52 protein-coding genes and 1 other RNA gene (1 of these 53 only partly in view) are annotated in these 56181 nt (G+C 68.9%); 41 read left to right on the forward strand and 12 right to left on the reverse strand.

Going from position 1 to position 56181, the window contains the following annotated elements:
- Positions 1 to 17 precede the first annotated feature (17 nt).
- The 10 genes from creD (at position 18) to O9255_RS04895 (ending at position 8287) form a co-directional block, all read left to right on the forward strand.
- Positions 18 to 1355: a cell envelope integrity protein CreD gene (gene creD, locus O9255_RS04850; protein WP_297865717.1), complete on the forward strand. Its 1338-nt coding sequence runs from the start codon at positions 18 to 20 to the stop codon at positions 1353 to 1355.
- A 105-nt stretch (positions 1356 to 1460) separates the two neighbouring features.
- Entirely contained in the window at positions 1461 to 2729 is a 1269-nt protein-coding gene (gene glyA, locus O9255_RS04855; RefSeq protein ID WP_297865718.1) for a serine hydroxymethyltransferase, read from the forward strand.
- A gap of 11 nt (positions 2730 to 2740) precedes the next feature.
- Positions 2741 to 3265, forward strand: a complete 525-nt coding sequence (gene nrdR, locus O9255_RS04860) for a transcriptional regulator NrdR (RefSeq protein WP_297865719.1) — start codon at positions 2741 to 2743, stop codon at positions 3263 to 3265.
- Positions 3262 to 3747, forward strand: coding sequence for a GNAT family N-acetyltransferase (locus tag O9255_RS04865; protein ID WP_297865720.1), 486 nt, complete (start codon positions 3262 to 3264; stop codon positions 3745 to 3747). Before nrdR ends, O9255_RS04865 begins: the two co-directional genes overlap by 4 nt.
- A 9-nt stretch (positions 3748 to 3756) precedes the next feature.
- The gene (gene ribD, locus O9255_RS04870) at positions 3757 to 4848 is read left to right on the forward strand and encodes a bifunctional diaminohydroxyphosphoribosylaminopyrimidine deaminase/5-amino-6-(5-phosphoribosylamino)uracil reductase RibD (protein ID WP_297865721.1); all 1092 of its coding nucleotides are present in this window, start codon (positions 3757 to 3759) and stop codon (positions 4846 to 4848) included.
- A gap of 2 nt (positions 4849 to 4850) precedes the next feature.
- Positions 4851 to 5582 carry an AraC family transcriptional regulator gene (locus O9255_RS04875; protein WP_297865722.1) on the forward strand — a complete coding sequence of 244 codons (732 nt, stop codon included), beginning with the start codon at positions 4851 to 4853 and terminating at the stop codon, positions 5580 to 5582.
- Between the two features lie 120 nt (positions 5583 to 5702).
- On the forward strand, positions 5703 to 6164 hold the full coding sequence (locus tag O9255_RS04880) for an Mpo1-like protein (RefSeq protein WP_297865723.1): 462 nt from the start codon (positions 5703 to 5705) through the stop codon (positions 6162 to 6164).
- A 111-nt stretch (positions 6165 to 6275) separates the two neighbouring features.
- A complete protein-coding gene (locus O9255_RS04885; RefSeq protein ID WP_297865724.1) occupies positions 6276 to 6878 on the forward strand; it encodes a riboflavin synthase in 603 nt (200 codons plus the stop codon).
- A 216-nt stretch (positions 6879 to 7094) separates the two neighbouring features.
- A complete protein-coding gene (locus O9255_RS04890; RefSeq protein ID WP_297865725.1) occupies positions 7095 to 7580 on the forward strand; it encodes a cytochrome c in 486 nt (161 codons plus the stop codon).
- A gap of 5 nt (positions 7581 to 7585) precedes the next feature.
- Positions 7586 to 8287 carry a cytochrome b/b6 domain-containing protein gene (locus tag O9255_RS04895; protein WP_297865726.1) on the forward strand — a complete coding sequence of 234 codons (702 nt, stop codon included), beginning with the start codon at positions 7586 to 7588 and terminating at the stop codon, positions 8285 to 8287.
- Positions 8288 to 8347: 60 nt separating this feature from the next.
- On the opposite strand, the gene O9255_RS04900 is transcribed toward O9255_RS04895, so the two are convergent.
- The 4 genes from O9255_RS04900 to O9255_RS04915 form a co-directional block, all read right to left on the reverse strand.
- Positions 8348 to 10501, reverse strand: coding sequence for a hypothetical protein (locus O9255_RS04900; protein WP_297865727.1), 2154 nt, complete (start codon positions 10499 to 10501; stop codon positions 8348 to 8350).
- Positions 10502 to 10577: 76 nt separating this feature from the next.
- On the reverse strand, positions 10578 to 11723 hold the full coding sequence (locus tag O9255_RS04905; RefSeq protein WP_297865728.1) for a HAMP domain-containing sensor histidine kinase: 1146 nt from the start codon (positions 11721 to 11723) through the stop codon (positions 10578 to 10580).
- Entirely contained in the window at positions 11720 to 12415 is a 696-nt protein-coding gene (locus O9255_RS04910; protein WP_297865729.1) for a response regulator transcription factor, read from the reverse strand. Before O9255_RS04910 ends, O9255_RS04905 begins: the two co-directional genes overlap by 4 nt.
- 184 nt (positions 12416 to 12599) lie before the next feature.
- Positions 12600 to 13166, reverse strand: a complete 567-nt coding sequence (locus O9255_RS04915) for a hypothetical protein (protein ID WP_297865730.1) — start codon at positions 13164 to 13166, stop codon at positions 12600 to 12602.
- A gap of 305 nt (positions 13167 to 13471) precedes the next feature.
- Here O9255_RS04915 and ribB point away from each other — a divergent pair, with 305 nt between their 5' ends.
- Positions 13472 to 14593 (forward strand): 3,4-dihydroxy-2-butanone-4-phosphate synthase, encoded by a 1122-nt coding sequence (gene ribB / locus O9255_RS04920; protein WP_297865731.1) that lies wholly within the window; start codon positions 13472 to 13474, stop codon positions 14591 to 14593.
- Here ribB and O9255_RS04925 read toward each other — a convergent pair whose 3' ends face one another.
- The gene (locus O9255_RS04925; protein WP_297865732.1) at positions 14594 to 15958 is read right to left on the reverse strand and encodes a DUF389 domain-containing protein; all 1365 of its coding nucleotides are present in this window, start codon (positions 15956 to 15958) and stop codon (positions 14594 to 14596) included.
- A gap of 125 nt (positions 15959 to 16083) precedes the next feature.
- On the opposite strand from O9255_RS04925, the gene ribH reads away from it, so the two are divergent.
- The 4 genes from ribH to O9255_RS04945 are packed head-to-tail and all read left to right on the forward strand — an operon-like array spanning position 16084 to position 18516.
- Entirely contained in the window at positions 16084 to 16563 is a 480-nt protein-coding gene (ribH, locus tag O9255_RS04930; RefSeq protein WP_297865733.1) for a 6,7-dimethyl-8-ribityllumazine synthase, read from the forward strand.
- Positions 16560 to 17018: a transcription antitermination factor NusB gene (gene nusB, locus O9255_RS04935; protein WP_297865734.1), complete on the forward strand. Its 459-nt coding sequence runs from the start codon at positions 16560 to 16562 to the stop codon at positions 17016 to 17018. The genes ribH and nusB overlap by 4 nt, the downstream gene beginning before the upstream one ends.
- A 26-nt stretch (positions 17019 to 17044) precedes the next feature.
- Positions 17045 to 18016 carry a thiamine-phosphate kinase gene (gene thiL, locus O9255_RS04940; protein WP_297865735.1) on the forward strand — a complete coding sequence of 324 codons (972 nt, stop codon included), beginning with the start codon at positions 17045 to 17047 and terminating at the stop codon, positions 18014 to 18016.
- Entirely contained in the window at positions 18013 to 18516 is a 504-nt protein-coding gene (locus O9255_RS04945) for a phosphatidylglycerophosphatase A (protein WP_297865736.1), read from the forward strand. The genes thiL and O9255_RS04945 overlap by 4 nt, the downstream gene beginning before the upstream one ends.
- Here O9255_RS04945 and O9255_RS04950 read toward each other — a convergent pair.
- Together O9255_RS04950 and O9255_RS04955 are read right to left on the reverse strand one after the other, a co-directional pair.
- A complete protein-coding gene (locus tag O9255_RS04950) occupies positions 18513 to 18923 on the reverse strand; it encodes a YraN family protein (protein WP_297865737.1) in 411 nt (136 codons plus the stop codon). The genes O9255_RS04945 and O9255_RS04950 overlap by 4 nt on opposite strands.
- A 26-nt stretch (positions 18924 to 18949) precedes the next feature.
- Positions 18950 to 20683, reverse strand: a complete 1734-nt coding sequence (locus O9255_RS04955) for a penicillin-binding protein activator (protein ID WP_297865738.1) — start codon at positions 20681 to 20683, stop codon at positions 18950 to 18952.
- A 56-nt stretch (positions 20684 to 20739) separates the two neighbouring features.
- Between O9255_RS04955 and rsmI the strand changes: the two genes are divergently transcribed.
- The 19 genes from rsmI (at position 20740) to lpxC (ending at position 41764) form a co-directional block, all read left to right on the forward strand.
- Positions 20740 to 21579 (forward strand): 16S rRNA (cytidine(1402)-2'-O)-methyltransferase, encoded by an 840-nt coding sequence (gene rsmI, locus O9255_RS04960; RefSeq protein ID WP_297865739.1) that lies wholly within the window; start codon positions 20740 to 20742, stop codon positions 21577 to 21579.
- 76 nt (positions 21580 to 21655) lie between these two features.
- Positions 21656 to 22025: RNase P RNA component class A (gene rnpB / locus O9255_RS04965), an RNA gene on the forward strand.
- A 12-nt stretch (positions 22026 to 22037) separates the two neighbouring features.
- Complete coding sequence (locus O9255_RS04970; RefSeq protein WP_297865740.1) at positions 22038 to 22769, forward strand: 2OG-Fe(II) oxygenase; 732 nt, start codon at positions 22038 to 22040, stop codon at positions 22767 to 22769.
- A 100-nt stretch (positions 22770 to 22869) separates the two neighbouring features.
- Entirely contained in the window at positions 22870 to 24987 is a 2118-nt protein-coding gene (locus O9255_RS04975; protein WP_297865741.1) for a S9 family peptidase, read from the forward strand.
- Between the two features lie 186 nt (positions 24988 to 25173).
- On the forward strand, positions 25174 to 25620 hold the full coding sequence (gene mraZ, locus O9255_RS04980; protein ID WP_297865742.1) for a division/cell wall cluster transcriptional repressor MraZ: 447 nt from the start codon (positions 25174 to 25176) through the stop codon (positions 25618 to 25620).
- Between the two features lie 5 nt (positions 25621 to 25625).
- The gene (rsmH, locus tag O9255_RS04985) at positions 25626 to 26582 is read left to right on the forward strand and encodes a 16S rRNA (cytosine(1402)-N(4))-methyltransferase RsmH (protein ID WP_297865743.1); all 957 of its coding nucleotides are present in this window, start codon (positions 25626 to 25628) and stop codon (positions 26580 to 26582) included.
- 2 nt (positions 26583 to 26584) lie between these two features.
- Entirely contained in the window at positions 26585 to 26848 is a 264-nt protein-coding gene (ftsL, locus tag O9255_RS04990; RefSeq protein ID WP_297865879.1) for a cell division protein FtsL, read from the forward strand.
- Positions 26845 to 28632, forward strand: coding sequence for a penicillin-binding protein 2 (locus O9255_RS04995; RefSeq protein WP_297865744.1), 1788 nt, complete (start codon positions 26845 to 26847; stop codon positions 28630 to 28632). Before ftsL ends, O9255_RS04995 begins: the two co-directional genes overlap by 4 nt.
- A complete protein-coding gene (locus O9255_RS05000) occupies positions 28629 to 30110 on the forward strand; it encodes a UDP-N-acetylmuramoyl-L-alanyl-D-glutamate--2,6-diaminopimelate ligase (RefSeq protein ID WP_297865745.1) in 1482 nt (493 codons plus the stop codon). The genes O9255_RS04995 and O9255_RS05000 overlap by 4 nt, the downstream gene beginning before the upstream one ends.
- On the forward strand, positions 30107 to 31471 hold the full coding sequence (murF, locus tag O9255_RS05005; protein ID WP_297865746.1) for a UDP-N-acetylmuramoyl-tripeptide--D-alanyl-D-alanine ligase: 1365 nt from the start codon (positions 30107 to 30109) through the stop codon (positions 31469 to 31471). Before O9255_RS05000 ends, murF begins: the two co-directional genes overlap by 4 nt.
- Positions 31461 to 32537 carry a phospho-N-acetylmuramoyl-pentapeptide-transferase gene (mraY, locus tag O9255_RS05010; RefSeq protein WP_297865747.1) on the forward strand — a complete coding sequence of 359 codons (1077 nt, stop codon included), beginning with the start codon at positions 31461 to 31463 and terminating at the stop codon, positions 32535 to 32537. The genes murF and mraY overlap by 11 nt, the downstream gene beginning before the upstream one ends.
- Entirely contained in the window at positions 32537 to 33868 is a 1332-nt protein-coding gene (gene ftsW, locus O9255_RS05015) for a putative lipid II flippase FtsW (protein ID WP_297865748.1), read from the forward strand. The genes mraY and ftsW overlap by 1 nt, the downstream gene beginning before the upstream one ends.
- The gene (murG, locus tag O9255_RS05020; RefSeq protein WP_345781360.1) at positions 33865 to 34932 is read left to right on the forward strand and encodes an undecaprenyldiphospho-muramoylpentapeptide beta-N-acetylglucosaminyltransferase; all 1068 of its coding nucleotides are present in this window, start codon (positions 33865 to 33867) and stop codon (positions 34930 to 34932) included. The genes ftsW and murG overlap by 4 nt, the downstream gene beginning before the upstream one ends.
- Positions 34932 to 36365: a UDP-N-acetylmuramate--L-alanine ligase gene (gene murC / locus O9255_RS05025; RefSeq protein ID WP_297865880.1), complete on the forward strand. Its 1434-nt coding sequence runs from the start codon at positions 34932 to 34934 to the stop codon at positions 36363 to 36365. The genes murG and murC overlap by 1 nt, the downstream gene beginning before the upstream one ends.
- Positions 36362 to 37363 carry a D-alanine--D-alanine ligase gene (locus tag O9255_RS05030; RefSeq protein WP_297865749.1) on the forward strand — a complete coding sequence of 334 codons (1002 nt, stop codon included), beginning with the start codon at positions 36362 to 36364 and terminating at the stop codon, positions 37361 to 37363. Before murC ends, O9255_RS05030 begins: the two co-directional genes overlap by 4 nt.
- Positions 37360 to 38097 carry a cell division protein FtsQ/DivIB gene (locus O9255_RS05035; protein ID WP_297865750.1) on the forward strand — a complete coding sequence of 246 codons (738 nt, stop codon included), beginning with the start codon at positions 37360 to 37362 and terminating at the stop codon, positions 38095 to 38097. The genes O9255_RS05030 and O9255_RS05035 overlap by 4 nt, the downstream gene beginning before the upstream one ends.
- Complete coding sequence (gene ftsA, locus O9255_RS05040) at positions 38094 to 39329, forward strand: cell division protein FtsA (protein WP_297865751.1); 1236 nt, start codon at positions 38094 to 38096, stop codon at positions 39327 to 39329. Before O9255_RS05035 ends, ftsA begins: the two co-directional genes overlap by 4 nt.
- Positions 39330 to 39391: 62 nt before the next feature.
- A complete protein-coding gene (gene ftsZ / locus O9255_RS05045) occupies positions 39392 to 40642 on the forward strand; it encodes a cell division protein FtsZ (RefSeq protein WP_297865752.1) in 1251 nt (416 codons plus the stop codon).
- A 210-nt stretch (positions 40643 to 40852) separates the two neighbouring features.
- The gene (gene lpxC, locus O9255_RS05050) at positions 40853 to 41764 is read left to right on the forward strand and encodes a UDP-3-O-acyl-N-acetylglucosamine deacetylase (protein WP_297865753.1); all 912 of its coding nucleotides are present in this window, start codon (positions 40853 to 40855) and stop codon (positions 41762 to 41764) included.
- A gap of 116 nt (positions 41765 to 41880) precedes the next feature.
- Here lpxC and O9255_RS05055 read toward each other — a convergent pair whose 3' ends face one another.
- The gene (locus O9255_RS05055; RefSeq protein WP_297865754.1) at positions 41881 to 42408 is read right to left on the reverse strand and encodes a DciA family protein; all 528 of its coding nucleotides are present in this window, start codon (positions 42406 to 42408) and stop codon (positions 41881 to 41883) included.
- Between O9255_RS05055 and O9255_RS05060 the strand changes: the two genes are divergently transcribed.
- From O9255_RS05060 to O9255_RS05070, 3 genes are all read left to right on the forward strand, one after another.
- Entirely contained in the window at positions 42407 to 43315 is a 909-nt protein-coding gene (locus tag O9255_RS05060; protein ID WP_297865755.1) for a M23 family metallopeptidase, read from the forward strand. The two genes, O9255_RS05055 and O9255_RS05060, sit on opposite strands and share 2 nt — an antisense overlap.
- Before the next feature lie 138 nt (positions 43316 to 43453).
- Complete coding sequence (secA, locus tag O9255_RS05065; protein WP_297865756.1) at positions 43454 to 46201, forward strand: preprotein translocase subunit SecA; 2748 nt, start codon at positions 43454 to 43456, stop codon at positions 46199 to 46201.
- Positions 46202 to 46229: 28 nt separating this feature from the next.
- Positions 46230 to 47201: a Nudix family hydrolase gene (locus O9255_RS05070; protein ID WP_297865757.1), complete on the forward strand. Its 972-nt coding sequence runs from the start codon at positions 46230 to 46232 to the stop codon at positions 47199 to 47201.
- 38 nt (positions 47202 to 47239) lie between these two features.
- Here O9255_RS05070 and coaE read toward each other — a convergent pair whose 3' ends face one another.
- From coaE to pilB, 4 genes are all read right to left on the reverse strand, one after another.
- Complete coding sequence (gene coaE / locus O9255_RS05075; protein WP_297865758.1) at positions 47240 to 47851, reverse strand: dephospho-CoA kinase; 612 nt, start codon at positions 47849 to 47851, stop codon at positions 47240 to 47242.
- Between the two features lie 25 nt (positions 47852 to 47876).
- On the reverse strand, positions 47877 to 48758 hold the full coding sequence (locus O9255_RS05080; protein WP_297865759.1) for an A24 family peptidase: 882 nt from the start codon (positions 48756 to 48758) through the stop codon (positions 47877 to 47879).
- A 3-nt stretch (positions 48759 to 48761) separates the two neighbouring features.
- Entirely contained in the window at positions 48762 to 49904 is a 1143-nt protein-coding gene (locus O9255_RS05085) for a type II secretion system F family protein (RefSeq protein ID WP_297865881.1), read from the reverse strand.
- Positions 49905 to 50024: 120 nt separating this feature from the next.
- Entirely contained in the window at positions 50025 to 51746 is a 1722-nt protein-coding gene (gene pilB / locus O9255_RS05090; protein WP_297865760.1) for a type IV-A pilus assembly ATPase PilB, read from the reverse strand.
- 121 nt (positions 51747 to 51867) lie between these two features.
- Here pilB and O9255_RS05095 point away from each other — a divergent pair, with 121 nt between their 5' ends.
- The 4 genes from O9255_RS05095 to O9255_RS05110 form a co-directional block, all read left to right on the forward strand.
- Positions 51868 to 52746 carry a glycosyltransferase family 2 protein gene (locus tag O9255_RS05095; RefSeq protein WP_297865761.1) on the forward strand — a complete coding sequence of 293 codons (879 nt, stop codon included), beginning with the start codon at positions 51868 to 51870 and terminating at the stop codon, positions 52744 to 52746.
- Between the two features lie 754 nt (positions 52747 to 53500).
- Positions 53501 to 54466 carry a lysylphosphatidylglycerol synthase domain-containing protein gene (locus O9255_RS05100; protein ID WP_297865762.1) on the forward strand — a complete coding sequence of 322 codons (966 nt, stop codon included), beginning with the start codon at positions 53501 to 53503 and terminating at the stop codon, positions 54464 to 54466.
- Complete coding sequence (locus O9255_RS05105; protein ID WP_297865763.1) at positions 54463 to 55275, forward strand: class I SAM-dependent methyltransferase; 813 nt, start codon at positions 54463 to 54465, stop codon at positions 55273 to 55275. The genes O9255_RS05100 and O9255_RS05105 overlap by 4 nt, the downstream gene beginning before the upstream one ends.
- Positions 55276 to 55284: 9 nt before the next feature.
- A protein-coding gene (locus O9255_RS05110; protein ID WP_297865764.1) for a glycosyltransferase crosses the window boundary here: on the forward strand, positions 55285 to 56181 show its 5' portion. It continues 270 nt past the right edge of the window; 897 of the gene's 1167 nt are visible here — the first part of the coding sequence; the start codon lies at positions 55285 to 55287; the stop codon falls past the right edge of the window.

Consider the following 56181-nt stretch of genomic DNA (forward strand, 5'->3'; position numbering starts at 1 on the left):
AATCCTGGAGGTGCCCCATGCGTCTTGGACGCAAGCTGCTGGCCATCGGTGGCCTGATCCTGCTGCTGCTGATCCCCCTCGCCCTGCTGGATGGGCTGGTCGACGAACGCCAGCAGCGCGCGGCCGAAGTCGTCGCGGACATCGCCCAAGCCAGCGCGAACGCGCAACGCATCACCGCGCCGCTGCTCCGGCTGGAGGTGGAGCGCGTGGTGCGGCGGATGGAGCGCGTCGGCAGCGATGAACGCGCGCCTTCGCAGCCGGTCGACTACACCGAGGTCGAAACCCTGCTGGTGGCGGCGGATGCGGTCGACGTGAACGCCACGCTGGGCACGGAGACCCGCCAGCGCGGCTTGTTCGACGCCCGGATCTTCCAGCAGAAGGCCGAGATCAGCGCGCGGTTCCGCGTGCCCATGCCGCGCGAGGTGCCCGGACAGCTCTCGATGCGCCTCCGCGATGCGCGCTGGGTGCTGGGCCTTGGCGACAACCGCGGCATCACCGCGCTTACCGTGAAGGCCAACGGTCGTGCCCTGCAGCCGGAGCCGGGCACCGGCGTGGCTTGGCTCCCGGAGGGCGTGCAGGCGGCCATTCCGGGCGTCGCGACCCCCGGCGCGGTCATCGAGACGGCGGCGACCTTGAACCTCACCGGCACCAGCCAGCTGGCCTGGTTGCCCGTGGCCGAGGACTTCCGCTGGCGGCTGGCCGGTGACTGGCCGCACCCGCGCTTCGCCGGATTCGCGCTGCCCGTGCAGCGTGAGGTCCGCGCCGACGGGTTCAGCGCCGACTGGCGGCTGTCGTCGCTGGCCAGCCAAGCGCCGCAGCGCCTCGCCGCCTGCGGCCCGGAATCGCACTGCCCGGGGCTGGACGCCACGGCCGTCAGCCTCGAACTGCTGGACCCGGTCGACCGCTACCTGATGACCGACCGCGCCATCAAATACGCGCTGCTCTTCCTCGGGCTGGTCTTCGGCGCGGTGTTCCTGCTGGAAGTGCTGCGCGGGGCGTCCGTGCACCCGCTGCACTACCTGCTGGTCGGGCTCGCGCTGGCCCTGTTCTTCCTGCTGCTGCTGGCCTTGGCCGAGCATCTGGGCTTCGGTCTGGCTTATGCCCTGGCGGCCGGGGCGTGCATCGCCCTCATCGGCTACTACCTGAGCGGGGTGTTGGGCGGGGCGAAGCGCGGCCTCGGTCTCGCGGCCCTGCTGGGAGCGCTCTACGGCGCCCTCTACGGCCTGCTGCAGTCCGAGGACCACGCCCTGCTGCTCGGCGCCGTGCTGCTGTTCGGCGTTCTGGCCGCCACGATGGTGCTGACCCGGCGCATCGACTGGGCGCAGCTGGGCAGCGCACCGCCGCCGGTGCCGTGAAGACCGCCCCGGCCTGCATTCGAATGCGGGCCGGGGGGGCGGCGGCCGGGATGGGGGGAGGGGAGCGGCTACAATGGCGGCTTCCCTTCGCCCGAGGCCCGCCCGATGTTCCCGAGCAGCATGCGCATTGCCGATTACGACACCGAACTGGCCCAGGCCATGGCCGCCGAGCGGCAGCGCCAGGAAGACCACGTCGAGCTGATCGCCTCGGAGAACTACGCCAGCCCGCGCGTGATGGAAGCTCAGGGCTCGGTGCTGACCAACAAGTACGCCGAAGGCTACCCGGGCAAGCGCTACTACGGTGGCTGCGAATACGTCGACGTGGCCGAGAAGCTCGCCATCGAGCGCTGCAAGGCGCTGTTCGGCGCCGACTACGCCAACGTGCAGCCGCACTCGGGTTCGCAGGCCAACCAGGGCGTGTTCATGGCCCTCCTGCAGCCGGGCGACACCATCCTCGGCATGTCGCTGGCCCACGGCGGCCACCTGACCCACGGCGCCAAGGTCAACGCCTCGGGCAAGCTCTACAACGCTGTGCAGTACGGTGTGAACGAGCAGGGCCTCATCGACATGGACGAGGTCGAGCGCCTCGCCGTCGAGCACCAGCCGAAGATGGTCATCGCCGGCTTCTCGGCCTACTCGCAGGTGCTGGACTGGGCGCGCTTCCGTGCGATCGCCGACAAGGTCGGCGCCGTCCTGTTCGTCGACATGGCGCACATCGCCGGCCTCGTCGCTGCGGGCGTCTACCCGAACCCGCTGCCTTACGCCCACGTCGTCACCAGTACGACGCACAAGACCCTGCGCGGCCCGCGCGGCGGCATCATCGTGATGAGCAAGGCCGGCGCCGGCGACAAGGCCGAGGAACTCGAGAAGAAGCTGCAGAGCATCGTCTTCCCGGGCATCCAGGGTGGCCCGCTGATGCACGTCATCGCCGGCAAGGCCGTGGCCTTCAAGGAAGCGCTGGAGCCGGAGTTCAAGGCCTACCAGCAGCAGGTGGTGAAGAACGCGCAGGCGATGGCGAAGACCCTGATCGCCCGCGGCTACAAGATCGTCTCCGGCGGTACGCAGAACCACCTGATGCTGATCGACCTGATCGGCCGCGAGGTCTCGGGCAAGGACGCGGAGGCCGCGCTCGGCGCCGCGCACATCACCGTCAACAAGAACTCGGTGCCGAACGACCCGCGTTCGCCCTTCGTCACGTCGGGCCTGCGCATCGGTACGCCGGCGGTGACCACGCGTGGCTACGTCGAGGCCGATTGCGTCGAGCTCGCGAACTGGATCGCCGACGTGCTCGATGCGCCGGCCGATGGCGCCGTGCTGGAGCGCGTGCGCGCCGCGGTGACGGCGCAGTGCCGCAAGTACCCGGTGTACGGCTGAGCCGCTGACGCATGCATTGCCCCTTCTGCCCGCACGAGGACACGCGCGTGATCGATTCGCGCGTGGCCGAGGACGGCAGCAGCATTCGTCGCCGGCGGGAGTGCCCGGCCTGCGGCGAGCGCTTTTCCACGGTCGAGCAGGTCGAGTGGCGCCTGCCGGCGGTCATCAAGAGCGATGGCCGCCGCGAGCCCTTCGACGAGCGCAAGCTGCGCGTCAGCTTTGAAAAGGCCCTGCAGAAGCGCCCGGTGCCGGCCGAGCAGATCGATGCCGCGGTGTTCGCCGTGGTGAACGAGCTGCGCAAGAGTGGCGAACGTGAACTGCCGTCGCGCCGCGTCGGGGAGTTCGTGATGGCGCAGCTGAAGCTGCTCGACCAGGTGGCCTACGTGCGCTTCGCCTCGGTCTACCGCAGCTTCGAGGACGTGCAGGATTTCCGCGAGGAGATCGAGAAGCTGCAGCGCGACCTGCCAGCCGCGCAGACCCTCGACCTGCCGCTCGAGGACACGGCGCCGAAGCCGGCCAAACCGAAGAAGGGATGAGCGCCGGCGCGCGCTGGCGACTCGTGCTGGCGGGCGAAGCCCTCGACCGGCTTCCCACCCTGGCCCGTTGGCATCACGCCGAGTGGGCCGGGCTCTATGCCGATTGGTCGGAGGAGCGGGCGCTGGCCGAACTGCTCGAGGCCGCCCGCGCCGAGGCGCCCGTGCCCACGACGCTGGTGGCCCTTGCCGACGACGGTGCTTTGCTGGGCTCGGTGAGCCTCGTCGCCGAGGATTCGCCGGACCTGCGGGCCTTCGAGGGGCCGTGGCTCGCCAGCCTGTTCGTTCGGCCCGATGCCCGTGGCCGAGGCCTGGGCGAGGCCCTGGTCCACGCCCTCGTCGACCACGCGGCGCGGGCTGGCCTGGCGCACCTGCGCCTGTTCACGCCTCAGCACCGGGCGTTCTACGAACGGCTCGGCTGGGTGTACGAGGCGACGGCGCGAAGCGCCGGCCAGTCCGTCGATGTCCTGGCCCGCGTGCCGTAGGCTTCCCCCATGCCGTTCTCCGAACTCGACCGCCGCCACATGGCCGAGGCCCTGCGCCTCGCTGCCGAGCATGCCTTCACGACCAAGCCGAACCCGATGGTCGGCTGCGTCATCGCGCAGGGCAGCGAGGTGGTGGGGCGTGGCGCACACCAGCGCGCCGGCGAGCCCCATGCCGAGGTGTTCGCGCTGCACGAGGCCGGTGCGCGTGCCGTCGGCGCGACGGCCTACGTGACGCTCGAGCCCTGCGCGCATTTCGGCCGCACACCGCCCTGCGCCGATGCGCTGGTGGCCGCGGGCGTGATGCGCGTGGTCGCGGCGATCCGCGATCCCTTCCATGCCGTCGCCGGCCGCGGCTTCACCGCGCTGCAAGCCGCGGGCATCACCGTCGAGCACGGCCTGCTCGCCGAGGAGGCCGAGTGGTTGAACCGCGGCTTCCTGATGCGTGCGCGCCAGGGCCGGCCGTGGGTGCGCGTGAAGCTGGCCATGAGCCTCGACGGCCGCACCGCGATGGCCAGCGGTGAATCGAAATGGATCACCGGCGAGGCCGCGCGCGCCGATGTGCAGGCCTACCGGGCGCGCGCTTCCGCCATCCTCACGGGCCTCGGCACGGTGCTGGCCGACGATCCGCGGCTCACTGCCCGCGTACCCGAGGGTGTCGAGGTGGTGCCGCCGATGCGCGTGGTGCTCGACCACCACGGCGCGCTGCCGCGCGCCTGCAGTCTGCTCGATGGCGAAGCACCGACGCTGGTGGCGCATGCCGACGACATCGTTCCCGATTACGGCCCCACCGTGGAGGGCTTCGCCGTTCCGCGCCGCGACGGCCACCTCGATCTGCTCGCTATGCTCGCGCAGCTGGCCACGCGGCAGGTGAACGAAGTGCAGGTCGAGGCCGGCGCCACGCTGGCCGGCGCCTTCCTGCGTGCGGGTCTCGTCGATGAACTGCTGGTCTATGTCGCGCCCGTGCTGCTCGGCGAGCGGGGACGCCCGCTGTTCGGCGGGCTCGGCATCGACCGCATGGACGACCGTCTGGGCCTCGAACGCCTCGAGGTGCACGCCTTCGACGACGGGGATTTGCGCCTCACCTACCGGCCGAAGCGCTGACGATGCCGGCGCGCCTGCACTTCTTCCGCGAGCGCGCGCTGGTGCTGACACGAACCGCGGATTCGGGCTGGCACGCGCACCGGGCGCTGCAGGCCATGGTGGCCTTGGACGACAGTTTCAGCGTCGAACGCGAGGGCGGTGCGGCCAGCGAGCGCCGCTTCGCGGCCTTCGCCCCTATGGAAGGGCACCGCATCCGCGGCGGCGACACCCTGATCGCCTACCTGTTCTTCGATGTCGGGCCGCGCGCTTGGCAGGCCTGGCGCGATGCCGGCGGCGAAGCCCGGGCGCCGGAGCCCGCCCTGCTGGACGCCCTGCGCGTGCTGGCTCGACCCGGCCACGAGGCGGACGTCGGCGCGGTGGAAGCGCTCGCCGCGCGCTGGTGCGCCGAGTGCTGGCCGGGTTTGGCGGTGCAGGCCCCCGCGGACCCAAGGCTGAAGCGTGCGCTCGACGCCCTCGAGGCCGAGCCGCTCGCGCCGTGGACGCACCGCTCGCTGGCCGAACGTGCCCACCTCTCGCCGAGCCGGTTCCAGGTGTTGTTCCGCGAAGCGACCGGCCTGCCAGTGCGCAATTACCTGCTGTGGCGGCGCCTGCTCGAAGCCACGGCGCGGCTGCAGGCCGGGGAGGGCGTGACGGCCGCGGCGCATGCCACCGGCTTCGCCGATGCGGCGCATCTGTCGCGCAGCTTCCGACGGATCATCGGCGCGGCGCCGTCCTCGCTGCTGCCGGGGCGTTGACCGCCTCCTTGCCGGGATCCTTGGGCAGCGCGCGCTGACCGGCGTTCAGTGCGCTGGTTCAAGCGCTGTCGGCCGCCGCCGCCTAGCCTGAGCCGCATTCCCGAACCCGCGCGCCCGCCAATGAACACCACTGCCGCCGACCTTCCGCAGCCCCGCGAACGCCGCCGTATCGACGTGCTGGTCGGCCAGTACGCGGAATCGCACCGCCACCCGACCAATGTCGCCGTGCATTGGGTCTGCGTGCCGATCATCGTCTGGTGCACGCTGGCCCTGATGTTCGTCGTGCATCCGTGGCTGTGCTACGCCTTCGTCGCCGCCTCGCTGGCGTACTACCTGCGCCTGTCCGTGCCGATGGCGGTGGTGATGGCCGGCTTCACGGCCGCGTCGGTGGCATCGTTCTTCGTCGTGCCGCACGTGGGCTGGGTGGCGCTGGCGGCCTTCGTGGTCACCTGGATCGCCCAGTTCATCGGCCACAAGATCGAAGGCAAGAAGCCCAGCTTCATCGAAGACCTGCAGTTCCTGCTGGTCGGCCCGCTGTTCCTGCTGGTGAAGGCCTTCCGCAAGGTCGGACTGCCCTACTGAGCCCCTTGCGGCGCGGTTTTGCGGCCCCGCGCAACGCCGCGTTGCCACCACGGCGACGCCCAGCCCGGGGGCGCTCCCTATAATCGCGGGCTGCCCTTACCGGACACCCCGATGTTCACCGGATTGATCCAGGCCGTCGGCCGCCTCGTCGACCGTACGCCCCTCGGGGGCGACGTGCGCCTGCGCTTCACCGTCGGCGCCATGCCCTTTGGCGACGTGCAGCTCGGCGAATCCATCGCCTGCAACGGCGTCTGCCTGACGGTGGTCGCCTTCGACACCGCGCACTTCGACGCCGATGTCTCGACGGAAACCCTCGCCCTGACGACGCTGGGCGCCCTGCCCGTGGGCGCGGCCGTGAACCTCGAGCGCGCGCTGCGCGTCGGTGACCGTCTTGGTGGCCACCTCGTCAGCGGCCATGTGGATGGCGTCGGCGCGGTCGCCGCGGTGCACGACGACGCCCGCGGCCAGCGCTGGCGCTTCGGTGCGCCCAAGGCCCTGCTGCGCTTCATCGCGCAGAAGGGGTCGATCGCGGTCGATGGCACGTCGCTGACGGTGAACGCGGTGGATGACGCCGGTTTCGAGGTGATGCTGGTGCCGCACACGTTGGCGCACACCGGCTTCGGCACGATGCCGACCGGCACGCCGGTCAATCTTGAAGTGGACACGGTGGCGCGCTACGTCGCCCGCCTGCAGGAAACGGAGGGTTGGGCCTGACGGGCCTTCCCTCTTGCCGATCGGACGCGCCGATCATCCGTTCCGCCGCATGAAGCTCCGCTTGCAATCGAATCGCAACAGCGCACCAATCGTCCTGCGTCTTTGGCGCCGCACGCTCGTCTCTGGGCTTCCGGCGAAGTCCGGCCCTGAGGGCCGAACGTCGGACGACCACGGTGCCGGCCCGCCGTCCGGCAGCGAAAGCAACGGAGAAAGTCGATGAAAGCAAATCGTTTGTTTGGCCCGTTGGTCTTGGTCGCCCTTTCCGGCACCTTTCTGGCCGTTGCTTCGGGCGCCTCGGCCCAAGCGGGCTCCACTCCGGCCGATCCGGTCGCCCAGGTCGAGGAGAGAAAGGCCAACTTCAAGACGCTTGGGCGGGCGATGAATACCCTCGATACATTCGTCAAGGGCGAGGGCGGCACGGCCGAGGACGCCCGAGCGGCGGCGGCCACTCTTGCAGAGACCGGGCGCCGTATCGGTGACTGGTGGCCTGAAGGAACGGCTGTCGGCGTTGGTGATAGCGAAGCAAAGCCCGAAATCTGGACGAAGAAGGCGGAGTTCCTCGCCCTCCAGAAGCGCTTTGAGGCGACACTCCCCGGTCTGGTGCAGGCCGCCGCCACGGGCGATCGGGCCCGCATCGGCGCGGCCCTCAATGCCGTGGGCCGCGAGTGCGGGGCCTGCCACGACAGTTACAAGCTGGACTGATCCCCATGACCGCCCCGGCTGATTCCGAGCGGTCTCCTTCGCCCACGTCCGAACGGTCCCTTCGCGTTTGGGACCTCCCGGTCCGGGTCGTCCACTGGGGGCTGGTCGTTTGTCTCGCCGGCTCCTGGTGGACGGCGGAGAACGAGGATTGGGAGCGCCATCTGCTGTTTGGCTATGGCGCACTCGGCTTGGTGGTGTTCCGTGTCGCCTGGGGGATGGTCGGAAGCGAGACCGCGCGCTTCCGGAGTTTCGTTCGCGGTCCGGCAGCCGTCCTCGCGCACCTTCGCGAACTCGCCCGCCCGGGGCCGCTTCCGGCCCATCCCGGGCACAATCCCGCCGGCGCGCTGGCCGTGATCCTGCTGCTGCTTCTGGTGGGTGTGCAGACGCTGTCCGGGCTGTTTCTCTCCGGCGGCGATCTCTTAGTGGTCGAAGCCCCCTTAAGCGGCTGGGTCGGCACGTACGTGACGCGCTGGCTGGGGGACGTGCACGAATGGGGGTTCACCTTGTTGCAGGCGGTGGTCGCCTTGCACATCGTGGCCGCGCTGGGCTACGCCGTGCTCAAGCGCCGCAACCTCATCGTGCCCATGCTGACGGGGCGCGATGCCGATCTGCAGGGACCCGCGCCGTCCATGGCGCCTTTGTCGCGCGCCATCGTCCTCGGGGCCCTCGTCGCCGCGGGCGTCTGGGCGCTGGTCCGCTTCGCCTGATGCCTTCGAGCAAGGCCGGCGGTGTTTCGCGACACCGCTGGCCCATCCTCATCGGGCTGATCAGAAACGGCCGTTGAACGAGAGCAGCACGCGCGTGTTGCGATTCAGCGCCCGCGATGCCGAGCCCGCGACCACGCCGTCCGCCCGGCTTCCGGCATAGAAGACGCGTTCCCGGCCGATGTCGTACTCGTTGGCGTTGTCGACCTCGAACCGGAACTTCCCGCGTGCCACCGCATACTCCGCGAACAGACCCAGCGAGGGGGTTTCCCCGAAGCGCAGGGTCTGGTCATAGAAGTAGCGCGTTTGGCTCGACGACCAGTCCACGTTCGCCCCCCAGGCGAAGGGCGAGTCGAGGACGTCATGGCGCAGCGCGAGTGCGTGCTGCTGCTCCGGGGCCCAGACCTGTCCGGGTTTCGGCTGCAGGCGCCGTTGCAGGCCGGTGATCGGGTCGGTGACGCGGCTGTGCTGGTACGTCCCGGCATACGTGAGCGTGACCTCCCCGGAATCGCCGAGCGGGAGCATTTTCTCCAGAGGCAGGCTCAGGTCCAGCGAAACCCCCCATTCGCGGCCGCGGCCGATGTTCCCCGGGCCGTCGACCACCGACACGATCGCGCCCGTGCCGTCGCGAATCGTGATCGGAACCAAGTCCTGCGTATCGTCGATGTGCGCCACCCATCCGCGGACTTGGCCACTGCCCCTGCCCAGCCACGCGCGACGCAGCGTTGCCGTCAAGGTCGAGGTCCGTTGCGGCACCAGGTCGGCATTCCCGGCATCGACCAAGGCGCCCAGGCCGAGATCGACAGACGTCGCGTAGTCGTTGAAATCAAGCTGCGCCGCCCGTCGTTCGAAGCGCAGGTCCAGGGTCGTGGCAGGGTCGAGCGTCCACGTCGACACGAGGCGGGGCTTCCAGAACAGGAACCGTCGGCTGGCCGACGCGTCGCCACGGACGCGAAGCGTCGATCGCTCGGCGATCATCGCGGCCTCGATCTTCCATGTCGGACGGATCGACCACACGTCGGAGATGAAAGGTTCAATTCGGAGTTCGCTGACATCGACGTTCGACGCGGGCAGCGGGGGAAGGCCCGCGATCGCGCTGGTGAAGCGGCCGCGAAGTTGGTTGCGGACCGCCTCGACGCCGAACTGGATCGAATGGCGGTCGCCGGCGGCGACGGTGTTGCCGATCCGCAGGATGGCTTCATCCTCGCGGTTGTCGTTGCGTGAGCTCTGCGACAGTGCGGAAAGGCCCGGTCCAGACCGCGAAAGATCGTTGCGGGACACGATGTCGTACCTACTGAACAGCCCCACCAGCTTGGTGGTGATCGATCGCGTGGGGCTGAACTCAAGGTCCGCCCCCAGCTCGAAACCGTCGCGGTTCGTCGGCGATCCGCTTTCGAGCACTTCCCGACCCTGCAAGGCCCCCTGCGGGTTGAAGACGTCGCTGATCCGGACCGTCGTGTACGAATCACGATCGAGCTTTGCATTGACCCCCCAGTGCGCTGATCCCACGGCGCCGCGGACGGTGCCGGTCACGGCGGTTTGCCTGCTGTCGCTGTCGATGCCGATCCCCAGAATGCGATCGGCCCGGCGTGCGGCGTCGTAGTTCGTTTCGGCCCCGGACAGCTGGTACAGGTCGTTCCGGTAATCCAGGCCGAGCTCGAACTGCGTTCCTCTCCGCTCGAAGGACAGCGAAGACTGGCCGAACGGCCGGGCGATGCCGTCCTCGTCGACGCCGAGGCCCAGCGTGTAGGTGCCGTTGGCCCCGGTGCTCGCACTCCGGACGACATTCACGATACGGCTTTGGCCTTGCGCTTCCTGGTTGACGCCGGCGCGCTCGACCAGCTCGATCCTCGTGACGCGATCGGCGGGGATGCGGGCGAGGAGCGTGCGGATGTCGTCGGACTTGGTGGACGGCCTTTTGCCATCGATCAGGATGTTGCCGGCATTGGTGCCGAAGCCGCGTTCCGTGCCGACTTCGGCGATCGTGAATCCTGGGACGCGTTCGACCATCTGCAGGGCGTTCACCGGCGCGGACGAAGCGAAGAATTCCGGTTCAAAGATGCGCGTTCCCGCTTCCGTTGCCGAGGCATCCTCGGCCTGCGCGAGTGTCGGTGGGCTGAGGGCGAGGGCGATGGAAAGCGCCAGAAGGTTGAGGGCGCGGTGGCGATCCGGTGACGCGGGCATGTCGACGTTCTCGTGCAGGGTTGGTGCATGCACGATGGCGTCGTGGAATTTCGGGAGAATGCGCTCTCGATTGCGGGACCGTTGCGCGCGGGCCGCGTTGCCTTCTCGTTCAGTTGATCGACTTCGCGATCGTCAGCGTCGCGCGGGCCCCGCCGCCCGCGGCATCGTCGAGCACGAGCGAGCCGTGATGCGCCCGTGCGATCGCCTGCACGATGGCAAGGCCAAGGCCCGTGCGTTTGCTGCGCTCTCGGGTCGCGGAGTCGCCGGTGACGAACGGCTCCTTGAGCGCCTCGGGATCGCTGACCGGCCAGCCGCGACCGTCATCGACGACGATGATCCGGCATTGATCGCCGACGTCTTCCACCGTGATGGTCACCCGGGTGGCGCCAGCGTGCTGGATCGCGTTCTCGACCAGGTTGGAGATCGCCCGTTCCAGACGGGCGGGATCGGCGTCGGCGATCACCCGCCCTCTGCTCTGTCGCGTCAGGTCCACGCGGTGTTCCTCCGCCATCGGCTCGAGGCAGTGGATCACCGCATCGACGACGTCGTCGACCGACGTCGGGGCGCGCTCAAGCGAGAACCCGATGCCCTGGCTGTCGCAGAGCATGCTCAGGTCGCTGGCGAGGCGCTCGATCTGCGAAACCTGGCCGAGCAGGCTGTCGAAGAACACCCCATCGGCGACGAACACCTTGTCCTTCGCGCCCATCAATCGGGCGCGGATCACCGCCAAGGGCGTGCGCAGTTCGTGCGCGATGCCGTTCGACCGCAGGCGGAGGTCGCGATCCGCGGCGGCCAGTGATTCGGTCATGAGCGCGAAGTCGCCGATCAGGTCGCCGACCTCGCGCGGACCGGAACGCGGCGGCAGCAGCGCGGTGTCGCGCGATCCACCGGCGATCGCCCGGACGGCCCGCGACAGTCCGATGATCGGCGCGGCGATGCCACCCGCCAACTTGAACGCCAAGGCTCCGCCGATCAACGCGGTGGCGACGATCACGGTGGTCAGGGCCGCGTGGTAATTGAGGTTCCAGCGCTCGATGCCATGCTGGCTCTCGAAGGAGCGGACGATGCCGGAGCAACTTCCGTAGGCCTCGGTGAGCTTGCGCAACGTCTCCTGCTCCTGCGCCGGCAGCGATGCCATGAAGAGGTAATCGCGCAGCCAGTACAGCACGTCGGGGACGAAGGCGGCGATCAGGGCCGCCGCCACGCTGATCGCGATCGCTAGGCAGGCGATTTGCATCCGCAAGGAATTCATCATTCGATGTCCAGCCTGTAGCCTTCACCGCGGATGGCGACGATCCTGACCGAGTCGACAATGGCGATCTTGGCGCGCAGTCGGCTGATGTGGGCGTCGACGCCCCGGTCGGCCGCCACTTCGCTCAGCACGGCATCGCCCAATTCTGCCCGCGTGAACATCCGGCCCGGGCGACGTGCCATGGTCGTGAGGAGTCGGAACTCCGTCGGGGTCAGGTTGATCAGCTTGTCGTTGGCGAACGCACGCCGGCTTTCGACTTCGATGCGCAGCCCCCCGTGGACGATGGGCGGGGTCGATGCAAGTTGCTTGGCGCCCTCCTGCCGGCGCAGCACGGCCGCGGCGCGTGCGACGACCTCGAGCGGGTTGAAGGGCTTGACGATGTAGTCGTCCGCACCAAGCCGGAATCCCGCGAGGCGGTCGATGTCGTCCCCCAAGGCGCTGATCAGGATGATTGGCGTCCCCGCGTCGCTTTCCCGCTCCGACACCAGAACCGAGAGGCCGTCTTTGTTTGGCATGCGGATGTCGAGGAGGATGAGGTCAGGCCGCCACCGATGGGCTTCTTCGCTGGCGATCCGGCCATCGGGGGCGACCCTGACGATGGCGCCTTCTTTCGCCATGTAGGCGCGAAGAACATCCGCCAAGTCCGGTTCGTCCTCGGCGATGAGAATCTTGCGGCCTTCGAGCGGGTTCTTCACGGACGTTCCGGACGACGTTGGGTGCAAGCATTGCTCAGGGGACCCCGGCGGTAAACGCCATGGGCGTGGTGATGCTATCGCTAGAGCCGATCAGCGTCTGCCAGAGTGGCAGAGCCGGGAGAGAAAACGGTGATGCTCGGCGCATGCACTCCAAAGGACGCCGCGTTGAACGCGAGCATGGCTTTCACCGAGTATCGCTGTCGTGCTTGATGCTGGCGTCCACGCCGCCGAACCACGCCATGCCGGAATCGCCATAGATCGACGCACCCACAAGCACGGTGTTCGTTTCGGGCGGCAGCCTCAGCTCGATGCTGTGGCGACGAAAGCGCTTGTCGGCCGGCAGGTCAAGCTCGTATGAGTTCGCATAACCAATGCTCCTGCCTTCCTTGTCAAAGGCGCGGGCCCACACGCCGACTGCGGCGGTGGCCGTGTCGCGTGCTAGCCAGCCTTCAATGACAACCGTCGCGCCATTGACCCGATCACCACGCAGGCGTTGGACGATGCCGGCATAGGGTGCGCCCTTTGCGAACGTGACTCTGAGCGAGTTCAAGCCATCTCGTGTCACGGCAGGGTCGGATGCGACCTCGACCGCCGTTCCATCCAGACTCCATCCACGGGGTGCGCCTGAGGCATCGACCGCCTGCAGCGTTGGATTGGCGACAAGAGGGGGCGATGCCGTTTGCGCCGCCACGAGAATGGAGGGGTGCGCGCCGAGCGTTGCGACCATCATGAGTACGAGCATGCGCAGCAAGGTGGATCTCCTGGTGAAGCCCGGCGTGAAGAGCGAGTGCAGGCCGCGACGTCTGGGCCGGAGTCGGGGCGAGCGGCCACGGTGGCCAGCCGGAGTGGAGCTTGCTTGCGAAGCGTCCCGTGAGGATTGAGGCGGTATTGCGATTCGATTGCGAGGCGCGCGGAGCGGACACGACGATGGCGTGCCAAGTCCCCAGCTCGGCGTGAGGGTAAACTTACGCCCCCGACCCGCGGCGCCTTCCCGGGTATCCCCAGAGAACGGCGTTGGTTCGCCTGACTCGCCCGACGTAAGCGGAGAGGTCCACGATGGCTGGTGTTGGTTCTTCCACGGAGCCGAATTGCTTCGCGACGATCCCCGAGATCCTCGAGGACATCCGCGCCGGCAAAATGGTGGTCATCGTCGACGACGAGGACCGCGAGAACGAAGGCGACCTCATCATGGCCGCCGAGTTGGTGCGGCCGTCCGACATCAACTTCATGGTCACGCACGCGCGCGGCCTCGTGTGCCTGTCGCTGACGCGCGAGCGCTGCCGCCAGCTCGGCCTTGGCCCGATGGTGGTGAGCAACACCTCGCCGCACCACACCAACTTCACGGTGAGCATCGAGGCCGCCGAGGGCGTCACCACCGGCATCAGCGCCTACGATCGCGCGCACACCATCCGCACCGCGGTGCGCCCCGACGCCGCGCCCGAAGACCTCTCGCAGCCGGGGCACATCTTCCCGCTGATGGCCCAGCCCGGCGGCGTGCTCACGCGCACTGGCCACACCGAGGCGGCCAGCGATCTTGCGATGCTGGCCGGGCTGGAGCCAGCCGGCGTGCTGGTCGAGATCCTCAACCCCGACGGCTCGATGGCGCGCCGCCCCGAGCTCGAGGTGTTCGCCCGCGAGCACGGCTTGAAGATCGGCTCGATCGAGGACCTCATCCGCTACCGGCTCGCGACGGAACACACCGTGGAGCGCGTCGACGAGCGCGCCATCGAGACGGCGCATGGCCCGTTCCGCCTGCTCACCTATCGCGACCGGATCTCGCGCGAACTGCATTTCGCCCTGGTGCGCGGCACGCCCTCGGGCGACCGACCGACCCTCGTCCGCGTGCACGTGAAGAACCCGCTGGCCGACGTGCTGCGCTGGCGCCGCCCGGATTTCGGCGGCTCGGCCGACGAGGCCATGGCGCGCATCGCCGCGGAAGGCGAGGGCGTGCTGGTGGTGCTGGCCGACGCCGTCACCCCAGACGCCCTGCTGGCGCGCATCACCGAGCAACCCGAGGCCGGCACGGGCAAGGTGCAGGAGTGGCGGCGCAACGGTGCGGGCTCGCAGATCCTTGCCGACCTCGGCCTGAAGCACTTGCGCGTGCTCGGCACGCCGCGCAAGCAGATCGGTCTCGGTGGCTACGGCCTCGACGTGGTCGAGTACCTGCCGCTGCGCTGATCAGGGCGCCGCCGCCTCCGGCGACGGCGCGACAGTCGGCACGACGACGAGTCGCACGTCCGTGCCCGGGGCCCGGCTGGCCCAGCCGGCCTGCAGTCGAGCCGAAGCGTCGGCATCCAGCGCGACGTCGGCGATGACGTGCACCAACAGCACGGGCGCCGGCGTCGATTCGCCGTCCTGGCCCACGCCGGCGCTCACCGAGACCGACTCTGCCTCGGGGAACTGCGCGCGCACCTCGGCCAGCAGCTCGCGCTCGAGGCGTTCGCGGGCCCGCAGGGGTTCGAGCTCGGCTTCGAGCATCACGAGCCGCTGGCGGGCCTCGTCGAGCTGGCCGTCGCGATTTGCCGTCTGCTGCGAGCGGAGGAGCTCCTCGATGGGTTTCATGTCCGCGGCATGGGCGCTGGCGTCGCGAACGTCCACGCGGGCCGCCCCTTGGCCCTGCGCCTGCAACTTGCGCTGGATCTCGCCCCGCAGCGCCTCCGGCGCGAGGTCGCCGGTGATCGCGAGGCGCAGCGTCTTGGCCTTCCCGTCGACCTGGGTCGCGAGCACCACGACGCGCGGATCGTCGCGGTAGTCGGCCAACACCCGGCCCGCCGCGGCTTCGAAGCGCTCGGCCTGCACGAGGCGCCACGCGAGGACGCCGCTGGGCACCGCCATCAGGGTCGCGACGGCCATGATGATCCAGCGGTGCCGGCGCGCCGTGCGCGCATCGACGTCCACGCGCTGCGGCAGGCCGGCGATCTTGACGAACACCAGCGTCGAGAGCGCGATGAACACGCCGTTGATCGCGAAAAGGTAGAAGGCCCCGCTCGCGTACTCCCAGTTCCCGTTGGCGATGCCATAGCCCGCGGTGCACAGCGGCGGCATCAACGCGGTGGCGATGGCCACGCCGGGCACCACGTTGGGCACCGACTTGCGCGTGTTGGCGACCATGCCCGCCGCACCGCCGAAGAAGGCGATCAGCACGTCCCAGAGCGTCGGCGAGGTGCGCGCGAGCAGTTCCGAGCGGGCCTCGGAAAGCGGCGAGACGGAGAAGTACAGGATGGCCGTCACCAGGCTGATGCCGGCCATCAATGCGAGATTGGCCGCCGCGCGGCGGATCAGCGGGAAATCGTTGATGGCCGCGCCGTAGCCGATGCCGACGATCGGGCCCATCAAGGGCGAGATCAACATCGCGCCGATGATGACGGCGGTGGAGTTCACGTTCAGGCCGATCGACGCGACCATGATCGCGAAGATCAGCACCCAGAGGTTGGCGCCCACGGCGTTCACGCCCTGGCGGATCTGTGCGTCGATGACGGCCGGATCCTCCTGGTCGTAGCGGAGGTCGAACCGGCGGAGCAGGGGCGAGAGGCGATCGGCCAAGGCGGGCTCCAGGCAGGGGCGCCGCGCCATCCTCGGTGGCCCCGGCGGCGGGGGCAAGCCCCGCGGAGGGCGGCTCGGGGCCCGGAGGGCGTAAACTACACGGCCGTCCGCTTCCCGACCCACCCATGCCCCGTTTCGAAGGCGACCTCCGGCCGCACCCGTCCGGCCGCTACGCCATCGTCGCCAGCCGCTGGAACCCGAAGATCACCGACGTGCTCGTCGATGGCGCCCGCAAGGCGCTGGTCGACAACGGCGTCGGGGCCGAGCGCATCGACGTCGTCCGCGTGCCCGGTGCCTGGGAGATTCCGCTGGCCGCCGCGGCGATCGCCGAGGCCGGTGGCTGTGCGGCCATCGTCGCGCTGGGCTGCGTGGTCCGCGGCGACACCCGCCACTACGAGCAGGTGGCCGATGGCTGCTCCGATGCGCTGATGCGCGTGCAGCTCGATCACCGGCTTCCGGTGGCCAACGGCGTGCTGGCGGTCGAGGCTTATGCTGATGCCGAAGCGCGCGCCGGCGGCGCGATGGGCAACAAGGGCGAGGAGGCCGCGCTGGCCGCCCTCGAGATGAGTGACCTCCTGAAACACTGGCAGAAGACCACCGCATGAAGCCGATCCGCACCGATGGCATCGATCCCGCCGCGCGTTCGCGCGCGCGCCGCCGCGCCCTGCAGGCCCTGTACGCCTGGCAGGTCTCCGGCACGTCGATCCCGCAGGTCATCAACCAGTTCCAGCACGAGCAGGACATGGAAGTGGCCGACCAGGAGTACTTCGAGGCGCTGGTGAAGGGCGTGGCCGATCACCGCGCAGGCCTCGACGAGCGCCTCGCCGTCTACCTCGATCGTGGCATCGAGCAGGTCGACCCGATCGAGCGCGCCGTGCTGCGCATCGCCGCCTTCGAGCTCCTGCACCGCGTCGACGTGCCGTACCGCGTGGTCCTCAATGAAGCCATCGAGACCGCCAAGCGCTTCGGCGCCGACCACGGCCACACCTACGTGAACGGCGTGCTCGACCGCGCCGCGGCCGAGTGGCGTCCCGGCGAGGCGGCCCAGGGCCGTCGCTGAGGCACGCGGCTTGCACCGCGCCGGGCATGGCTGAATTCGCCCTCATCGATCGCCTCCGCCAGCGCGCCGGGTCCCGCCCGGACGTGGCGCTGGGCATTGGCGACGATGCCGCCCTGATCGAACCGCCGAAAGGCCAGCAGGTGGTGCTGGCCGTCGACACCCTCGTCGAAGGCGTGCATTTCGCGAAAGGCGTGCCGGCCTCGGCCATCGGCTGGAAGGCGCTGGCGGTCAACCTGTCCGACCTCGCGGCGATGGGCGCCGAGCCCGCCGTCGCCCTGCTGGCGCTGACCCTGCCGACGGACGACACCGCCTTCGTCGACGAGTTCGCGACCGGCTTCAGCGCATTGGCCGACACCCATCGCGTCGCCCTCGTGGGCGGTGACACCACGCGCGGCCCGCTGGCCGCGAGCGTCACGGTCATGGGCTATGTACCGAAGGGCAAGGCGCTCACCCGCGCCGGTGCCGAAGCCGGCGACGACCTCTGGGTGACCGGCACCCTCGGCGATGCCGCCGGCGCCTTGGCCCTGTGGAAATCCGGTATCCCGATGCTGCGCACCGGCGTGTTGCGCGAGCGGCTCGACCGCCCGGCGCCGCGGCTCGGTGCGGGCCTCGCGCTGCGCGGTCTCGCCACCGCCTGCATCGACGTGAGCGATGGCTTCCTCGCCGACCTCGGCCACATCCTCGCCATGAGCGGCGTCGGGGCCGATGTCGAGGCCGACGCGCTGCCGCTGTCCCCGGCCTTGCTCGACGCCTTCCCCGACACCACCGCGCGCCGCGCGCTGCAGCTCAGCGGCGGCGACGACTACGAACTCTGCTTCACGGCACCGGCGAAGAAGCGCGAGGCGGTGCAGGCCGCACTCGACGCCGTGGCCACGCCGGCCACGCGAGTGGGGCGCATCACCGAAGGCGCCTCATTGCGCTTGTTCGACGCCGATGGCCTGCCCCTGGCGCTGCCGCCGCGCCGCGGCTACGTGCATTTCATCGAGGGCGGCGCATGACGGTGCTGCCGGTTGGCACGCGCCGACGAATGATGCGGCACCCCCGCGGATGGATCGCCGCCGGTTTCGGTGCCGGGTTCTCGCCCAAGGCCCCGGGGACGGTGGGTTCGATCGTCGCCATCCTGCCTTGGTGGCTATGGATGCACGACCTCGCCCCGCGCGATTACGCGGCCGTGCTGATCCTCGCCTTCGCGGTCGGCGTGTGGGCCGCGCGCTGGGCCATCCGCGAAAGCCGTATCGAAGACCCCTCGCTCATCGTCTGGGATGAATTCGTCGGCATGTGGCTGGCGCTTTGGCTGCTGCCGCGCGAATGGCCCTGGGTGCTCGCCGCCTTCGCGCTGTTCCGCCTGTTCGACGTCTGGAAACCGTGGCCGGTGCGCTGGGCCGACCGTTCGCTGAAAGGCGGCTTCGGCACGATGGTCGACGACGCGCTGGCCGGCCTGATGGTCTTCGGCGTGCTGCAGGTGGCGTTGGCGCTCTGGCCGATGCTGCGCGGCTAGAGATCGTCGAGCGAAAACGCGCCGCGCACCCAGCGCGCTTCCTCGCCGCCATCGAACCCCACCACGTCAAACCGGCAGTCGCGCCGCGCGTGCCGTGGCTCGCGCTGCAGGTAGAGCCGCGCGGCGAGAACGAGTTTTCGTGCCTTGCGCGCGTCGACGCTGTCGAGCGCGTCGCCGAAGTCGCTGCGCCCGCGGCGGCGCACTTCGACGAACACCAGCGTCTCGCCGTCGAGCATCACGAGATCCAGCTCGCCGCCCTTGAAGCGGACACTCCGCGCCAGCGGACGCAAGCCGCGCGCCACGAGGAAGGCGAGGGCGGCCTGCTCACCGGCGTCGCCGAGCTGCTGCGCCCGGGTGCGCGTCGCTGCCTCGGGTGGGCCGGGTGTCCTTCGGTGCGGCGCATCCATGCGCGTTGTCCTTGGGGGTTCGAGGCTCAGGGCGTCGGCGGGGGCGTGGCGTCCACCGGCATCAGTGCGCCGTCCGAGGCGCGGCGCGTCACGCCGCCGCTGTACTCCGCCCAGGCCGGCACGCGTTCGACGATGCCGGCGGCATCGATGCCCAGCTCGCCCGTGGCACCACGCAGCTGCGCGCCGCCGCGAAGGGCGTCGAGGTAGGTCGCCACCCTCCAGGCGTCGAAGCCGAAGGCGAACAGGCGCGCGGCGCTGCCGCGGGCGTTGGGCAGGCGACGGCCGAGGCTTTCCGCATCACCGGGGCCGACGAGGTCGCCGAGCAGCCACGGCAGTTCCGGGTACTGCAGGCCGTCGAGCTCGCGATCCAAGCGCGGGTCGCCGCCGGACTGCACCAGCGAGGTGGCCAGCACCGGCAGCGCGGCGAGCCCGGCCTCTTCCCGCTGCGGCATCAGGATGCGCAGGGCCGGCGCGCGGGCCGCGACGAACAGCGCCTGTGCGCGCGTCGCGTGGGTTGCCAGCGTGGCCAGCCCCTCGGCGGCGTTACCGCCAAAGGCATCGATTGGAGCGACAGCCAACAGTTCGCCGCCCTCGGCCAGGAAGCGCTCGCGGAAGCCGGCCAGCGCGCGCTGCGCGCTGTCGTCGCCCTCGGCGATCGCCACCGCGCGTGTCAGTCCGCGCTCGATCAGGCGCTGCGCGACCGCGGCGCCTTCATCTTCGGGGGCGAGGGCGAAGCTGCCGCCGCCGGCCGTCGCCACTGGCGTGCGGTTCAGTGCCAGCCACGCGGCGGAGTTGATCGGTGCGGCGGCCAGCGCTGCCACTTCGTCGCGGCCGAGCGGGCCCACGAGCAGGTCGGCGCCCTCGGCCACGGCGCGGTCGCGCGCGGCCTTCGCGCCGTCCACCGTGCCCTGGGTGTCATGGAAGGCGATCGCCGGGCGCGTGCGCGATTCGGCGTAGTAGGCCGCCAAGAGGCCGTCGCGCACTGCGAGGCCGGCCGGCGCGAGTTCGCCGCTGAGCGGCAGCAGCACGGCCATGCGGCGTGGCGGGTGGTAGCCGTCCGAGGCTGGCGCCGGGCGATCCGCAGCGGCGGGCACCGCGGTGGCGCGGGTGATGGCCAGGCCGCGACGGCGTGCCTCGCGAAGGGCCAGCGGCAGCACCGCGGCGTCGTCGCCGAGGAAACCGGCCTGCTGTACGAGGGCCGCATCCGGCACCGACTTCAGCTGGCGCTCGGCGTTGCGCAATTCGGCGGCGCGCTCGCCGCCCTGCAGCAGCCCGGCGCGTTCCGCGAGCGCCGCCGCCATGCCGAAGCGGTCGCCGGTGGCATCGAGCGCGCGAGCGCGCAAGGCCAGCCAATCGGCCATCCGCCCGGCGGGCACGAGGGCGCGGTCCTGCTGCAGCAGTGCGAGGGCCTCAGGGCCGCGGCCGTCGTCCAAGGCAAAGCCGGCGCTGAGCAGGTCGTGGCGGAACTGGTCCTCGGGCGTGAGGCGCCGGCGTGGCGCCTCGGCGTGTTCGGCGCGGGCGCCCGGGGCATCCCCGGCGCGGCGCAGGGACTCCGCGGCGTTCAGGCGCGCCATGGCCATGTCGGCCCCGCGCGACGTGGCGGCGATCGAACGCCAGGCCTGCGCGGCCTCGGCATGGCGACCCTGGGCATCGAGCTCGCGGGCTTGCGTTTCCGCGGGCGTGGCCGGTCGCGACGTGGGCGCGCTGGCGCAGCCGGCTAGCGAAACAGCGAGGAGGGCGAGGAGCAGCCAGCGGGCCATGCGGGGGAATCTCGGTGAGCCGGGCCTAGAATGATACGGCTCACCGGGAGGACTCGATGTCGGAAATCGTCGCTGGAACGCTTTACGTGGTGGCGACGCCCATCGGGAACCTCGGCGACCTCACGCCCCGGGCCCGCGAGGTGCTGGGCGGCGTGACCGCCATCGGTGCGGAAGACACCCGCAACACCGCGGTCCTGCTGGGCCAGTTCGGCATCGGTACGCCTTTGATCGCCGTGCACGACCACAACGAGGGCGACATCGCCGCGAAGTTGGTGGCCCGGCTGCAGGCCGGCGACAGCCTGGCCCTCGTTTCCGATGCCGGCACTCCGCTGGTCAGCGATCCGGGCTACCGGCTGGTGCGCGCGGTGCGCGAGGCGGGCCTGCCCGTGGTGCCGGTGCCCGGCGCCTGCGCGGCCATCGCTGCGCTGAGCGTGGCCGGCATTCCCAGCGATCGCTTCTGTTTCGAGGGTTTCCTGCCGGTGAAGGGCGGTGCACGCCGCGAGCGGCTCGGCGAACTCTTGTCGGAAACGCGGACGTTGGTGTTCTACGAGAGTTCGCACCGCATCGAGGAATCGCTCGCCGACCTCGTCGCGGTGTTCGGCGCGGAGCGCGAGGCCACGCTGGGCCGCGAACTCACCAAGCGCTTCGAAACCCTGCTGGGCCCCACGCTCGGCGCGATCCAGCAGGCCGTGGCCAGCGATGCCAACCAGCGCAAGGGCGAGTTCGTGCTCGTCGTGCGCGGCAGCGTCGACCGCGAGGCCGCGCAGCTGGCCGAGGGCAAGCGCCTGTACGCGAAGCTCGCCGCCCACCTGAAGCCCTCGCAGGCCGCGAAGCTCGCCGCTGAGCTCAGCGGCGCGCCGCGCAAGGCGCTGTACGTGGGTGGCGATTCCGACTGACTGCTGCATTCCGCAGCCGTCGCGACAGCGCCCGTTCCGTTTCGGGCCGCGCTCGGCGCGTACACTGCGCCCTGACGGAGTCGGCCAGGCAGTCGCGTCGGGAGCAATCCCGCCGAGGAAAGTCCGGGCTCCACAGGGCAGAGTGCCAGGTAACGCCTGGGCGGCGCGAGCCGACGGAAAGTGCAACAGAGAATAGACCGCCGAACGGCCCGCAAGGGTGCGTGGTCAGGGTGAAACGGTGGGGTAAGAGCCCACCGCCTGCGGGGCCAACGCCGCAGGGCACGGCAAACCCCACTCGGAGCAAGACCAAATAGGGGTGCATTGGGTTGGCCCGGCCCGCACCCGGGTAGGTTGCTGGAGCCCCATCGCGAGGTGGGGCCGAGAGGAATGGCTGCCGGCACCGGCAACGGTGCTTACAGAACCCGGCTTATCGGCCGGCTCCGTCACCCTCTTCATCGATGGATGCAGGCGTGGATTACGTGTTCGACCCGGCCGCCCTCGCGGCCTTGGCCAAGGCGCGCGCGGTGGAGTACGCCGCGGCCGACCCCTATCCGCATGCGGTGTTCGACGGGTTCCTGCGCCCGGAAGCCGCGGAGGCGCTGGCGCGCGAGTTCCCGCGGCCTGAAGACCCGGTGGGTTGGGACCACTACGGCTACGAAGGCTTCGAGAAGAAGATCGCGACCTCGAAGGAGCAGTTGTTGCCGCTGCTGGTGCGCCGCACGCTGCAGGAGCTCAACACCGCGCCCTTCATCGAATTCCTCGAAGTGCTGACGGGCATCGAGGGGCTGATTCCCGACCCGCACATGCTGGGGGGTGGCATCCACCTGAGCCGCCCCGGCGACCTGCTGGGCATCCATGCCGACTTCAACTGGCATCCGGCGCTCAAGCTGCACCGTCGCATCAACCTGCTCATCTACCTCAATCCCGGCTGGGACACGGCTTGGGGCAGTGACCTCGAGCTGTGGGACACCGATGCCAAAGCTTGCGTGCGCCGCATCGCGCCGCTGATGAACCGCGCGGTCGTGTTCAACACGCGTAGCGACACCTTCCACGGCCATCCGCGGCCCTTGGCTTGCCCCGATGGCGTGTATCGGCGGTCGATCGCGGCCTACTACTACACGGCCGAGCGTCCGGCCGACGAGATCCGTGACCCGCACAACACGCGCTACAAGGGCCTGCACCTCGACTGAGTCCCGGCGACGCGCCAGGGCGTCGCGCTGCACTGCGGTTTGCCAAGCGAGGCCGTGGCGGCCACCCTTGCGGGTGCACTCGCCGCCAGGACGCTCGCCCATGTCGCTTCGCCCGTTGTCGCCGTTCCCGCGCGTCCTCGCGCTCGCCCTCACGCTGGTGCTCGCCGCGCCACTGCATGCGGCCCCGCCTTCGCCGGCCTCTGCCATCGGGGACCCGACGCCCGCGACGATCTCGAACAGCGCGCGTTTCGAAAGCACCGATCTCTTCGCGCTGGAAACCGCCGGTGATGCGCAGATCTCGCCGGACGGTCGCCGCATCGTCTACGTGCGCACGCGCTACGACGTGATGAAGGACCGGCCGGTCGCCAACCTGTGGATCGTCGATGCCGAGGGCGGACGTTCCGCGCATCGCCCGCTGCGCTCCGACGGCGACAGCCACCGCTCGCCGCGCTGGTCGCCGGACGGCACGCGCCTTGCCTTCATCTCCAACACCGACGGCAAGCCGCAGGTCTTCGTGCGCTGGATGGACAGCGGGCAGACCGCGCGCATCACCGACCTCGTCGAAGCACCGGGAGACCTCACGTGGTCGCCGGATGGCACGCAGCTCGCGTTCACCGCCTTCGTGCCGGCCCCGCCGGCGACGATGGCCACGCCGCCGGCCAAGCCCGAGGGCGCGGAGTGGGCCGATCCGGTGACGGTCGTGGATCGTGCCGTGTTCCGCATGGACGGCGAAGGCACGCTGCGCAGCGGCAGCACGCACGTGTTCATCGTGCCGGCCGAGGGCGGCACGCCGCGCGCCCTGACCTCGGGTGACGCCGACCATGGTGGCCCGCTGGCGTTCTCGCCGGACGGCCGCATTCTCTACGTCTCGGCGAATCGCCGCGATGACCGCGAACAGGCGCCGCTGGATTCGGAGATCCACGCCATCGACGTCGCCAGTGGCGCGCTGCGCACGCTGACGCGCCGCGACGGCCCGGACGTGAACCCGGCCGTGTCGCCGGACGGGACGCGCATCGCTTACCTCGGCTTCGATGATCGCCGCGTCAGTCACCAGCACCACCGGCTGTACGTGATGGATGCGGACGGCGGTAACGTGCGCGACCTGACCGACGAGCACGATCTCGATTTCGAGCAGCCGACCTGGTCGGCGGACGGCCGGAACCTTTACGTGGCCTTCGACCAGCGCGGCGTGCGCAAGCTCGCGCGCATCGCGATGGATGGCACGCTTGACGTGATCGCTTCGCCGCTCGGCGCCAGCGACGTCGGCCGCCCGTACACCGGCGGCGGGTTTTCGGTCTCGCGCGACGGCCGTTTCGCCTTCGTGCAGGCCTCGACCTCGCGGCCCGGCGACGTGGCCGTCAGCGACGCGCGCGGCCGCGTGCGCGCGCTGACCGCCATCAACGAGGATCTCTTCGCACACAAGACGCTCGGCCAGGTCGAGACGATCACCTGGGCCTCCTCGCATGATGGAAAAGAGATCGAGGGCTGGCTGGTCACGCCGCCCGGTTTCGATCCGTCGAAGCGCTACCCGCTGCTGCTCGAGATCCACGGCGGCCCGCACACGGCCTACGGCCCCGTCTTCAGCGTGGAAGTGCAGCGCTTCGCGGCGGTCGGCTACGTCGTGCTCTACGCCAACCCGCGCGGCAGCACGAGCTACGGCGAGGAATTCGCCAACAGCATCCACCTCGCGTACCCGGGCTTCGACTACGACGACCTGATGTCGGGCGTGGATGCGCTGATCGCGCGCGGCTTCATCGATACGAAGAATCTGTTCGTCACCGGCGGCTCGGGCGGCGGCGTGCTCACCGCGTGGATCGTCGGCAAGACCGACCGCTTCCGCGCGGCGGTCGTCGCCAAGCCGGTCATCAACTGGACCAGCTTCGTGCTCACGGCGGACATGACGCCGTACTTCCACCGCCACTGGTTCAAGGGTTTCCCGTGGGATTCGCAGGCCGACTACTGGGCCCGCTCCCCGCTGTCCTTGGTGGGCAATGTGAAGACCCCGACGATGCTCCTCACCGGCGAGGCCGACTACCGCACCCCGATGGGCGAGACCGAGCAGTACTTCCAGGCGCTGCGCCTGCGGGGGGTGCCCACCGCCATGGTCCGGGTGCCGGAGGCGTCTCATGGGCTGACGGGACGCCCCAGCCAGTTCATCGCCAAGATCGACAACATCCTGGCGTGGTTCGAGCGCTACCGGCAGCCCGCCGAGGAGTGAATCCAAGTAAAACAACGGCTGTGGATAAATACTTCAAGTAACACTTGAAGTATGGCGTAAGCGATTGATCCGCCAAGCGAATTTGCCTCCAAAAAGTCATTGACACTCCCCTGACGCGGGCCTACCGTGGGTGCCTGAGGGAATTTCTGGTTTTTTGTGGGAGAAGGTGGGGATCCACCGACGGGCATGTTCCAGGGCGAGACGGCCATCACGATTGACGACAAGGGGCGGCTGGCGATTCCGGTCGCCTTCCGCGATGTCGTCGCGCGTGAATGCGGCAACCGCCTCGTGCTCACCTACAACCCCTTCGACCAGGGCTCGCTCTACCTCTACCCCGAAGCCGGCTGGCAGGCCGTGCGCGACCAGATCGTCGCGCTGTCGCCCTTCGTGCCGGAGCACCGCGTGCTTCAGCGCATGCTCGTCGGTGCTGCCACGCCGCTGGAGCCGGATTCCGCCGGCCGCGTGCTGCTGCCGCCGTCGATGCGGACGACTGCCGGTCTCGAAAAGAAGGCCGTGCTGATGGGCATGGGCGGACGGCTGGAGCTGTGGAGCGAGCAGGCGCATCTCGCGCTGATGCGGCAGACCATCGGGTCGGCCGGCGTCAGTGCGGCGATGCAGGACTTGCGGCTCTAGTGCCGATGGCCAGCGCGTCCGCCGCACCGCCTTCGCAACATGTGCCGGTGCTCTGGGCGCCGGTGCTGGACGGCCTCGCCGTCAAGCCGTCGGGAACCTACCTCGATGGCACCTTCGGGCGCGGCGGTCATGCGCGCGGCGTGCTCGCGCAGCTCGGGCCGGAAGGCCGCCTGTTGGTGATGGACAAGGACCCCGAGGCGATCCGCGTCGCCAACGCGCTGGCCGCTGACGACGCCCGCGTGCGCGTTCGGCAGGCGAGCTTCGCGACGCTGGGCGAATGGCCGGAGGCGGCTGGTGGCCTCGACGGCGTTCTGTTCGACCTTGGCGTGTCCTCGCCCCAGCTCGACGAGGCCGCGCGCGGCTTCAGCTTCCGCAACGACGGCCCGCTCGACATGCGCATGGACCCGACGCAGGGGATGAGCGCCGCCGAGTTCGTCAACACCGCCGATGAAGCCGAGATCGCCCGCGTACTGTGGGTGCACGGCGAGGAGCGCCAGAGCCGGCGCATCGCCAAGGCCATCGTTGCGCGTCGCGCGGAGCGCCTGTTCGAGCGCACGGGCGACCTCGCCGACGTCATCGCCAAGCTGCTCGGTCGCGGCGACGGCAAGACGCACCCCGCCACGCGCAGCTTCCAGGCGATCCGCATCCATGTGAATGCCGAGCTCGACGACCTCATCGTTGGGCTCGAAGCCGCGGAGCGGGCGCTGAAGGTGGGTGGCCGTCTCGCGGTCATCAGCTTCCATTCGCTGGAAGACCGCATCACCAAGCAGTTCATCAACGAGCGGGCGAAGGCGCCGCCGTCGAATCGTCGTGCCGTGGTCGAAGTGGCGTTCACGCCGCGCCTGCGCGACGTCTCTGGCGCGATCAAGGCCGACGAGACCGAGCTCGCCGCGAACCCGCGCTCCCGCAGCGCGGTGCTGCGGGTCGCCGAGAAACTCGCGGTGCCGGGGGTGGCGGCATGAGCCTGCGCGCCTTCGTGCTGCTCCTGTTGCTCGGCCTGGTCGCCACCAGCGCGATCGCCGTCGTGCTCACGCGCCACCAGCACCGAGAAGCCTTCATCGCGCTCTCGAAGGCCGAGAACGAGCGCGACGAACTCAACATCGAATTCGGCCGGCTGCAGATCGAGCAGGCCACCTGGTCCGAGACGAACCGCGTCGAGCAGATCGCGACGTCGAAGCTCGGCATGAAGTTCCCAGAAGGCGCGGACGTGGTGGTGGTGCAGCCATGAGCCCGCGCGTGAAGCCCAACACCTTCGACCCGCGCGGCCGCCTGCTGTTCCTCGCCGCGGTGCTGGGCGCCTGCGGCTTTGCCATCGCCGCGCGCGCTGCGTGGCTGCAGCTGCTGAGCCCGGAGTTCTACCAGCAGCAGGGCGATGCCCGCTTCGTGCGCGATGTGCCGATCATGGCCTCGCGCGGCAGCATCCTCGACCGCAGCGGCGAGACGCTGGCCGCCTCGTCGCCGGTGGCTTCGGTGTGGGCGAATCCGAAGGAGACGCTGCAGCACTCGGAACGACTCGGCGACCTCGCGAAGGCCCTCGGCTTGCCGCGCCGCGAGCTCGCGCGCCGCCTCGGCGAGCGCGCCGACCGCGAGTTCGTTTACCTGCGCCGGCATATGAATCCCGATGCCGCCGCGGCCGTCGTCGCGCTGGGCATTCCCGGTGTGCACGAGCAGCGCGAGTTCCGCCGCTTCTACCCGCATGGCGAAGTGCTGGCGCACGTGCTGGGCAGCACCAATATCGATGACCGTGGCCAGGAAGGCCTCGAGCTCGCCTTCGACCCGTGGCTCACCGGCAGGCCGGGCAGCAAGCGGGTGATCCGCAATCGCCAGGGGCAGGTCATCGACGACGTCGATCTGCTGCGCCCCGCCGAGCCCGGCCGCGACCTCGTGCTCTCGATCGACCGTCGCGTGCAGTACCTCGCCTATCGCGAACTGAAGGCCGCGCTCACCCTGCACGGCGCGCAGAGCGGCTCGGTCGTGGTGCTCGACATCCCGACCGGCGAGGTGATCGCCATGGTCAACCAGCCGAGCTACAACCCGAATGCCCGTGCGCCGGGGCAGGAGTCGGCGCGCCGCAACCGTGCGGTGACCGACCTCGTCGAGCCCGGCTCGGTCATCAAGGCGTTCACCGTCGCCGCGGCGATGGAGAACGGCGCCGATCCGACGCGCCAGATCGACACCAATCCGGGCTTCTTCCCGCTGCACAACCACACCATCCGCGACGTGCGCAATTTCGGCATGGTCGACATGGCGCGGCTGCTGCAGAAGAGTTCGAACATCGCCTCGACCAAGCTGGCGCTGGAGATGAGCAACGAGCACTTCTACGACGTGCTCAACCGCTTCGGCTTCGCCCAGACCACCAACAGCGGCTTCCCCGGCGAAGCGGGCGGCCGGCTCGAAGCGCCGGGCGGCTGGGGCGAGGTGGAGAAGGCCACCATCTCCTACGGTTACGGCATCTCGGTGACGCCGCTGCAGGTAGCGCAAGGCTATGCCGCGCTTGGCAACGGCGGTCGCCTGCTGGCGCCGACCTTCGTGCGTGGCGGCAACGTCGCGCAGGGCAACGGCCGGCAGGTGATCGACCCGCAGATCGCGCGCAGCGTCGTCGGCATGCTCGAAACCGTGGTGGCGCCCGGCGGTACCGCGACGACCGCCGCTGTCGCCGGCTACCGCGTGGCGGGCAAGTCGGGCACCACGCGGCGCTCGGTCGCCGGTGGTTATGAGAAGCGCTACGTTTCGATGTTCGCGGGCATCGTGCCGGTACGGCAGCCGCGCTTCGCCATGGTGGTCGCCATCCACGACCCGAGCGCCGGTGCCTACTACGGCGGTGCCGTGGCGGCCCCGGTGTTCCACAGCGTAATGGACGGCGCGTTGCGCCTGATGGACGTGCCGCCGGACAACGTGCGCGGCTGGTTCGCCACGGCACCCGAGGACGCCACTCAGGAAATCGGCACCGACGGTCTCGTGCCGCTCGATGCACCGGCCACCGCCGAGCCGGCCGCGGGGGTGCAGCCGTGAGCGCGCTTCGCCTCGCCGACCTGCTGGCCGGGCTCGTCGACGTCCCGGCCGCGCTGGACGTGGCCGTGCCGCGGCTCGTCGCAGACAGCCGTCGTGTGGTCGGTGGTGATGTTTTCGTCGCCCTTGCCGGTGCGAGCACGCACGGCCTGCGCCATGCCGCCGACGTGCTGGCGAAGGGCGCGGCCGCGATCCTGCATGACGGCGAAGCGCCGGCCGACGTGGTGCTGGAAGGTGCCGCCGCGGCCCGCGCGATCGCCGTTCCGGGCCTGCGCGCCGCGCTGGGCGCGCTCGCCGATCGCGTGGCGGGCGAGCCGTCCGCCGCGATTCGCGTGGTCGGCGTGACCGGCACGAATGGCAAGACTTCGACGGTGCAGCTGATCGCGCAGGCCCTGGAACGCCTCGGCATGCCCGCCGGCACCATCGGCACGCTGGGCGCCGGCCGCGTCGGCCGCATTGTCGAAGGCGAGCGCACCACGCCCGACGTGCTCAGCGTCCATGGCCTGCTGGCCCAGCTCCGCGACGACGGCGCGCGCGCCGTGGCGATGGAAGTGAGCTCGCATGCGCTCGACCAGGGGCGCGTCGATGGCGTGCGCTTCGAAGTGGCGGTGTTCTCGAACCTCACCCGCGACCACCTCGACTACCACGGCACGATGGACGCCTACGGCGAGGCCAAGGCCAAGCTGTTCGCGTGGCCGACGCTGCAAGGCGCGGTGGTCAACATCGACGATGCCTTTGGCCGTTCGCTCGCCGCACGCCTGCCCGAGGCGATCCGCTGGACGGTCTCGGCGAACGGCGATGCCGCGGCGCGCCTGCGGGCCGAGGGCCTTGCCCTGACTGCCGATGGCCTTCGCTTCGATCTCGTCGAGGGCCGCGCGCGCGCCACGATCACCTCGCCGCTGCTCGGGCGCTTCAACGCCGACAACCTGCTGGCGGTGGCCGGTGCGCTGCGCGCCCTCGGCGTCGCGTTCGAAGCCGTCGCGGCGGTGCTGCCGACGCTCGAACCCGTGCACGGGCGCATGACCCGTCTCGGCGGCGGCGCGAAGCCGCTGGTGGTGGTCGATTACGCGCACACGCCGGACGCGCTGCAGCAGGCGCTGCTCTCGCTGCGCGGTCACGTGCACGGCGCGCTCGCCTGCGTGTTCGGCTGCGGTGGCGAACGCGACCGCGGCAAGCGCCCGCAGATGGCCGCCATCGCGGAGGCCCACGCCGACCGCGTCACCGTCACCGACGACAACCCGCGGGGCGAGGATGGCGATGCCATCGTCGCCGACATCCTCGCCGGCTTCCGCGTGCCGGAACGCCACACGGTGGTGCGTGACCGTCGTGCGGCGATCCGCGCCGCGGTCGGCGCCGCCGGCCCGGGCGACGTGGTGCTGCTGGCCGGCAAGGGGCACGAGCCCTACCAGGAGATCGCCGGCGTCAAGCACGCGTTCGACGACGTGGCGGAAGCCCGCGCTGCGCTGGAGGCCTGTGCATGAGGCCGATCGCGCTCTCCGACGTCGCCCGCTGGACCGAAGGCCGGCTCATCGGCGAGGACACGACCGTCGCGGCCATCTCCACGGACACCCGCGCCATCGCGCCGGGCGCGCTGTTCGTCGCGCTGCGTGGCGAGCGTTTCGACGCCCATGATTTCGTCGCCCAGGCCGAAGCCGCCGGCGCCGCCGCGGTGATGGTGAGCCGCCCCGTCGAGACCGCGCTGCCGCAGGTGCACGTCGCCGATACCGAAGAGGCGCTGGGCGAACTCGCCGCCGGCCTGCAGCAGGGCCGCCCGGCCGTGGTGCTGGCGCTCACCGGCAGCAACGGCAAGACCTCGGTGAAGACGCTGCTGCACGGCATCCTCGCCCGTGCCGGCCGCGCCCACGTGAACCCGGGCAACCTCAACAACGAGATCGGCCTGCCGCTCGCCGTCATCGGCGCGCCGGAAGACGCGCAGTTCGCCGTCTACGAGATGGGCGCGGGCAAGCCGGGCGACATCGCCTATCTCTGCAGCATCGTGGCGCCGAACGTGGCCTTGGTGAACAACATCGCCGCCGCGCACATCGAGCGCCTCGGCAGCCTGCACGGCATCGCCGAGACCAAGGGAGCGATCTACGAAGCGCTGCCGGATGACGGCATCGCTGTAGTCAACGCTGACGACGCCTTCGCGCCCTACTTCATGCAGCGCATCGGCCATCGCCGCGTGCTGCGCTATGGCATGGAAAACGATGCCGACGTGCGGGCTCGCGAGGTCCGTCTCGACGGCACCGGCAGCCGCTTCGTCCTCGTCACTCCGGCTGGCCGGGCCGACATCCACCTGCCCCTGCCGGGCCGCCACGCCGTGGCGAACGCGCTGGCCGCCGCAGCGATGGCGCTGGCCGCCGGTGCCGGCTTCGAGGCGATCGTCGCCGGCCTGCAGGGTGCCGAACCGGTCAAGGGCCGTCAGGTTGCTCACGCACTGGCGAACGGCAACGTGCTCGTGGACGACAGCTACAACGCGAACCCGGGTTCGCTCGCCGCAGCCATCGCCACGCTGGCCGGGAGCGGCGGGGCGTGGCTGGTCCTCGGCGACATGCGCGAGCTGGGCCCCGAGGGCCCGGCACTGCACGCCGAGGCCGGTCGGCAGGCGCGTGCGGCCGGCCTGAAGCAGGTCTGGACCATCGGCGCGCTCGCCGCCGAGACCAGCCGCGCCTTCGGCGAGGGCGGCCGGCATTTCGATTCGCGCGAGTCGCTCGTGCAGGCGTTGCGCGAGGCGCTCGCCGGTGCCACGGGCGTGCGTTGCCTGGTGAAGGGTTCGCGCGGGAGCGCGATGGACGTGGTAGTGGCCGGGGTTCTGGCCAAGGAGGGCGCCAATGCTGCTTGAGTTGCTCCGTTGGCTGTTGCCCGGGTTCGGCCTGTTCGAGTTCATCACCATGCGCGCGATCGTCGGCGCCGGCACCGCGCTGGCCCTGTCGCTGTGGATGGGGCCGTTCGTCATCGAACGCCTGCGCGCACTGAAGAGCGGCGGCCAGCCGATCCGCACCGACGGCCCGCAGAGCCACTTCAGCAAGGCCGGAACGCCGACCATGGGCGGTGCGCTGATCCTGCTGGCCGTGACCCTTTCCACGCTGCTGTGGTCGGACCTCTCGAACCGCTACGTGTGGATCGCGCTGGCGGTGATGCTCTCGTTCGCGCTGATCGGCTGGTTGGACGACTGGATCAAGATCGTCCGCCGCGACCCGAACGGCCTGAAGTCGCGGCACAAGTACGCGCTGCAGTCGGTGTTCGGCCTGATCGCCGCGGTGGTGCTGTTCGCGACGGCCGACCATCCCTCGAACACCACGCTCTACCTGCCGCTGCTGAAGAACTTCGCGCTGCCGCTGGGCGCGATGTTCATCGTCGTCGCCTACTTCTGGATCGTCGGCTTCTCGAACGCCGTCAACCTCACCGACGGCCTCGATGGCCTGGCGATCATGCCGGTGGTGCTGACGGCCGGCGTGCTCGCCGTGTTCGCCTACGCTTCTGGCAACGCCGTGTTCGCCGAGTACCTCGGCATGCCGCGCATCCCCGGCGCCGGCGAACTCGCCATCCTGTGCGCGGCCATCGGCGGCGCGGGCCTCGGCTTCCTGTGGTTCAACACCTATCCCGCCATGGTGTTCATGGGCGACGTCGGTGCGCTCGCGCTGGGCGCCACGCTGGGCTGCATCGCCATCATCGTCCGGCAGGAGATCGTGCTGGTGATCGTCGGCGGCATCTTCGTCATCGAGACCCTCTCGGTGATGGCGCAGGTCGCCTCGTTCAAGCTCACCGGGCGACGCATCTTCCGCATGGCGCCGATCCACCACCACTTCGAGCTCAAGGGCTGGCCGGAGCCGCGCGTGATCGTGCGCTTCTGGATCATCTCGGTGATGCTCGCCCTCGTCGCACTGGCGACGTTGAAGGTGCGCTGATGACGTTGGCCAAGCCCATCGACGTCCCGGCCCAGGCCACGCGCCTCGACGCCATCGAGGGCCGCTACGACCGCTGGCTGATCGGCGCCGTCCTGTCGCTGGTGGTGGTCGGCATCGTCATGGTGACCTCGGCCTCGCTGGGCCTCGCCGACGTCATGGGTGTCGGCGAGTTCTACTTCGTGCAGCGCCATCTGTTCGCCCTGGCACTCGGCGGTACGCTGGCCTGGGTGGCGATGAACCTCGAGCTGAAGACGGTCGAGCGCTACCAGGGCCTCGCCTTGCTGGCCTGTTTCGCCGCGCTGCTGCTGGTGTTCATCCCCGGCTTCGGCGTGCGCGTGAACGGCGCGCGCCGCTGGCTGAATTTCGTCGTGTTGAACTTCCAGGCCGTCGAGGCCGTGAAGCTGCTGCTGATCATCTGGACGGCGAGCTACCTCGCGCGACGCAAGGACGAGATCGCGGCGCATTGGCCGAGCCTGATCAAGCCGCTCGGCATCGTCGGCCTGCTGGTGTTGCTGCTGCTGGCGCAGCCGGACTTCGGATCCTCGGCGCTGCTGCTCGCCATCGTCGGCGGCATGATCTTCCTCGGCGGTGCCCCGCTCGGCAAGCTGATGCTGCTGGGCGCGCCTGTGGTGGTCCTGTTCGTCGGCATCGCCGTGCTCGAACCCTACCGCCTGGCGCGCATCACCAGCTTCCGCGAACCCTTCGAGGATCCGTTCGGTGGTGGCTACCAGCTGGTGCAAGCGCTCATCGCCATCGGTCGCGGAGGTTTCGATGGCGTCGGCCTCGGCGCGTCGGTGCAGAAGCTGCAGGCCTTCCCCGAGGTGCACACCGACTTCATCTTCTCGGTGCTGGCCGAAGAGCTCGGCTTCCTCGGTGTCTGCGCGGTGCTGGCGTTGTACGCCGTGCTGCTGTGGCGCGCCTTCTCGGTGGGCCTGCGCTGCATGGCGCTGCGCCGCCAGTTCGCCGGCCTCGTCGCGTTCGGCATTGGCTTGTCGATCGGCATCCAGGCGACCGTCTCGATCGGCGTGAACCTCGGCCTGCTGCCGACGAAGGGCCTGACGCTGCCGCTGATCAGCTCCGGCGGCTCGAGCGTGATGATGACCTGCGCGATGCTCGGTGTGCTGCTGCGCGTCAGCTACGAGCTCGACCGGTCCGAGCGCCAGGTGCAGCGTGCGCGTGGCGAGTTGCGCGGCATCGACGAGCCTGGCGACACCGTCCTGCCGGCCGCGCTGGTCGCGGCGCAGGCCGTGGCGGCGCGCGCGAAGCCCGCGCCAATGGCCGCCGCTCGCGGCACCGCGCGGATCGAGCCCGTGATCGGGGGGCCGCGATGAGCGCACCGCGCTTCACCGTCATGGCCGGTGGCACCGGCGGACACATCTTCCCGGCCTTGGCCGTGGCCCGCGTGCTGCGCGAGCGTGGCGCCGACGTGCGCTGGATCGGTTCAGCGGGAGGCATGGAGGAGCGTCTGGTGCCGCAAGGCGGCTTCGCGATCGACGCCATCCGCATCGGCGCGCTGCGCGGCAAGGGCCCGCTCGCCGCGCTCGCCGCGCCGCTCAACGTGACGCGCGCCGTGCTGCAGGCGCGCGCGCTGCTGAAGTCCCAGCAGCCGCAGGCGGTGCTCGCCTTCGGCGGTTTCGCCAGTGGCCCCGGCGGTCTGGCGGCGCGCACGCTGGGCCTGCCCTTGATCGTGCACGAACAGAACCGCGCCCCGGGCCTGACCAATCGCGTGCTTGCGCGCTTCGCCCGCAAGGTGCTCACGGGGTTCCCGGGCGCCTTCCCCCCGCCGGCGGAAGCGGTGGGCAACCCGGTGCGCGAGGCGATCGCCGCGCTGCCCGATCCGGTGCGACGCCTGCAGGGCCGCAGTGGTCCCGTCCGCATCCTCGTCCTCGGCGGCAGCCAAGGCGCGCGTGGCTTGAACCTCGCGGTACCGAAGGCCTTGGCGGGCTGGATGAACCTCGAGATCCGTCACCAGTGCGGCGAGAAGCTGGTCGATGAAGCGCGCGCCGCCTATGCCGTATCGAAGCTGCAGGCGCGCATCGAGCCCTTCATCACCGACATGGCCGATGCCTACGGCTGGGCCGATCTCGTCATCAGCCGCGCCGGGGCCTCGACGCTGGCCGAACTCTGCGCCGCCGGCGTGGCCAGCGTGCTGGTGCCATTCCCCGGCGCCGTCGACGACCACCAGGCGCGCAACGCCGAGTACCTCGCCGAAGGCGGCGCGGCACGGTGGTTGCGCCAGACCGACACGCTGGCGGCGGACCTCGCCGACCTCCTGAAACCCCTGCTCGGCGACCGTCGCCGCCTGCTCGACATGGCCCGCGCCGCGCGCGAATTGGCCTTGCCGGGCGCGGCCGAGCGCGTCGCTGACATCGCCTACGAGGAAGCCCACGCATGATGCGCGGACGCCTGAAACACCCTGGTGACCTTTCGCGCGTCTTCAATCGCGTGCACTTCGTCGGCATCGGCGGCGTGGGCATGAGCGGCATCGCCGAAGTGATGCTCACGCTCGGCTACGCCGTCTCCGGCTCGGACAACGCCGACAACGCCACGACGCAGCGCCTCGCTTCGCTTGGCGCGGCGATCCACCGCGGCCACCGCGCCGAGCATGTCGGTGACGTCGATGCGCTGGTGGTGTCGAGCGCCATCAAGGCCGACAACCCGGAACTGATCGAAGCCCGCGCCCGCCGCATCCCGGTGGTGCCGCGCGCCGAGATGCTGGCCGAGCTGATGCGCTTCAAGCGCGGCATCGCGATCGCCGGCACGCACGGCAAGACCACGACCACCTCGCTGGTGGCCAGCGTGCTCAGCGAGGGTGGGCTCGACCCGACCTTCGTCATCGGCGGCAAGCTGCTCTCCGCCGGTGCCAACGCGCGGCTCGGCGGCAGCGAATGGCTGGTGGCCGAGGCCGACGAGAGCGACGGCAGCTTCCTGCGCCTGAATCCGCTGGTGGCCGTTGTCACCAACATCGATGCCGACCACCTCGAGAACTACGGTGGCGACTTCGAGCGCGTGAAGCAGGCCTTCGACGAATTCCTGCACCGCCTGCCGTTCTACGGCCTCGCCGTGCTGTGCATCGACGATCCGGAAGTGGCGATGCTCGCCACCCGCACCCCGCGCCACGTGCTGCGCTACGGCTTCGCCCAGAGCGCCGACGTGCGCGCCAGCGAGGTCTCGCAGCAGGGCCAGCAGATGCACTTCCTGCTGCACCTGCCGGGCGAGGCGCCGATGCCGATGGCGCTGAACCTGCCGGGCCGCCACAACGTGCAGAACGCGCTGGCCGCCGCCGCCATCGGCTGGCAGCTCGGCGTGCCCGCCGACGCCATCGCCCGCGCGCTTTCCGCGTTCGAAGGCGTGGGCCGTCGCTTCAATCTCAAGGGCGAGATGGCGCTGCCGAACGGCGGCAGTGCGCTGCTGGTCGACGACTACGGCCACCATCCTGCCGAGCTCGCCGCGGTGTTCGCCGCCGCGCGTGGCGGCTGGCCGAATCGCCGCCTCGTGGCCTGCTTCCAGCCGCACCGATACAGCCGAACGCGCGATCTCTTCGACGATTTCGCCAAGGTGCTCAGCGACCTCGATGGCCTCGTGCTCTGCGACGTCTACCCGGCCGGCGAAGCACCGATCGCCAACGCCGACGCCAAGTCGCTGGCCCGCGCGATCCGCACCCGCGGCCGCGTCGATCCGGTGCTGGCCGGGACGGCGAAAGAGCTGCCGGCGATGCTCGGCGACGTGCTGCAGCCGAACGACCTCGTGATCCTGCTCGGTGCCGGCGACATCGGCGCCGTGGCCCAGCAGCTGGCCGACCGCGGCCTGCCGGAGCGGAGTGCATGAGCCTCGACGCCGCCAGCCGCGCCGCCGTCGACGCCCTGAAGGCGAGCGTTGCTGCGCTCGCCCCGCAGGCGTTCGGTCGCGTCGCCGTGCTGATGGGCGGTGAATCGGCGGAGCGCGAGGTTTCGCTGAACTCCGGCGCCAACGTGCTGGCCGCCCTGCAGGCGCGCGGTGTCGATGCCCATGGCGTCGACGGTCTCGGCGCGTTGCTTGCCGCACTCGGCCGCGGCGAGCGCTTCGATCGCCTGCCGTTCGACAGGGTGTTCAACATCCTGCACGGCGGCGCCGGTGAGAACGGCGTGCTGCAGGGTGCCCTCGAGGCCCTCGGCCTGCCGTACACCGGCCCGGGCGTCCTCGGCAGCGCGCTGACGATGGACAAGATCCGCACCAAGCAGGTGTGGATGGCCGAAGGCCTGCCGACTGCGCGCTTCGTCCGCATCGCCCCGGGCGCCGACCTCGCGGCTGCCGTGCGTTCGCTGGGCCTGCCGGTGTTCGTGAAGCCCTCGACGGAAGGCTCGAGCGTTGGCGTGTTCCGCATCGCGAGCGAGGCCGATCTCGCCCCGGCGATCGCTTTCGCTGCGACCTATGCCGGCGAACTGCTGGCCGAGCAGATGATCACCGGCGGCGAGTACACCGTCGGCATCCTGGGTGGCGTCGCGCTGCCTTCGGTGCGCATCGTGCCGCCGGGCGAGTGGTACGACTACCACGCCAAATACATCAGCGACGACACGCAATACCACTGCCCGGGCCTCGACGGCGATGACGAAGCCGCCATCCGCGCGCTCGCGCTGGCGGGATTCCGCGCCGCGGGCTGCACGGGTTGGGGCCGTGTCGACGTGATGCGCCATGCCGACGGCCGCTTCCTGCTGATGGAAGTGAACACCGCGCCGGGCATGACCAGCCATTCGCTGGTGCCGAAGGCCGCGCGCGAAGTGGGCATCGGCTTCGAAGAGCTCTGCCTCGCCATCCTTGCCCAGACCCTGGAGGCCGGCCGCGCATGACCCGCGTGTGGCGACTGCTGGGCTGGACCTTCGCGCTGCTGCTGCTGGCGATGCCGGTGGTGGCCGTCGTGAACGGCTGGATCGGCGCCGAGCGCTGGCCGATCAGCACGCTCGCCCTGCAAGCCCCGCTGAAGCTGGTCGACGAAGCCACGCTGCGCTCGACCATCGCCCCCATGGCGCAGGGCGGCTTCTTCGCCGTCGATCCGGTCGCCATCCGCCAGTCGGTCGCCGCGCTGCCCTGGGTCGATGCTGTCGATGTGCGCAAGCGCTGGCCGGATCGCCTCGAAGTGCGGCTCACCGAGCTTCGCCCCTACGCCCATTGGGGCGAGGATCGCCTGCTGTCCGACGACGGCCGCCTCTTCGTCCTCCCGGCCGGCCTCGCCACGCCGCTGCCGCGCTTCGACGCCGCCGACGGCCGCGTGGCCGAGGTCATCGCCTTCCACCGCGAAGCCCGCCCGGTGCTGGTCCGCGTGGGCAGCGACATCCGCGAACTTCGCCTGTCCGCGCGCGGCGGCTGGTCGCTCACCACCGTGGACGGCCTGCAGGTCGAGCTTGGCCGCAACGATGCCCTGCCGCGCCTGTCGCGCTTCGCCCGCCTGCTGCCCACGCTGGGCCGCGACCCGGCCGGCCGCGTGCTGCAGCGCGCCGACCTCCGCTACACCAATGGCTTCGCCCTGACCTGGGGTGAACCCGCCGCGGCCCCCACCGCGCCTCCTGCATCGAGCAACGCATGAACCGCAAGAGCGACAAGTCCCTCATCGTCGGCCTCGACATCGGCACCTCCAAGGTGACGGCCCTCGTCGGTGAATACGCCCCGGACCAGCCGATCGAAGTGATCGGCATCGGTTCGCACGAATCGCGCGGCATGCGCCGCGGCGTCGTCGTCGACATCGAATCCACGGTGCAGTCGATCCAGCGCGCCATCGAGGAAGCCGACGTGATGGCCGGCTGCGAGATCCGCTCGGTCTACGCCTCGATCGCCGGCAGCCACATCCAGTGCCGCAATTCCAACGGCGTGGTGCCGATCGCTTCGGGCGAAGTCAGCTACGCCGACCTCGACCGCGTGCTCGAAGCCGCCCGCGCCGTGGCCGTGCCGGCCGACCAGCGCATCCTCCACGCCATCCCGCAGGAATACATCGTCGACGGCTCGCAGGAAGGCATCCGCAACCCGGTCGGCATGTCCGGCGTGCGCCTCGAAGTGCGCGCCCACCTCATCACCGGCGCCACCGCCGCGGCCGCCAACATCAGCAAGTGCATCCAGCGCTGCGGCCTGTCGGTCGATGACTTGATCCTGTCCTCGCTGGCCTCGAGCACCGCCGTGCTCACCGCCGACGAGAAGGAGCTCGGCGTGGTGCTGGTCGACATCGGTGCGGGCACCACCGACATCAATGTGTTCGTGCAGGGCGCCATCCGCCATTCGGCCTGCCTGCCGATCGCCGGCGACCAGATCACCAATGACATCGCCCACCTGCTGCGCACGCCCACGCCCGAGGCCGAGCAGATCAAGGTGCGCTACGCCTGCGCGCTGGCCCAGCTCGCCGGCCGCGAGGAGACCATCCAAGTCCCGAGCGTCGGCGACCGCGCGCCGCGCCGCCTCGCCCGGCAGGCGCTTGCTGAAGCGGTGCAGAACCGCTACGAGGAGATCTTCGAGATGGTGCAGGCGGAACTCCGCCGCGCCGGCTACGAGGAGCTGGTGCGCGCCGGCATGGTGCTCACCGGCGGCAGCGCCCGCATGGAAGGCGTGGTCGAACTCGCCGAAGAGATGCTGCACATGCCCGTGCGCGTCGGCATCCCGCAGCACGTCACCGGCCTCGGCGAAGTCATCAACAACCCGGTCCACGCCACCGGCGTGGGCCTGCTGCTCTGGGGGCGCTCGCTCGAAGCGGGCCCCCGCCCCAGCCTCAACGCCGGCAAGGCCGGCGTCGCTTTCACGCGCTTCCGGAACTGGTTCCGGGGCGCGTTCTGACCGTCGGCCCCCCGACGTTTTCCCACCAAGAAGAAACACCCCCGAGACGAGAGGACGAGACCATGGCGCAGTTTGAACTCATCGAGAAGTTGGCTCCGAACGCAGTGATCAAGGTCATCGGCGTGGGCGGCGGCGGCGGCAACGCCGTGGCGCACATGGTCAATGCCAACGTGGACGGCGTGGAATTCGTCGTCGCCAACACCGATTCGCAGGCCATCAAGAACGTCGGCGCGAAGCTGCACCTGCAGCTCGGCGCCAACGTGACCAAGGGCCTCGGCGCCGGCGCGAACCCGGAAGTCGGCCGCCAGGCCGCGCTGGAAGACCGCGAGCGCATCATGAATGCCCTCGAAGGCGCCGACATGGTGTTCATCACCGCCGGGATGGGCGGCGGCACTGGCACGGGCGCCGCCCCGGTCGTGGCCCAGCTCGCCAAGGAGATGGGCATCCTCACCGTCGCCGTCATCACCAAGCCCTTCCCGTTCGAAGGACGTCGCCGCATGCAGGTGGCGCTGAAGGGCATCGAAGAGCTGGCCAGCCACTGCGACTCGCTGATCACCATCCCGAACGAGAAGCTGATCACCGTGCTTGGCCGCGACGCCACCATGGTGCAGGCCTTCCGCGCCGCCAACGACGTGCTCCTCGGCGCCGTGCAGGGCATTGCCGACCTGATCGTCCGTCCGGGCCTGATCAACGTCGACTTCGCCGACGTGCGCACCGTGATGAGCGAGATGGGCCTCGCCATGATGGGCACCGGCACCGCCCGCGGCGATGACCGCGCCCAGGCCGCCGCCGAGGCCGCCATCAGCAACCCGTTGCTGGACGAGGTCAACCTCGCCGGCGCCTGCGGCGTGCTGGTCAACATCACCGCCGGCCCGAACTTCACCATGCGCGAGTTCGACGAAGTCGGCCGCACCATCGAGGAGTTCGCCTCGGAAGACGCCACCGTCGTGCTCGGCACGGTGCTCGATCCGGACATGCAGGACGACGTCCGCGTCACCGTGGTGGCCACCGGCCTCAACCGCGGCGTCCAGGCCGGCCGCCTGCCGAACCGCGACAGCCACCGCGAGCTGGCCCGCGCCGTCGAGCGCGAAGTGGCCCGCCCGAAGGTGCAGCTGATCCGCAACGGCAGCACCGGCCTGGCCGAGTACGCCGACGCCGTGGCCCCGGCCGCGACCGGCCGTGACAGCGGCAGCTTCGCGGGTGGCCTGCGCGGCCGCTCGGCGGACGTGGCTGGCCCGACGGCGCTTTCCGACCTGCCGGCCGACCAGGCCTACCTGGACATCCCGGCCTTCCTGCGCCGCCAGGCCGACTGAAACCCGGTCCCGGCCGAAGTAGACGGAGCCGGAGGGCTCCGGGCCGGGGACTGCTCGTCTCAGTCGCCGGCTGGACAACAGGCGGGCAGGGGGCTGCCCGCTCTGTTGCGGATTTGACACGGAGAAGTTCAGTTTTTTAGGTTTCGTTAAAGCAGGGGCGTGCTAATGTGCGCGCCCTACCGTGTCAACCCCCTCGGGGATCCTGACGATATGTTCAAGCAGCGCACCCTCAAGAACGTCATCCGCGCCACCGGCGTCGGTCTGCACAGCGGCGAGAAGGTCTACATGAGCCTCCGCCCGGCGGCCGTCGACACCGGGATCGTGTTCCGCCGCGTCGATTTCGACCAGCCGGTCGAGATCCAGGCGACGGCGCTGGCCGTGGGCGACACCTCGCTGTGCACCGCGCTGGTCAAGGACCAGGTCCGCGTCATGACGATCGAGCACCTGCTCTCGGCCATGGCCGGCCTCGGCATCGACAACGCCTACGTCGACCTGTCCACGGCCGAAGTGCCGATCATGGACGGCTCGGCCGGCCCCTTCGTGTTCCTGCTGCAGTCGGCGGGCATCGAAGAGCAGAACGCCGCCAAGCGCTTCATCCGCATCAAGAAGCCGATCCTCGTCGAGGACGGCGAGAAGTGGGCCCGCTTCGAGCCGTTCGAGGGCTTCAAGGTCGGCTTCACCATCGATTTCCAGCACCCGGCCTTCCGTCGCTCGACCTCGAGCGCCGAGATCGACTTCTCCACGACCTCGTTCGTGAAGGAAGTCAGCCGCGCCCGCACCTTCGGCTTCATGCGCGACATCGAGTACCTGCGCGAGCGCAACCTGGCGCTGGGCGGCTCGATGGACAACGCCATCGTGCTCGACGACTACCGCGTGCTCAACGACGACGGCCTCCGCTACGAGGACGAGTTCGTGAAGCACAAGATCCTCGACGCGATCGGCGACCTGTACCTGTTGGGCCACAGCCTGATCGGCGCGTTCTACGGCCACAAGTCGGGCCACGCGCTCAACAACCGCCTGCTGCGCACCCTGCTGGCCGACAAGGCGGCGTGGGAAGAGGTGACCTTCAGCGATCCGGCGAAGTCGCCGATCTCCTACGCGAGCCCGGCCGCGGCGGTCTGATCGCCTCGTCCATCGATGGCGGGGGCGCGCGAAGCGTGCTTTCCGTCACAAAGTGCCCTGAAGCCCGTCGGTGACCCCGGCGGGCTTCGTCGTTCCGGGGCCCGCTTCACCGTTTGTTAGCGGCTTTTTAACGACCCGTCCGTAGACTCCGGGTTCCCGACCGAAAGGCCGGGGCCCCGGCCGCTCGCGGCCAGGCGCAGGAGCTGGGCCTTGAGATCGGGGTCCGCAACGGATTGGGCGGCAGCTTCGAGCGTGGCTCGGGCTTTCGCCGAGAGCGGTGCTCCCGGGCGTTCCGGCAACGGCGCGTCAGGTGGCACCACCTTGAGGGTCACCGACCGGGCTTCGATGCCGGCCGCGTCGGCTGCCGCCAGCAACAGGGCGGTGTCCATGCGCAGCCGGGCCTTCCAAGCCGGGGAGGGGACCACCACCACCATGGTTCCGCGGTCGACGTTCGCCAGGCGCACCTGCCCGGCCAGCGCCGGCGGCAGATGGCGGCGGAAGCGCTGGTCGGCGGCGTCCAACCACTGGGCGCGGGCGATCACCGCGGCGAGGTCGCCTTCCGCGATCCACTGGCCAGCAGGCCGGGGGGCGCTGGGGGCACCGGACGCCGGTTCCGCCGTGTTGCGAGGTTTGGATCGAAGCATGCTCAACATCATCGTCGTTTCCCGCAGCCTGCGCGCGCCCTGGTCCTTCAGCCTGGAGTCCCGGCGGAACCGTTGGGTGCTCGCCGGTGGCGCCACGGCGCTCTTCGCGTCCATCGCGCTGGTGGGTGCGGGCATCGGCCACTGGTTGGCGGGCACCGATGCGGCACTCGAGCCGCTGCGTGCCGAGGTGCAGGCGAGCCGCGCCGCCGTCGACGACGCGCGCGAAGCCGCGCAGCGCGATGTCAATGCGATGGCCGCCAAGCTCGGCGAGCTGCAGGCGCAGGCCAACCGCCTCAATGCCCTCGGCCACCGCCTCACGGCCATGGGCCAGCTCAAGGACGGCGAATTCGACTTCAGTGAGCGCCCGGCGATGGGCGGCCCCGAGAACCCGGGCCAGCCGCAGGACGTGGCCGTGGTCCTCGGTTCGGTGGAATCCCAGTTCGCCCAAGCCGAGAAGCAGCTCGACGTGCTCGGCGCCCTGCTCGAAGGCCAGGAACTGGCCGAGGCCTCGCGCCCGAGCCGCGCCCCGGCGCCGGGCTACATCTCCTCGGGCTTCGGCACCCGCGCCGACCCGTTCACCGGCGGCCGCGACCATCACCTCGGCGTCGATTTCGACGCCAACTTCGGCGATCCGGTGAAGGCAGCGGCCAATGGCATCGTCAGCTTCGCGGGCTGGAAGACCGGCTACGGCAACACCGTCATCGTCGACCACGGCGACGGCTACCAGACGCTTTACGGCCACAACCAGCGGAACCTGGTGAGGGTCGGCGATGTCGTCCGCGCGGGCCAGGAAGTGGCGAAGGTCGGTTCGACCGGCCGCTCCACCGGTGCCCACCTGCACTTCGAAGTGCACGTCAACGGCCGTCCGGTGAATCCGATGGCCTACCTGGAGCGTATCCGCGGCTGATGCCGCGCCGCGGCGGGCCTCCGGCGCCCGCTTGATTTCGGCCTCCTCCGCCACCAGCTAGAATGCGCGGCTGCCCTCCGGCGGCCGCTTCCGTTTAGCGCGGCCTTCGGCGCGCCCCCATTCCGCAAAGACCCGTCCATGCTCAATCGTCTCCTCACCGCCCTGTTCGGCAGCCGCAACGAGCGTCTGGTCCGCCAGCTCTCGAAATCCGTCGCCAAGGTCAACGCGCTCGAAGCCGGGCTCAAGGACCTCGATGACGCCGCGCTGCAGGCCAAGACGGCCGAGCTCAAGGCCCGCGTGGCGAATGGCGAGACGCTCGACGCGCTGCTGCCCGAAGCCTTCGCCGTCTGCCGCGAAGGCGCCAAGCGCTCGCTCGGCATGCGCCACTACGACGTGCAGCTGATCGGCGGCATGGTCCTGCACAGCGGCAAGATCGCCGAGATGCGCACCGGCGAAGGCAAGACGCTGATGGCGACGCTGCCGGTCTACCTCAACGCGCTGTCCGGCAAGGGCGTGCACGTCGTCACCGTCAACGACTACCTCGCGCGCCGCGACGCCGCCTGGATGGGCAAGCTCTACAACTTCCTCGGCCTCTCGGTGGGCGTCGTCTACCCGGGCATGCCGATGGGCGACAAGAAGGCCGCCTACGCCGCCGACATCACCTACGGCACCAACAACGAGTTCGGCTTCGACTACCTGCGCGACAACATGGCGCTGCGCAAGGAAGACCGCCACCAGCGCGGCTTGAACTACGCCATCGTCGACGAAGTGGACTCGATCCTGATCGACGAGGCGCGCACGCCGCTGATCATCTCGGGCCCGGGTGACGAATCGCAGGAGCTTTACGTCAAGGTCAACAAGGTCGTGCCGCAGCTGCGCCGCCAGGCCGACGAGAACGCCGACGGCGACTACTGGGTCGACGAGAAGGGCAAGCAGGTGCACCTGTCCGAAGGCGGCATGGAGCACGCCGAGGCGTTGCTGCGCGCCGCCGGCATCCTGCAGGGCGAGGACAGCCTGTACGCCGGCCACAACATCGCCGTCGTGCACCACATGAACCAGGCGCTGCGCGCCCACGCGATCTACCAGCGTGACGTGGACTACATCGTCCGCAACGGCGAAGTGGTCATCGTCGACGAGTTCACCGGCCGCACGCTGTCGGGCCGTCGCTGGTCGGACGGCCTGCACCAGGCGATCGAAGCCAAGGAGAGCGTGCCGATCCAGCGCGAGAACCAGACGCTGGCCTCGATCACCTTCCAGAACTACTTCCGCATGTACGGCAAGCTGGCCGGCATGACCGGCACCGCCGACACCGAGGCCTTCGAGTTCAACTCGATCTACAACCTCGAGGTGGCGGTGATCCCCACGCACCGCCCGATGATCCGCAAGGACATGCCGGACCTTGTCTTCCTCAACCGCAACGGCAAGTACCTCGCGGTGATCGAAGACATCAAGGAGCGCAATGCCAAGGGCCAGCCGGTGCTGGTGGGCACCACCTCGATCGAGACCTCGGAGCTCATCAGCGAGCAGTTGAGGGCCGCGGGCATCGTGCACGAAGTGCTGAACGCCAAGCAGCACGAGCGCGAAGCGCAGATCGTCGCGCAGGCAGGCAAGCCGGGCGCTGTCACCATCGCCACCAACATGGCCGGTCGCGGTACCGACATCGTGCTCGGCGGCAGCCTCGAGGCGGAACTGCACGCCGCGGGCGAGATCGACGAAGTCACCAAGGCGCGCATCAAGGCCGAGTGGCAGGTCCGCCACGACGAGGTCAAGGCCGCCGGCGGCCTGCACATCATCGGCACCGAGCGTCACGAGAGCCGCCGCATCGACAACCAGCTCCGCGGCCGTTCGGGCCGCCAGGGCGATCCGGGTTCCTCGCGCTTCTACCTGTCGCTCGAAGACAACCTGATGCGCATCTTCGCCAGCGACTGGGTGCAGAAGGCCATGCAGCGCATGGGCATGCAGGAGAACGAAGCCATCGAGAGCGGCCTCGTCACCCGCCAGATCGAGAACGCGCAGCGCAAGGTCGAAGCGCACAACTTCGATATCCGCAAGAACCTGCTCGACTTCGACGACGTCGCCAACGACCAGCGCAAGGTCGTGTACGAGCAGCGCAACGAATTGCTCGACCAGGGCGAGATCCACGAGACGATCGGCGCCATCCGCGACGACGTCCTGGCCTCGCACACCCGCAAGTACGTGCCGGCGCAGTCCATCGACGAGCAGTGGGACCTGCCTGCGCTCGAAAACAGCCTGCGCGACGAGTTCGGCGTCCAGGTCGACGTGCGCGGCGCGATCACCGCCGGCGCCGAACTGGACGACGAGGGCATCCTCGCGAAGGTCGTCGAGGCCGGCCGCGCGCACTTCGCCGGCAAGGAGGCGCAACTCGGCCCGGAGCTGATGCGCCAGCTCGAGAGCCAGGTGATGCTCTCGATGCTCGACCAGAACTGGAAGGAGCACCTCGCGCGCATGGATTACCTGCGACAGGGCATCCACCTGCGCAGCTACGCGCAGAAGCAGCCGAAGCAGGAGTACAAGCGCGAAGCCTTCGAGCTGTTCGAAGAGATGCTCGACAAGGTGAAGCGCGACATCGTCACGCTGCTCGCCCGCGTGCGCATCCGCACCGAGGAGGAGGTCGCCGCGATGGAGGCCGAGGACCGCCGTCGCGCCGAAGCGCAGGCCCGCGCGATGCAGTTCCAGCACCCGGAAACGGGCAGCTATGCTGCCGACGAGGAAGCGGCCGACGTGCTCGAGGAGCAGCAGCGCCTCGCCCGCATCGCCGCCGCCTCGGGCGCCGCCGCCGGTGCCGCCGGCATGGCCATCGGCCGCAACGACCCTTGCCCCTGCGGCTCGGGGCGCAAGTACAAGCACTGCCACGGGCAGGCCTGAGCGCGGCCCGTCGCCCGGCTGACGGGTGATGGACGCGCCGCTGCACGTGGTCGCCGGCGTCCTGCGGGACGCGCAGGGCCGCGTGCTGCTGGCCCGGCGCCCCGCCGGCAAGGCGGATGCCGGGCTGTGGGAATTCCCGGGTGGCAAGGTCGAGCCCGGCGAGACCGCGCTCGATGCCCTGCGGCGTGAGCTGAACGAGGAACTGGGCGTTCGCGTCCTCGACGGCGCCCCGCTGATCCGCGTGCCCGTGGCATCGACGGACGATGGCGCCCCGATCCGATTGCACCTCGACACGTGGGGCATCACCGCCTACTCGGGCGATCCCGTCGCCCATGAGCACGACGCCCTCGCCTGGGTGGCGCTGGAGGCGCTTGACTCCTATCCGATGCCGCCGGCCGACCGTCCCGTCGTCGCCGCCCTGCGCGAGCCCGACCGCGTGCTGGTCACGCCCGAGCCGGGCGACGGACTCGAAGCCGAAGCCCGATGGCTGGCTGTGGCCGATACCGCGCTGGCCAACGGCCTGCCCCGCATGCACCTGCGCCTCGCCGACACCGCGCAGCGCCGACGCCTCGCCTTCGAACTGGCCGGGCGATGCCGGGCTGCCGGGGCCGGGCTTTGGGTGCATGGCGATGACGCGTTGGCCACCGAGCTGGGCGTGGGCTTGCACTGGCGCGCCTCCCAACTTCGAAGCCCGGAGGCCACCGCGCTGACCCGCCGCCACCGGGAGGCTGGCGGGCGCGTCTGCGCCGCCGTGCATGACGCGGACGAGCTGGCCTTGGCCGAGACGCTCGGCGTCGACGACCTGCTGCTCGGGCCGGTGAAGCCGACGGCGACCCACCCGGGCCAATTGGGGCTGGGTTGGGAAGCGTTCGAGCGCCTGCGAGCCAGGACGGCCTTGCCGGTCTACGCGCTTGGGGGCGTGGGCCCGGCCGATCTCGTCGAGGCGCGGCGGCATGGCGCGCAGGGCGTGGCGGGCATTCGGGCCTTCTGGCCGACCTGATCAGGCCGGCGTGGGTTACGTGCCGCTGGGCTGGCGGCTCAGCCGAGGTGCCAGCGGGCGTCCAGCCGGCCGACCGCGGCGTCGAGATCCGCCAAGGAGCCGAGATTGACGAGGACGTCGTCGGCCAGCGCCAGGCGCTGGGCCCGCGTGGCCTGTGCCGCGATCATCCTTTCGGCCAAGGCAGCGTCGATGCCGTCGCGGGCCATCAGGCGCGCCCGCTGCACCGGCACGGGCACATCGACGACCACGATGCGGTCGAGCATCGGCCAGGTGGCGCGCCCGCCGCCTTCGGCGAGCAGGGGGATGTCGAGGACGACGTAGGGCGTCGGCGCGGCCTCGGCACGGGCCAGCATCCAGGCTCGGATGCGTGGGTGCAGCAGGGCTTCCAGCGCCTTGCGCTGGCCGGCGTCGCCGAAGACACGGGCCCGCAGCGCGGCGCGGTCCAGGCGACCGTCGGCGGCCAGTACCTCGGGGCCAAAATGGGCGACCACAGCGGCCAGCCCTTCCGTGCCGGGTTCGACCACCGCGCGCGCGGCCAAGTCGGCATCCACCAAGCCGCCGGCATGCCGGGCCTCGAAGGCCCGGGCCACGCTCGACTTGCCGGAAGCCACGCCTCCGGTGAGGCCGATGACAGGGCGGGCGGTGGCCATCACGCGAATCGGGAGCCGGCCGGAATCAGGGCGCGGTCGCGCCCGGCGGCAGCATCAGGCCCCAGTAAACCGCCGACAGCTCCGGACCGAACAGGAACCAGATCCAGCCGGCGATGGCGAGGAAGGGGCCGAAGGGGATCTGCGTGTCGCTGTCCTTGGCCAGCAGCTTCAGTCCGATGCCACCGATGACGGCGCCGACGAGGGAGGAGAGCAGCACGATGGGCAGGATGGCCGACACGCCGCACCAGGCACCGAGGGCGGCCAGCAGCTTGAAGTCGCCGTTTCCCATGCCCTCCCGGCCCTTGATCAGGGCGTAGGCCGTGTTGACCGACCACAGGCTCAGATACCCGGCGAGCGCACCAAGAATCGCGCTGTGCGCTGGCACGAAGAGTGTCATCACGCTGGCCCCGAGGCCCAGCCAGAGCAGCGGGTAGGTGAGGTCGTCGAACAGGAACTTGGTGCGCCAGTCGATGCCGGCCAGTGCGATCAGCAGGCCGGTGAACAGGAGCGCCGCGCCAGTCTCCAGCCCGGTGCCAAAGCGCCACACGCAGGCGGCGAAGGCAAGGCCGGTGAGCAGCTCGACGATCGGGTACTGCACCGAGATGGGCGTCTTGCAGGCCGAGCAGCGCCCACGCAGGGCCAGCCAGCTGACCACCGGGATGTTCTCGTACCAGCGCAGCGCATGCCCGCACTTCGGGCAATGCGAGCCCTTCACCACGATGCCCGGCGGCTTGGGCTCGCCGACCTCCGGCAGTTCGAGGATGTCGCGGGCCTCCCGGCGCCAGCTCCACATCATCCGCGGCGGAACGCGCAGGATGACCACGTTGAGGAAGCTGCCGACCAGCAGGCCGAACAGGAAGACGGCCGCAATCGCGGCCGTCCGGTTCTGCAGCAGGTCGTCAAGCATCGATCAGACGGCCATGCCCAGCTTGAAGATCGGCAGGTACATGGCGATGACCATGCCGCCAACCAGCGTGCCGAGCACCACGATGATGAAGGGCTCCATCAGGCTCGTCATCGCATCCACGGCATTGTTCACTTCCTGCTCGTAGAACTCCGCCACCTTGAAGAGCATCGAGTCCAGCGCGCCGGATTCCTCGCCGATGCCGACCATCTGCACCACCATCGGAGGGAAGATGCCGATCTGCTTCATGGCGAGATTCAGCGAATAACCCACCGCGACGTCATCCCGGACCTTCGCCACCGCTTCGTCGTACATGATGCTGCCCGTCGCGCCGGCCACGGTGTCCAGCGCCTCGACGAGAGGCACACCCGCCTTGAAGGTCAGGGCCAGAGTGCGCGCGAAGCGGGAGATGGCCGACATGTGGAGCACTTGGCCGAGGACGGGGATCTTCAGTGCCAGCCTGTCTACGGTGCGCTGGAAGTCGCGGGACGCCTTGTAGAGAAGACTCAAGCCGAAGACCGCGGCAAGTGAGGCCCCCAGCATCCACCACCAGTTCGCGACCGTGAACTCCGAGGCGCTGACATACAGCTGCGTGAAGGCGGGGAGCTCGGCGCCGAAGCTGGCGAAGGTCTCCTTGAACTGCGGAATCACATAGATGAGCAGGATGAGGCTCACGATCAGGCCGACGGCCATGACGCCGGCCGGGTAGAACAGCGCCTTCTTGATCTTGCCCTTCAGCGCCTGGATGCGCTCAAGGTAGGTCGCCAGCGTGTCCAGCACGGTGTCGAGGACACCCGCGCCTTCGCCAGCCTTGACGAGGTTCCGGTACAGGTCGTTGAACTGGATGGGAAACGCCTTCAGCGCCTCGCTGAAGGCCGAGCCGCCGGAAACATCATCCCGCAGGGCCTTGATCATGTTGGCGAATCGCGGATTCTTCTGGCCGTTGGAAAGGATCTCCAAGGCCTGCACCATGGGCACGCCCGAGGCCATCATCGTGGCCATCTGGCGGCTGAAGAAGGTGATCTCCGCCCCGCTGATGGTCTTCCCGGAGCTTCCGAAAAGCGGCTTGCCCTTCGGTTTGATCGTTCCCGGGTTCATGCCCTGCTTACGCAGCTCGGCGCGCACGAAGTTGACGGACTTCGCCGACATCTCGCCCTTGAGCGTCTTGCCGCGCTTGTCGGTCGCGACCCAGACAAACTCGCTGAGCGGGTTTTCCCGGGGGGCGGGCTTGCCGGCGGTCTTCGCGGTCTTGGCGGTGGCAGACATGGCTTAGTCCTTCGTCACTCGATTCATCTCGGCCAAGCTGATCAGCCCGGCCTTGACCTTGTTGATGGCGGAACGGCGAAGGTCGCCGATCCCCTCGCGGGCGCAGACCAGCCCGATGTCCATGGCGTTGCCGCCCTCGAGGATGATCTTCTGGATCTCTTCGGTCATCGGCATCACCTGGTAGATGCCGACGCGGCCCTTGTAGCCTGCATTGCACTCGTCGCAGCCGACGGCCTCGTGAACGTCGAGTCCGCCCTCGCATTCTTCGGGCTTGAAGCCTTCGGCCACCAGGGCCGCCTGCGGAATATGCACCTTTTTCTTGCAGTCGTGCAGGCGGCGGGCCAGGCGCTGGGCGATGATCAGGGTGACCGAGCTGGTGATGTTGTAGGGCGCGATGCCCATGTTCATGAGGCGGGCGACCGTCTGCGGCGCGTCATTGGTGTGCAGGGTGCTGAGCACCAGATGGCCCGTCTGGGCGGCCTTGATGGCGATCTCGGCGGTCTCGAGGTCGCGGATTTCGCCCACCATCACCACGTCCGGGTCCTGGCGCAGGAAGCTGCGCAGGGCCGCGGCGAAGTTCATGCCCTTCTTGGGGTTCATCTGCACCTGGTTGATGCCGGGCACGCGGATTTCGACCGGGTCTTCGGCGGTGCTGATGTTGCGTTCCTCGGTATTGAGGATGTTCAGGCCGGTGTAGAGCGAGACGGTCTTGCCCGAGCCGGTGGGGCCGGTGACGAGGATCATGCCGTAGGGCTTGTCCAGCGCGCTGAGGTAAAGCGCCTTCTGGTAGTCCTCGTAGCCCAGCTTGTCGATGCCCATCTTGGCGGCACTGCCGTCAAGGATACGCAGCACGGTCTTCTCGCCGAACAGCGTGGGGCAGGTGGACACGCGGAAGTCCATCGCCTTGGTCTTGCTGATGTTGAGCTTGATGCGGCCGTCCTGCGGCAGGCGCTTCTCGGCGATGTCGAGGCCACTCATCACCTTCAGTCGGGCCGTAATGCGTGGGGCGAGCTTGATCGGGGCTTTCGAGACGATCTTCAGCACGCCGTCCATGCGGAAGCGCACCCGGAAATCGTGCTCGTAGGGCTCGAAGTGCAGGTCGGAAGCGCCGCGCTTGATGGCGTCCAGCAGCATCTTGTTGACGAACTTGACGACCGGCGTGTCGTCGCCCTTCGCGTCGTTGCCGCCGGCCTCGGCCTTGTCGTCGTCGCCGGCCTCCGAATCCAGCGCATCGAGGCCCTCGTCGTCACCGCCGGCATCGAAGGCCTCGGCGGCGGTGAAGGCGCGGTCGATCGCACGACGCAGCTGCTCCTCGTCGATCAGGATCGGCTCGACGGTGGCGCCCGCGGCGAACTGGATCTCCTCGATGGCGCGGGTGTTGGTCGGATCACTGATGCCGAGGAACAGACGGTTGCCGCGCTTGTAGAGAGGCAGCACGCCGTGCTTGGTGATCAGCTCCTCGTTGACGGCCTTGACCGCGGCGCGGCCCAGGTCGAAGGCGTTGACCTCGAGCAGGGGGATGCCGAACTCGATGCTGTCGGCTGCGGCGACCGCCGCGCTGCCGACCAGTTTCTTCTCCAACAGCCAGCGCACCACCGGCTGCTTGGCCTTGGGCGCTTCGTCCATCGCCCGGCGGGCGTCGGCCTCGCTCAGGGCGCCGTCCATCACCAGTCGCCGGGCGATGCCGGTGATACCGACCAAATTGGGGGTGACTTGGGCGTTCATGTCCAGGATACGTTGCCTCTCCAGCGAGAACTCTAGCCCAACCCGTCACGGTTTGCCGCCCCGGTCTGCCGCTGCGATGGCGCAGCGGCTAACCTTGGCTCGGTTTCCCTGACGGCCCGCCATGCTCCTGTCGATCGTCCTGCCCGCCCGCAACGAGTCCGTTGGTCTGGCCAAGGTGTTGCCCGCCCTGAGGGAGCGCTTTCCGGACGCCGAGTTGATCGTCGTCGACGACGGGTCCACCGACGGTACCCCGGCGCTCGCGGAGGGATTGGGTGCGCGGGTGTTGCGCACGCCGTATGGGATGGGTAACGGCGCCGCCATCAAGCGGGGTGCCCGAGCGGCCCGGGGTGACGTCATTGTGTTCATGGACGCCGACGGCCAGCATGATCCGGCCCACATCCCCGCGCTCCTGTGCCGGATCGAGGAGGGGCATGACATGGCGGTGGGCGCTCGCGATGCCTCGGGCCAGGCCAATCGCCACCGCGGCCTCGCCAACGCTTTCTACAACCGGTTGGCGAGCTGGGTGACGGGCCACCCCATCGCCGACCTCACCTCGGGTTTCCGTGCGGTGCGGGCTTCGAAGTTCCGGGAGTTCCTGCACCTGTTGCCCAACGGCTTCAGTTACCCCACCACCATCACCATGGCGTTCTTCCGCAGCGGCTACCCGGTGGCTTACGTGCCCATCCCGGTGCACCAGCGGGTGGGCACGGCCAGCCACATCCGGCCGCTCAAGGACGGTGTGCGCTTCCTGCTGATCATCTTCAAGATCGCCACGCTGTATTCGCCGCTGAAGCTCTTCCTGCCCACCGCCGTGGCGTTTTTCCTGCTGGGGGCGGGCTGGTATGGCTGGACCTTCCACGACGCCGGGCGTTTCACCAACATGAGCGCCTTGCTGTTCAGCGCCAGCGTGATCGTCTTCCTGATGGGCTTGATCAGTGAACAGATCACTGGGCTGACGTATCTCGCTTCAAAAGATGATCGTGAGGTACGCGGAGAGTGAAGTCTGGCTTCAAGTATCGAACGACTGCTGCGTGGTTTGGTGTTGCTCGGCCCGACCTCGGCTGGGTTCCTCCGCTTCGTTACTTGGCGCGGCGCCGAGAATTGCTCCGAATTGCGGCTCTTTGGCCGAGGGGTGCGAGTGTTCTGGAGGTTGGATGCGGCGCGGGCGCCTTTCTTCATGATTTGACTCGTATGGGGTTTGATGTGACTGGGGTCGAATCTTCCGACGATGCGCGCGCACTGGCGGTTGCCATGAGGGATGCAGAGTCTCTTGGGTGGGAAATCCACCGGGATACAAGCGGTATCCGCACCTCGTTTGAGGTGATTGGAGCTTTTGACGTTGTTGAGCACATCGAGGATGACGTTGCTGCTTTGCGCCAATGGCGAGAACTCACGGTGCCGGGAGGGATTCTGTGCATCTCCGTTCCTGCGCACAGGGATTGGTGGAGTGCTGGGGACGTTTGGGCGGGTCACTTCCGTCGATATGACCGCTCTGACGTTCATCGCCTTCTCGCCGCTAGTGGCTGGAAAGTCGAGCGCACAATTGCGTACGGATTTCCCTCAGCGTCCGTTAGCGAGTGGCTGGGGCGCCCCTACTATGCCCGGGCCTTAGCTCGGCGTGGGTTGGTACAGCGGCACGCAGCGACTGCCAAGAGCGGTATCGATCGGCGTCCTTATCTCTCGCTGTGGCCGATTCTTGGATCTGCCCTTGGTGGGCTGCTGATTCGAGGGCTCTTGGCAGCACAATCCTTTCGATGGCCCGAGCGGATGGCCTCTGGCTACATCGTCGTGGCGCGTGCTGGCGAGTGAAGAAGGTACTTCTCGCCGTCGCATTTCCTGCAGCCCTTCTGGGGGGGGCATATTTTCTCTTCAGTGCAGCAAGCGCCGCGGCGACGAATGCCTTCGGTGTATTGTCGTCGCCATCTGTTTGGCTTTTTGTTGCTTCGGCGAGCTTGCTTTTTGCATCCACGTATCTTCCCAGTGCGCTTATCTGGAGGCGCCTTCTTTTGTGGCAGGGCATCCGGGTGTCCGCGTCGGAGGCGCTTGCATTGTTGCTCCGGACTACGCCTGCAAAGTACTTGCCCGGGAACGTCGCACAGCCCATGAGTCGCGCCGCTGGCCTTGCATTGAGAGGTTGGCCATTGCCCGCGGCAGTGACTTCACTCTTCGAGGAGGCGACGCTTTCTTTGGGCGTCGCTCTTCTTTTGGGTCTCTCGACCGCGGTGTTGCTCTTGAGTTCCTTTCCTGAACCTTTGGCTGCTTTCTTGCCTTGGTTTCTCTTTGTTTCAGTGTTTGTGATCTTGGCTTTTCTCTTCTTCCTGATGCGCGACACTGCGCCTCGTCGGTGGATTTCGCGTGCTTCCTCGTTGATTCAGCCATCGCGAGCCTTTGCAGTGTGCGTTGGATATGCTTTTGTGATGATCTTGATCGGCTGTTCGATATCGATTGCGTCATTCTCCGTCGTTGGCGTCGATCTCCGAGGTGGAGCTGTCGTTTTCTCAGCCTTTCTTCTGGCTTGGGCTTTGGGGAGTCTGGTTCCGGGTGCGCCAGCCGGACTGGGTGTTCGTGACGGCGCATTGGTTTGGATGCTCACCCCTCACTTCGCCGAGGGCGCTGTCGTCATTGCTGCTGTCGCTCGCCTGGCGACCGTCTTTGGCGATGTTGTCGCATTCATTGGTGGACTTTTGTTTTTTGGTCGCCCGAAGGCTTGGGGATTATGAAAAGCACGTTGCCGCATGACGGAGAGCGCGTTGTCGAAGCCTCGTACGAGGCGACGAGCGAGGGCCGGAACATTCTTGCGATGCATCTGGCAAGCTATTCACGAGTTCTAGAGCTCTGCTCAGGAAAAGACGTTCTCGATCTTGGATGTGGTAGTGGATATGGAATTGCATCGCTGGCGCCTTGTTCGAGATCGGCTGTCGGCGTTGATGTGAGCGACGCTGCAATCGACTACGCCAGAGAGCACTATCAGTCTGTAAACCTTCGCTTTTCGCAGATTTTTGCGAATAAACCGACACCTTTTCCCGACGAGAGCTTTGATGTTGTTCTGTCGTTCCAAGTCATTGAGCACGTTGATGACGATGTCGCTTATGTATCCGAGATTTGCCGCCTTCTTCGACCCGGGGGGCATGCAGTCTTCATCACGCCAGATCGTAGGTCTCGGCTCTTTTCGTTTCAAAAACCTTGGAATCGTTGGCACTTAAGGGAGTACAGCGCTGATTCGCTTGCGCACATTGTCTCCAGCAGTCTGTCGGTGGTTGCGTTGGAGGTGATGCATGGCGAGGAGCTGCCTGTTTCCGCAGAAATTGAGCGCTACCGCATCGCGCGTTGGATTGCATTGCCGGTTACGTTGCCGTTCGTTCCCGAAGTCGTAAGGCGATCTGGTTTGGCTTTCTTGTCCTATGTCTCGACCAGGCTGCAAGGACTTCGTCGCGGAATCCCCATGCCTGCGTCTCCTCGCCCTGTTTTCTGGTTCGAGGCAGTTGATCGCGCGGGGCTCAATGTCCTTGTTTTCGCGAAGAAGGGTTGAGTCCTTGAGATGAAGGCGATTTGGGCCTTGGGCGTTGGTGCTGGTGGGTCCGGCTATCCAAATGGTCCGGGTACCATCGCCTTACTCGCCAAGCACCCATGCTGGAGCGTAATCGACCGCGTCCGTTGGCTCCCGGCTGACGTGCAATTGTGGCGTTTGGCCAAAGGCGGCGTGTTGGAGCGGGCTCGAATCCTCTGGTGTCTAGGCATTCGCTCGATCTTCCTTCCTATCGATCTACTTCGCGCCCGTTTGGCCGGTGCTGCCGTATTCGCGCCTTACCCTGCATTGTTCTTTCTGGCAGCGGCCCGATGTATGCCGCGCAGGTTTCGCCCGCGAATCATCGCTGACAGCTTCATTAGTGTTTGGGACAGCGGGTTTTCCGACAGGAAGTTCACTCGCGCCAATGGCCGGGTGTCACGCGCCGTCAATTGGTTTGAGTCTTGGTGCTTGTGTGCTGCGGATGCGGTGATTGTTGACACATTTGAGAATGGTGCTTTTTTTGAGCAGCACCTTTCTGTTCCTTCTGGGAAAATTCATGTCTTGCCGCTGGCAGTCGAGACGCGACAGCTGATCTCGCTTGGTCCCCCGCTACCTACCGAGTCACGCCCACTTCGGGTTCTATACGTTGGCACGTTCGTGCCACTGCATGGATTTTCGGTGATTGTCGACGCGCTGCATCAGTTGTCTTCGGCCGATAACGTGGAGTTCCGCATCGTCGGTGATGGTCAAGACTCGCAGCGGTTCGAAGATGCGATGCAGAAGGGCTTTTCATGCCGGGTCACCTGGATTCGCGAGTGGCAGTCGCTCGACGAACTGGCGAATCATTACGCTTGGGCAGACGTCTGTCTTGGTGTGTTTGGCTCTGAAGGAAAAGCGAGCCGAGTGATGCCGTTCAAAGTCTATGCA

This window comes from Silanimonas sp. (assembly GCF_027530345.1).
Lineage (GTDB): Bacteria > Pseudomonadota > Gammaproteobacteria > Xanthomonadales > Xanthomonadaceae > Silanimonas.

Bases quoted from the DNA above. Each gene is read 5' to 3' on its own strand.
- glyA (WP_297865718.1), top strand. From the start codon at position 1,461: ATGTTCCCGAGCAGCATGCGCATTGCCGATTACGACACCGAACTGGCC.
- O9255_RS04975 (WP_297865741.1), top strand. From the start codon at position 22,870: ATGTCGCTTCGCCCGTTGTCGCCGTTCCCGCGCGTCCTCGCGCTCGCC.
- O9255_RS04885 (WP_297865724.1), top strand. From the start codon at position 6,276: ATGTTCACCGGATTGATCCAGGCCGTCGGCCGCCTCGTCGACCGTACG.
- ribB (WP_297865731.1), top strand. From the start codon at position 13,472: ATGGCTGGTGTTGGTTCTTCCACGGAGCCGAATTGCTTCGCGACGATC.
- secA (WP_297865756.1), top strand. From the start codon at position 43,454: ATGCTCAATCGTCTCCTCACCGCCCTGTTCGGCAGCCGCAACGAGCGT.
- O9255_RS04905 (WP_297865728.1), bottom strand. From the start codon at position 11,723: ATGATGAATTCCTTGCGGATGCAAATCGCCTGCCTAGCGATCGCGATC.
- O9255_RS05055 (WP_297865754.1), bottom strand. From the start codon at position 42,408: ATGCTTCGATCCAAACCTCGCAACACGGCGGAACCGGCGTCCGGTGCC.
- thiL (WP_297865735.1), top strand. From the start codon at position 17,045: ATGGCTGAATTCGCCCTCATCGATCGCCTCCGCCAGCGCGCCGGGTCC.
- O9255_RS05060 (WP_297865755.1), top strand. From the start codon at position 42,407: ATGCTCAACATCATCGTCGTTTCCCGCAGCCTGCGCGCGCCCTGGTCC.
- O9255_RS04880 (WP_297865723.1), top strand. From the start codon at position 5,703: ATGAACACCACTGCCGCCGACCTTCCGCAGCCCCGCGAACGCCGCCGT.
- O9255_RS04945 (WP_297865736.1), top strand. From the start codon at position 18,013: ATGACGGTGCTGCCGGTTGGCACGCGCCGACGAATGATGCGGCACCCC.
- ribH (WP_297865733.1), top strand. From the start codon at position 16,084: ATGCCCCGTTTCGAAGGCGACCTCCGGCCGCACCCGTCCGGCCGCTAC.
- O9255_RS04890 (WP_297865725.1), top strand. From the start codon at position 7,095: ATGAAAGCAAATCGTTTGTTTGGCCCGTTGGTCTTGGTCGCCCTTTCC.
- nrdR (WP_297865719.1), top strand. From the start codon at position 2,741: ATGCATTGCCCCTTCTGCCCGCACGAGGACACGCGCGTGATCGATTCG.
- O9255_RS05085 (WP_297865881.1), bottom strand. From the start codon at position 49,904: ATGTCGGCGAAGTCCGTCAACTTCGTGCGCGCCGAGCTGCGTAAGCAG.
- ribD (WP_297865721.1), top strand. From the start codon at position 3,757: ATGCCGTTCTCCGAACTCGACCGCCGCCACATGGCCGAGGCCCTGCGC.
- O9255_RS05080 (WP_297865759.1), bottom strand. From the start codon at position 48,758: ATGCTTGACGACCTGCTGCAGAACCGGACGGCCGCGATTGCGGCCGTC.
- O9255_RS05035 (WP_297865750.1), top strand. From the start codon at position 37,360: ATGACCCGCGTGTGGCGACTGCTGGGCTGGACCTTCGCGCTGCTGCTG.
- O9255_RS05030 (WP_297865749.1), top strand. From the start codon at position 36,362: ATGAGCCTCGACGCCGCCAGCCGCGCCGCCGTCGACGCCCTGAAGGCG.
- ftsZ (WP_297865752.1), top strand. From the start codon at position 39,392: ATGGCGCAGTTTGAACTCATCGAGAAGTTGGCTCCGAACGCAGTGATC.
- O9255_RS05105 (WP_297865763.1), top strand. From the start codon at position 54,463: ATGAAAAGCACGTTGCCGCATGACGGAGAGCGCGTTGTCGAAGCCTCG.
- O9255_RS05100 (WP_297865762.1), top strand. From the start codon at position 53,501: ATGGCCCGAGCGGATGGCCTCTGGCTACATCGTCGTGGCGCGTGCTGG.
- O9255_RS04950 (WP_297865737.1), bottom strand. From the start codon at position 18,923: ATGGATGCGCCGCACCGAAGGACACCCGGCCCACCCGAGGCAGCGACG.
- O9255_RS05095 (WP_297865761.1), top strand. From the start codon at position 51,868: ATGCTCCTGTCGATCGTCCTGCCCGCCCGCAACGAGTCCGTTGGTCTG.
- creD (WP_297865717.1), top strand. From the start codon at position 18: ATGCGTCTTGGACGCAAGCTGCTGGCCATCGGTGGCCTGATCCTGCTG.
- ftsW (WP_297865748.1), top strand. From the start codon at position 32,537: ATGACGTTGGCCAAGCCCATCGACGTCCCGGCCCAGGCCACGCGCCTC.
- O9255_RS04895 (WP_297865726.1), top strand. From the start codon at position 7,586: ATGACCGCCCCGGCTGATTCCGAGCGGTCTCCTTCGCCCACGTCCGAA.
- murC (WP_297865880.1), top strand. From the start codon at position 34,932: ATGCGCGGACGCCTGAAACACCCTGGTGACCTTTCGCGCGTCTTCAAT.
- pilB (WP_297865760.1), bottom strand. From the start codon at position 51,746: ATGAACGCCCAAGTCACCCCCAATTTGGTCGGTATCACCGGCATCGCC.
- coaE (WP_297865758.1), bottom strand. From the start codon at position 47,851: ATGGCCACCGCCCGCCCTGTCATCGGCCTCACCGGAGGCGTGGCTTCC.
- rsmI (WP_297865739.1), top strand. From the start codon at position 20,740: ATGTCGGAAATCGTCGCTGGAACGCTTTACGTGGTGGCGACGCCCATC.
- ftsA (WP_297865751.1), top strand. From the start codon at position 38,094: ATGAACCGCAAGAGCGACAAGTCCCTCATCGTCGGCCTCGACATCGGC.
- O9255_RS04970 (WP_297865740.1), top strand. From the start codon at position 22,038: ATGGATGCAGGCGTGGATTACGTGTTCGACCCGGCCGCCCTCGCGGCC.
- O9255_RS04865 (WP_297865720.1), top strand. From the start codon at position 3,262: ATGAGCGCCGGCGCGCGCTGGCGACTCGTGCTGGCGGGCGAAGCCCTC.
- O9255_RS04955 (WP_297865738.1), bottom strand. From the start codon at position 20,683: ATGGCCCGCTGGCTGCTCCTCGCCCTCCTCGCTGTTTCGCTAGCCGGC.
- lpxC (WP_297865753.1), top strand. From the start codon at position 40,853: ATGTTCAAGCAGCGCACCCTCAAGAACGTCATCCGCGCCACCGGCGTC.
- murF (WP_297865746.1), top strand. From the start codon at position 30,107: ATGAGGCCGATCGCGCTCTCCGACGTCGCCCGCTGGACCGAAGGCCGG.
- mraY (WP_297865747.1), top strand. From the start codon at position 31,461: ATGCTGCTTGAGTTGCTCCGTTGGCTGTTGCCCGGGTTCGGCCTGTTC.
- O9255_RS04995 (WP_297865744.1), top strand. From the start codon at position 26,845: ATGAGCCCGCGCGTGAAGCCCAACACCTTCGACCCGCGCGGCCGCCTG.
- mraZ (WP_297865742.1), top strand. From the start codon at position 25,174: ATGTTCCAGGGCGAGACGGCCATCACGATTGACGACAAGGGGCGGCTG.
- nusB (WP_297865734.1), top strand. From the start codon at position 16,560: ATGAAGCCGATCCGCACCGATGGCATCGATCCCGCCGCGCGTTCGCGC.
- rsmH (WP_297865743.1), top strand. From the start codon at position 25,626: ATGGCCAGCGCGTCCGCCGCACCGCCTTCGCAACATGTGCCGGTGCTC.
- O9255_RS04875 (WP_297865722.1), top strand. From the start codon at position 4,851: ATGCCGGCGCGCCTGCACTTCTTCCGCGAGCGCGCGCTGGTGCTGACA.
- O9255_RS05070 (WP_297865757.1), top strand. From the start codon at position 46,230: ATGGACGCGCCGCTGCACGTGGTCGCCGGCGTCCTGCGGGACGCGCAG.
- murG (WP_345781360.1), top strand. From the start codon at position 33,865: ATGAGCGCACCGCGCTTCACCGTCATGGCCGGTGGCACCGGCGGACAC.